The organism is Vibrio sp. M260121 (genome assembly GCF_036533715.1).
Classification (GTDB): Bacteria; Pseudomonadota; Gammaproteobacteria; order Enterobacterales; family Vibrionaceae; genus Vibrio.
Genome location: NZ_JATABF010000023.1, coordinates 1 through 57,671, shown reverse-complemented (window position 1 = coordinate 57,671; position 57,671 = coordinate 1). Strand labels below are relative to the sequence as shown.

Sequence of the window (57,671 nt, the reverse complement as noted above, 5' to 3'; positions counted from 1 at the left end):
TAGCCGGATAAATAAGCGCTTTGATCACTTTCGCGCGTAACTGTTCGCTTTTTTCTCTGTAGGTTGCCAAGCGCTCGAAGACTTGGGATAAGTTACCTGACTGCTCGCCCGTTGCGATTAAATCGGTATAAAGCGGGTCAAAATGCGTGCTAGCTGTACGCATGGCTTTCGACATTGGCGTTCCGGCCTCTACCGCCCGTGTCACACTCATTAAAATCGATTTCATTTCCGCTTTTTTATGGTTTTCTGAAACCAACTTAAGTGCCTGAACAATAGGGACGCCTGTCATCAGCATGGTAGCTATTTGGCGAGTAAACACCGTGATGTCTTTACCTTTGACTCTGTGGCTCAGTTTGGTGACAAAAGAAATACTACCTTTTTTCAGTTTCTTAATTTTTATGTGCTGCGCGTCGAGGCGTTCTCTCACTTCAATTTCGGTCATGGCGAGGACATTACCTGAGGTCTTTTTGCCCGAGCTATTGATGCCTTTCCAACGGTAGTTCTTAAGTTGAGGAGTGATGGTTTTCATAAGCGGAGTGACTGCCTAAAATTTCTGAAAAAGTTAAAAGTAGAGAACGCGTTGTAATTCACTGAAGCTAGTGACGCCTTGTTTGAGTTTTTCTATGCCAGACATTTGTAGGGTTTGCATCCCTTTGGCGATAGCGAGTTGTTCTAATTCGTGTACTGAAGCTCCTTTTATGAGCGCCTCAGATAGGGATTCATCAAACTTCATCACTTCATAGATGCCCGTTCGACCTGAATAACCGTGGGTACACTCGTTACAACCATCTGGATTGGCTTTAAAGACATGCTCTGTGTTGATGATCCCAATATGCTTCAGTTGGGCATTTGGTTCTTGCGGCTGCCTGCAGTGTGGGCAGAGTTTACGTGCTAACCGCTGGGCGATGATCAAACTGAGTGAGGAGGCAAGGTTAAAGCTTTCAACACCCATGTTGGATAAGCGGATTACGGTTTCAGCGGCCGAGTTGGTATGTAAAGTGGAAAGAACCAAGTGACCAGTTTGCGATGCTTTGATCGCGATTTCTGCCGTATCGAGGTCCCGGATCTCACCCACCATGACAACATCAGGATCCTGACGCAAGAAAGAACGAAGTGCTTCAGCAAAGCCAAAACCGATCTTCGGCTGAACTTGAACTTGGTTAATGCCGGGTAAGTTAATCTCCACAGGGTCTTCCGCAGTCGAGATGTTGATCTCTGGTTTGTTAAGAATGCTTAGCCCTGTATAAAGAGAAACGGTTTTGCCACTACCTGTTGGACCTGTCATCAGAATCATGCCTTGTGGCCGACGCAGAGCATCCAAATAAAGCTGTTTCTGTTGGTCGCTATAACCAAGTTTATTGATATCTAATGCTGCAGAACTGCTGTCGAGCAAACGCAGTACGATCTTCTCCCCAAATAGGGTTGGCAGTGTGGAAACGCGCATATCAATGGCGGTGTCTTGGTTTAACTTAAGTTTGATCCGTCCATCTTGAGGTAAGCGACGTTCAGCAATATCGAGCTTAGATAGGATCTTTATTCGGGCAGAGAGACGGCGACTTAAGTGGCTAGGTGGCTGTTGAATTTCAATCAAAATGCCGTCGCAGCGCAAACGGACTCTGTACATATTTTCGTAGGGCTCGAAGTGGATATCGGAAGCCCCTTTACGAACGGCATCGAGTAAGATTTGGTTGATGTAACGACTGACCGGTGATTCGTCTTGGCTGAGATCTTCGATATTCTCAATCTCATCATCCCCAATCTCAACCAAGCTTGCGAGTTCGTCTTGGTTTATTTCTTTTAATCCCGACTTTTCCTGCCCAAGTGCTCGACCATATAGGCGCCGAATCGCAGCGGTCAGCTCGCGAAAATCAGCCAGAACAAGTTCGACTTGCAAGCCTGTCGCAAAACGAAAGTCGTCTTCGGCTTGAAGGTTGGTTGGGTCAGCAACCGCGAGAATCAAAGTTGATGAGGTGCGATTAAGCGGCAGAGCGTTGTGCCGAGTGATCAGATCGCGTAAGCCCAGCGTTTGGCATAACGAAGCGTATTCGTATTGATTGAGAGAAGTGCAAGAAAGCCCAAAAACAGAGCTTAGGTGCTCTGTTAATTCATGAGATTGGAAAAAGCCAGAATTGAGTAAAGCTTCTGGCATTGATATACCAGAAGCTTTAGCTTGCTCAAGTAACAGTTCTTCTTGGGAAAAAGTCAGTATTCCAGCTTGGCGAAGAACTGTTGAGAGGTTGGTTAACACTGTTAAATTTCTTATGAGCACGCTTTCGGTTTTACGCCTGTGGCGGTGATTCCAGAGGTACAGTTCCATTGACCTGTGCCGTCACGTCCAAGAGTTACGTCTTTACTAATTACGTCAGGGCTAACGCCTGAGCTATTGAACGTAAACTTTATCGCCCCTGAAGATGAGCTTGCTCCAGAAGCAGAAGCTGTATAGCTAATAACACCAAATGGAGACGTTGGGACTGGTAGTTCCGCAGTTGTTGGAAATGAACCATTTTCAACTACGTAAGTCTCAACATTTATTCTGTGCCCTGTAATTGATGCTAGCGCTGAAGCAGCCTCACTTTTGGCCACATATTTTTGATATTGTGGAACAGCAATCGCCGCCAAGACACCAATCACAGCCACTACAATCATCAATTCAATCAGCGTAAAACCTTGCTGCTTTTTCTGTTTATTCGTTTTCATCTTCTTTCCTTAAGATAAATTTAGTTAATGCTTATGCATAGGGCAGAAGAGTAAAAAGAGTAGAAACAAGTGGAAACTGGAAACGAAGTGGCTCTCGAGTGAGATAAAAATCTTTGCACTGTAGTTGCATATTGCATGCAAGGTTTTGCGAGTGGTGTTATTTTTTAAGCGGATAAAAATAAAGAGCCTTACGGCTCTTTATTGCGGTTTGAAGCGTAACTCTATGAGATTAAGAGAGTTAGTCTTGCTTGGCTCTCTGGAATTACTTGAAGCGCATCGAAAGATCCATCGCTTTTAGGTGCTTAGTCAAAGCACCCACCGAGATGTAATCGACACCGGTTTCTGCATATTCAGCGATGGTTTCTAGAGTGACGTTACCTGAGTTTTCTAACGCCGCACGACCTGCGTTGATCGCGACCGCTTCACGCATCATATCTGTCGTGAAGTTATCTAGCATGATGATGTCTGCACCCGCTTCGATCGCCTCTTTTAGCTCGTCCAAGCTTTCCGTCTCAACCTCAACAGGCTTACCTGGGTTCAATTCTTTTGCGGTAGTGATCGCTTGAGTAATCCCGCCACATGCAATGATGTGGTTTTCTTTAATAAGGTAGGCATCGAATACACCGATACGATGATTGAAACCACCGCCACAGGCTACTGCGTATTTTAGCGCACTGCGTAAGCCCGGAATGGTTTTACGAGTATCTAATAGACGGCACTCAGTGTGAGCAATTTTCTCTGCGTACTCAGCGGTAATGGTCGCGCAACCTGACAGGGTTTGAATAAAGTTCATCGCGTTGCGCTCGCCAGTGAGCAAATCACGAGCAGGACCTGTCAGTGTGCAAAGTGTTTGATTTGGTTCAACCTTGTCGCCATCTTTTACATGCCACTCGATGGTCACTTTGCCACCCAGTTGTTTAAATACTTCATCTGCCCATGCTTGGCCACAAAACACACCGTGTTCACGAGTGATGATGGTTGCCGTGTTAATAGCGTCAGCTGGGATAAGCGATGCGGTGATGTCTTTGTCTGCATCCAATGTACCACCTAGATCTTCTTTTAGGGTATCGGCTACGGCGCGAGTGATTTCTAATGGAAGTTGTTGCTTAAGGTATTCTAGGCGTTCTTGGCTGTTGTGTGTGTTCTTCATCGCAAATCTTGTCTTGAAAGGGAGATGGCAACGAATGATACTCTCCGGTGTCAATAATTTCAGCAGTTAATTTGCAAAGTAGAGAGGTTGATATGTGCCTAAAAATCGAGAATGGTTGGTTGACGGAGGCAAAGCACGTCCCATCGCCATTTTTTGATGCTCGTTCTGATAAAAATGACATCTCTCTGCTGGTGGTTCACAACATCAGCCTGCCACCAGGTCAATTTGGTGACTCATATATAGAAGACTTTTTCACGGGCAACCTTGATCCCAATGCACACCCATTTTTTGAAGTAATTCACAAAATGGGTGTTTCGGCACATTGTTTAATTAAACGTGATGGCGAGATTGTTCAATTTGTTTCTTTTTTAGACAGAGCATGGCATGCAGGGCAATCCAGCTTCGCTGGCCGAGAACGCTGTAATGACTATTCAATTGGTATTGAGTTGGAAGGTACCGAGTTTGTTGCGTACACAGAAGAGCAATATCAATCACTTACTGCATTGACCCAAGCTGTTATGCATTCCTACCCAAAAATCACCTTGCCGAGAATCACGGGGCATCAGTATATCGCTCCCTTGAGAAAAGCCGATCCTGGTCTAAGCTTTGACTGGGTCAAGTTCCGGCACCAGATAAAACGCTAACTTGTAGCGAAAGTGTAAATTCAAAAAACAGAAATAAATAAGGCATACACTCAGGTATGCCTTTTTTCGATACGAGAAATATGAGCGCTTGTTAAAAGTTAACTACATTTTGAACGCTTAAATTGGCGATCGGTGCAAAAGTGTACAGATAATTTTGTCATTTTTTGTTTTTGTTGATCAAATTTACTAGCACGCAGAGCTCCCATCTGTTTTGTTTATGTAATTGGTCATACCAATTTTATTGCCGTTTTAATAGTCGATTGTTATCAGAGTGTTGGTTGTAAGTCCATTCTATGATTTGGGTCAATTTTTGGCTGGACAGTGGCGTTTTAATTATGTTAATTTCTGCACCATCTTAAAATTGGTATTACCAATTACCTGCAAGAGTAGAAGAACAATAAATTATGGCTTATCAAAGGATTCGTCAGCCAAAACTCTCTGATGTTATTGAACAAGAGTTAGAAAGGTTGATTGTGGAAGGAACATTGTCTCCGGGGCAGCAGTTGCCACCAGAGCGCGAACTCGCTAAGCAGTTCGATGTGTCTCGTCCATCTGTCCGTGAAGCCATTCAACGCTTAGAAGCAAAGCGTTTGCTTACTCGTCGTCAAGGCGGTGGCACATTCGTTAGTGAAAACATCTGGAAAAGCTTTTCAGATCCGTTGTTGAACTTGTTGTCGACTCACTCAGAAACGCAGTTAGACCTACTTGAATCGCGCCATGCGATGGAGGGGATTTCAGCGTACTTTGCAGCTTTGCGTGGTACCGATGAAGATTTTGCACGCATTCAAGCTTGTTTGAATCAAATTAGCGAAGAGCAAAAAGGCGATAACGTTGAGGCAGAAGCCGCTGCAGTGATGCAGTTTCTGATTGCTTTGACTGAAGCGGCACACAATGTCGTCCTGCTTCATATTGTTCGCAGCCTTGCGCCTTTGCTTGAGCAAAATGTTCTACAGAATCTAAAGCTCTTACATCGCCGCGATGAAGTGGTCGATAAAGTAAGTAAACACAGAGCTAATATCGTGGATGCGATTGTTTCTGGTCAGCCTGAAAAGGCACGTGAAATGTCTCACTCACATTTAGCTTATATTGAAGAAACATTGTTGGATTTGACTCGAGAAGAGTCTCGACGAGAGCGTTCTCTGCGTCGAATTCAGCAAGGTAACGATTCTTAATACAAGAACCGCTTACTTAAATAAGTAGATCCAACCAACAGAAGGATAGATCGCCATGTCTGACATGAAGCATGACGTAGATGCACTGGAAACTCAAGATTGGCTGCAAGCCCTTGAATCAGTTGTTCGTGAAGAAGGTGTAGAACGTGCACAGTTTCTACTAGAAACCGTTCTAGAAAAAGCACGTCTAGACGGCGTTGATATGCCAACTGGCATCAACACAAACTACATCAACACTATTCCAGCAGCACAAGAACCAGCTTACCCTGGTGACGTAACTCTTGAGCGTCGTATTCGTTCGATTATTCGCTGGAACGCAATCATGATCGTATTGCGTGCTTCTAAGAAAGACCTAGACCTAGGTGGTCACATGGCTTCTTACCAGTCAGCAGCGGCGTTCTACGAAGTTTGTTTCAACCACTTCTTCCGCGCTCCAAATGAGACGGACGGTGGCGATCTAGTTTACTACCAAGGTCACATCTCTCCGGGCATCTACGCTCGTGCATTCGTTGAAGGTCGTCTAACTGAAGAGCAGCTAGACAACTTCCGTCAAGAAGTAGACGGTAAAGGTATCCCATCATACCCGCACCCTAAATTGATGCCTGAGTTCTGGCAGTTCCCAACAGTATCTATGGGTCTTGGTCCAATTTCTGCGATCTACCAAGCGCGTTTCCTTAAGTACCTAGACGGTCGTGGTCTGAAAGACACGTCTGCACAGCGTGTATACGCGTTCCTAGGTGACGGTGAAATGGATGAGCCAGAATCACGTGGTTCACTTTCTTTCGCTGCGCGTGAGAAACTAGACAACCTAACATTCCTAATCAACTGTAACCTACAGCGTCTAGACGGTCCTGTAATGGGTAACGGTAGCATCATCCAAGAGCTAGAAGGTCTATTCAAAGGCGCTGGCTGGAACGTTGTTAAAGTTATCTGGGGTAGCAACTGGGATGCTCTACTTGCTAAAGATACAACAGGCAAGCTTCTACAGTTGATGAACGAAACTGTAGATGGTGACTACCAAACATTTAAATCTAAAGACGGTGCTTACGTACGTGAACACTTCTTTGGTAAGTACCCAGAGACTGCAGCACTAGTTGCAGACATGACTGATGACGAAATCTTCGCACTTAAGCGCGGTGGTCACGAGTCTTCTAAACTGTACGCAGCTTACAAAAACGCAGCAGAAACTAAAGGTCGTCCAACAGTAATCCTAGCGAAGACTGTTAAAGGTTACGGCATGGGTGAAGCGGCTGAAGGTAAGAACATCGCGCACCAAGTTAAGAAGATGGATATGACTCACGTACTACACCTACGTGATCGTCTAGGTCTTCAAGACATCCTAACTGACGAAGCAGTGAAAGAACTTCCATACCTGAAACTTGAAGAAGGTACAGCGGAGTACGAATACCTACACGCTCGTCGTAAAGAACTAAAAGGTTACACGCCACAGCGTCTACCTAAGTTCACTCAAGAATTCAAAACACCTGAGCTAGAAGAGTTCGCTCCGCTACTAAGTGAGCAGAAGCGTGATATCTCTACAACAATGGCTTACGTTCGTACTCTTAATATCCTGCTTAAGAACAAGAACATTGGTAAGAACATCGTTCCTATCATCTGTGACGAAGCTCGTACGTTCGGTATGGAAGGTTTATTCCGTCAGATCGGTATTTACAACCCGCACGGTCAGAACTACACACCTCAAGATCGCGACATCGTTTCTTACTACAAAGAAGCAACTTCAGGTCAGGTTCTACAAGAAGGTATCAACGAACTAGGTTCAATGGCTTCATGGGTTGCAGCAGCAACGTCATACAGCACGAACGATCTACCAATGATCCCGTTCTACATCTACTACTCAATGTTTGGTTTCCAACGTGTAGGTGATATGGCGTGGATGGCTGGTGACCAACAAGCTCGTGGTTTCCTACTAGGTGCTACTGCAGGTCGTACAACGCTAAACGGTGAAGGTCTACAGCACGAAGATGGTCACTCGCACATCATGGCGAATACAGTTCCTAACTGTATCTCTTACGACCCAACATTCGCTTACGAAGTTGCAGTAATCATGCAAGACGGTATCCGTCGCATGTACGGTGAGAACCAAGAGAACGTGTTCTACTACCTAACGGTAATGAACGAAAACTACGCAATGCCAGCAATGCCAGAAGGCGCTGAAGAAGGTATCCGTAAGGGTATCTACAAGCTTGAGTCTTACGCAGGTGACAAGTCTAAAGTTCAGCTAATGGGCTCTGGTACTATCATGAACGAAGTACGTAAAGCAGCGACTATCCTAAGCGAAGAGTACGGCATCGCATCTGACGTGTTCTCTGTTACATCGTTCAACGAGCTAACTCGTGACGGTCAAGACGCAGAGCGTTACAACATGCTTCACCCAGAAGCAGAAGCAAAAGTACCTTACATTGCACAAGTAATGGGTACTGAGCCAGCAATCGCAGCGACTGACTACATGAAGAACTACTCTGAGCAAGTTCGTGCGTTCATGCCTTCTGAGTCTTACAAAGTACTTGGTACTGATGGTTACGGTCGTTCTGACAGCCGTGAGAACCTACGTCGTCACTTCGAAGTTAACGCGGGCTACGTAGTTGTTGCAGCTCTTACTGAGCTAGCGAAACGTGGTGATGTTGAGAAGTCAGTCGTCGTTGAAGCGATTGCTAAGTTCAACATCGACACTGAAAAAACAAACCCACTTTACGCTTAATACAGCGCTTAACTAGAAGGTAAATAAGCAATGGCAATCGAAATTAATGTACCTGACATCGGTGCGGATGAGGTTGAAGTTACTGAGATTCTTGTAAGCGTTGGCGACAAGGTTGAAGAAGAGCAGTCTCTTATCACTGTTGAAGGCGACAAAGCTTCTATGGAAGTTCCAGCGTCTCAAGCAGGTATCGTTAAAGAAATCAAAGTAGCGGAAGGTGATTCTGTTACGACTGGTTCTCTAATCATGATTTTCGAAGCAGAGGCGGCCGGCGCTCCGGGTGCAGCAGCTGCTGCACCTGCTCCTGCAGCAGAAGCGGCTCCAGCAGCGGCTCCAGCTCCAGCAGCAGCGGCAGAACTAAAAGAAGTTCACGTTCCAGATATCGGTGGCGACGAAGTTGAAGTTACTGAAATCATGGTTGCAGTTGGTGACAGCATTGAAGAAGAGCAATCTCTTCTAACGGTAGAAGGCGACAAAGCATCAATGGAAGTTCCAGCACCATTCGCTGGTACTCTAAAAGAGCTCAAAGTTGCTGCTGGTGATAAAGTAACAACTGGTTCTCTAATCATGGTATTCGAAACTGCCGGTTCAGGCGCAGCAGCGGCTCCAGCAGCCGAGGCGTCGGACCGAGTAGAAGCGCCAGCAGCTCCAGCGGCAGCAGCTGACAAAGAAGTGAATGTTCCAGATATCGGCGGTGACGAAGTTGAAGTTACTGAGATCATGGTTAAAGTTGGCGACACAGTAGAAGAAGAGCAATCTCTAATCACTGTTGAAGGTGACAAAGCTTCAATGGAAGTTCCAGCTCCATTCGCTGGTACGGTAAAAGAAATCAAGATTGCAGCTGGTGATAAAGTAACGACTGGCTCTCTAATCATGGTATTCGAAGTAGCTGGCGCAGCTCCAGCTCCTGTTGCAGCACCTGCACAAGCAGCAGCTCCAGCACCTGCAGCGGCTCCTGCTCCAGCAGCAAAAGTTGAAGCGGCACCTGCAGCGAACGATTTCCAAGAGAACAACGACTACGCACACGCGTCTCCAGTTGTCCGTCGTCTTGCTCGTGAATTTGGCGTTAACCTATCTAAGGTTAAAGGTACTGGTCGTAAGAGCCGTATCCTAAAAGAAGACGTTCAAGCTTACGTAAAAGATGCGCTTAAGCGTCTTGAGTCTGGCGCTGGTGCGGCAGCATCTGGTAAGGGCGACGGCGCAGCGCTTGGTCTACTACCTTGGCCAAAAGTTGACTTCAGCAAGTTCGGTGAGACGGAAGTTCAGAAGCTTTCTAAGATCAAGAAGATTTCTGGTGCAAACCTACACCGTAACTGGGTAATGATCCCTCACGTTACACAGTGGGACAACGCTGACATCACTGAGCTAGAAGCGTTCCGTAAAGAGCAGAATGCAATCGAAGCGAAGAAAGACACTGGCATGAAGATCACTCCTCTTGTGTTCATCATGAAAGCAGTAGCGAAAGCACTAGAAGCGTTCCCTGCGTTTAACTCTTCACTTTCTGAAGATGGCGAAAGCATCATTCTTAAGAAGTACGTGAACGTAGGTATCGCAGTAGATACGCCAAACGGTCTTGTTGTTCCTGTATTTAAAGACGTGAACAAGAAAGGCATTTACGAGCTATCTGAAGAGCTAATGGCAGTCTCTAAGAAAGCACGTGCAGGTAAGCTAACGGCAGCTGACATGCAAGGCGGTTGTTTCACAATCTCTAGCCTTGGCGGTATCGGCGGTACAGCGTTTACGCCAATCGTAAACGCGCCAGAAGTAGGTATCCTAGGTGTATCTAAATCTGAAATGAAGCCAGTGTGGAACGGCAAAGAGTTCGAACCACGTCTACAGCTTCCACTGTCTCTATCATACGACCACCGTGTGATTGATGGTGCAGAAGGTGCACGCTTCATTACTTTCCTAAACGGTGCACTATCAGACATTCGTCGCCTAGTACTGTAATATAGAAAGTAATAGTTAAGGTGGCTTTCGGGTCACCTTACTTCTTTATATAAAAGACTATTTTTAGACGACAATTTCTCACATCGTTCAGAATCTGAAAGATGAATTGTTGTCTAGCTCACAGGCTAACTTAAAGCTGCTTTCACACTGTTAACATCTCTGTAAAATATTGATCGTTTGAAAGCCTAATAATTTAAGAACATCTACTCAGCCTGTTAGGGATAATGACTACAAGAGGTCACAATGAGCAAAGAAATTAAAGCCCAAGTTGTTGTACTTGGTTCTGGTCCTGCTGGTTACTCAGCTGCATTCCGTTGTGCGGACTTAGGTCTAGAAACAGTACTAGTTGAACGTTACAGCACTCTTGGTGGTGTATGTCTAAACGTTGGTTGTATTCCATCTAAAGCACTTCTTCACGTTTCAAAAGTTATCGAAGAAGCGAAAGCGATGGCTGAGCACGGTGTTGTGTTTGGCGAACCGCAAACAGACATCAGCAAAATCCGTATCTGGAAAGAGAAAGTTGTAAATCAACTGACTGGCGGTCTTAGCGGTATGGCTAAGATGCGTAATGTTACTGTAGTAAACGGCTACGGTAAGTTCACAAGTCCTAACTCTATCCTTGTAGAAGGCGAAGGCGAGTCAACAACGGTTAACTTCGACAACGCTATCATTGCTGCGGGTTCTCGCCCAATCAAACTGCCATTCATCCCGCATGAAGACCCACGTATTTGGGATTCAACGGATGCTCTAGAACTGAAAGAAGTACCTGAAAAGCTGCTTATCATGGGCGGTGGTATCATCGGTCTAGAAATGGGTACGGTTTACCACTCACTAGGTTCTAAAGTAGACGTAGTTGAGATGTTTGACCAAGTTATCCCTGCTGCGGACAAAGACATCGTTAAAGTCTTCACTAAGCGTATTAAAGACAAGTTCAAGCTAATGCTTGAGACGAAAGTAACAGCAGTTGAAGCGAAAGAAGATGGTATCTACGTTTCAATGGAAGGCAAAAAAGCACCAGCAGAAGCTGAGCGCTACGATGCGGTTCTTGTTGCTATCGGTCGTGTTCCAAACGGTGCGCTTATCGACGCTGAAAAAGCGGGCATTGAGGTGGACGAGCGTGGCTTTATCAACGTTGATAAGCAAATGCGCACTAACGTTCCTCACATCCACGCGATCGGTGACGTAGTTGGTCAACCAATGCTTGCTCACAAAGGTGTGCATGAAGGTCACGTTGCTGCAGAAGTTATCTCTGGCAAGAAGCACTACTTCGACCCTAAAGTTATTCCTTCAATTGCTTACACTGAGCCAGAAGTGGCATGGGTTGGTAAGACTGAGAAAGAAGCGAAAGCTGAAGGCATCAACTACGAAGTGGCAACATTCCCATGGGCTGCATCAGGTCGTGCAATCGCATCTGACTGTGCAGACGGTATGACTAAGCTAATCTTCGATAAAGAGACTCACCGTGTTATTGGTGGTGCAATCGTTGGTACTAACGGTGGCGAACTGCTTGGTGAAATCGGTCTAGCTATTGAGATGGGTTGTGATGCTGAAGATATCGCATTAACTATCCATGCTCACCCAACTCTACACGAGTCAGTGGGTCTAGCTGCTGAAGTATTTGAAGGTTCAATCACTGACCTTCCAAACAAAAAAGCAGTTAAAAAGAAAAAATAATTTCTTTTGAAGACCGAGAGTCTTAAAACTTGAATGATAAAAACCGCTGATTCGTCAGCGGTTTTTTTATGCGCGGAACTTAAAGAGGGAATGAGGTCTCCTTTTAGGCTATTGTGCTTGATAGTTGGAAATCTCTTGGTTTAACACCAAGGAATCGAGAGGTATGTATTTGGATAATCATGAAAGGAGTTTCGATTAAGAAGGGGGTGGCTGAATTTGTTCCTAGAAAGGCAAAATAAAATCCAGCTTCGCAGCTGTCAAAAACGAAAAAGGCCAACACTCCAGTGTCAGCCTTTCATTTAGTTAAACTCGCGTTTTAGCTTAGTGATCGCGGTTGTAGATGCACAACATATCTAGGTAAGCACTAACGAGTGTTGATAGCTCGGCTTCGCTCTTAGAGCGATTTGCTTGTACGAAGATAGAGTAACAAATACCATGGAACAGATTCGCCAAGTGTTCCGGTTCATGTTGGTCACAAACTTCCCCACGTTCGATAGCTTTGATGAACATGTTTTGCACCAGCAGTTGGTTGGTGCGGTTTGTCGTTACGAATAGCGGCCACACTTCATCACGTGTTGATGCACTCCACTCGAACCAAACTTTCAACCAATGGCAATCTTGGCTTACTAGTTCAATCATTGCGTTAGTGATGTTAGCGATGTTCTCGCGTGCATGAATGTCTAAGTCGATGTTATCTGATAAGAAGTTCGAGAATTGACGAACCACGTGATTCAGAACTTCATCCACCAAGTCTTCGCGAGTTGGGAAGTAGTTAAATACTGTCGCAACAGAAACTTGAGCAATCTCTGCAATATCAGCGTGACCACCACGACCAATGCCGCGGCGAGCAAACACTTCAAGAGCGATTTCCATTAGTTGCTGTTTACGTTTTAGAGGGGAAAGCCTAGTACGAGGTCTCTTTGCAATTGAGTCCATAATCCATTTTCCTTGCCATTTGAGTTGATATTTTGGGGATAGTCCCCTAATTGATTATTTTAATAGTTGCTTAAAGCATTGATGAGTGTAATGGTGCATATGTGCAAGGTCAACATCTGATGCGTAATTTATAGACAGTAATGTCATTATTGATGTTTCATTCAATGATATAAGTTCTAAAATTAAGACTTTCATCCAAGAATTCAACGAAATGGGATGCGACTTTCCACCTATTGAGTGGGGTGTTACACTACACGCCGCAAGATAAGGTGATCGTTTGCGTACGACCTACCTCAACCCACAAAGAAAATTGAGCACAGTATGAAACATACAGTAGAAGTCATGATTTCTGAGCAAGAAGTTCAGGAACGTATTCGTGAATTAGGCAAGCAAATTACAGAACGTTACCAAGGTAGCGAAGATCTGGTTCTGGTTGGTTTGCTACGCGGTTCATTTGTATTTATGGCCGATTTGGCTCGTGCAATCGAACTGACTCACCAAGTCGACTTTATGACCGCTTCTAGCTACGGTAACACGATGGAAAGCTCTCGTGACGTACGTATCCTGAAAGACCTTGATGACGACATCAAAGGCAAAGACGTACTGATCGTGGAAGACATCATTGATACAGGTAACACACTGAACAAGATCCGTGAAATCCTGTCTCTACGTGAGCCGAAGTCTATTGCGATTTGTACGCTGCTAGACAAGCCATCACGTCGTGAAGTTGAAGTGCCAGTTGATTATGTTGGTTTTGCTATTCCTGATGAATTCGTAGTTGGTGTGGGTATCGACTACGCTCAAAAATACCGTCATCTACCGTTCATTGGTAAAGTGGTGCCTCAAGAGTAGTTATTAGTCTTGATAGAAGAATACAAAAAACGCCCGTTAAGCAATTAACGGGCGTTTTCTTTTATTTGGTTCGGCTTATGTTTTTAACTCAGCGACAAAGCAATTTGTTGTCTGAGTTAAGAATGGTTGAGAGCGCTTTTTGGTAAGAGGCTTCCACGGTCTCTTTTGAGTTTGAACGAATGCCCAAGTATTCAAGGCGACCATCTTCAATCCCGTAAACTACGCCATGAATCTCAACGTCCTGACCACGCTCCCACGCATTTTGCATGATGGTGGAGTTGCCTAAGTTATAGACTTGCTCAGCGACGTTGATTTCACCAAGTTTATCGGCACGATCTTCAAGCGGCATTTGGTCTAGGTAAGGGCGGTGTTTAAAGTAAAGATCACGGATGTGAAGTAGCCAGTTGTTAATAAGGCCAAGTTGAGGGTTATCAATTGCAGCGTTGACGCCGCCACAGCCATAGTGACCACAAACAATAATGTGCTTCACTTTTAATACGTCGACCGCGTATTGCACCACAGATAGGCAGTTTAGGTCGGTGTGGATGACCTGGTTTGCAACATTTCGGTGAACAAATAACTCGCCCGAGAACAGCCCAGTTAGTCGCTCTGCAGGAACGCGACTGTCTGAACAACCAATCCATAGAAAGTCGGGCTTTTGACCTTCCGCTAGTTTTGCGAAATATTCTGGGCGCTCAGATTTGATTTCTTCTGACCACTTAGAGTTATTTTCGAATAATTGTTTAATTTCCGGCATCTGACATCTACTTCCCTAAAAATTAAAAAAACCAACCACTCACCAGTGCTTATAAAGCGATCAGCACTGTAACTATACACAATGTTACAATTTCGATCCCGTTAAATATTCATTCAAGATGACTCATCTGACTAGTTCTCGCTGTGAAAATCATAAAATATGCAGACATCATTCAGTATGCGAATAAGCCTAGCGAATTCGTGGTTTTATTGTGTTTTTTTCTTTGACGAAATATTTGTTAGATTGATGGCATTTTGTCTTTTTAATGCAGGGAGCAAATTCAATGTTCGGTAGTCGCTTTAAGGATATCAACTTGAAAGGGGATCTGTTTGGTGGCGTCACCACGGCCATTATTTCACTTCCTCTTGCGTTAGCCTTTGGTGTCGCATCTGGCGCTGGCGCAGAAGCAGGTTTATGGGGTGCGATCATGGTGGGGCTTTTCGCGTCACTGTTTGGTGGTTCCAACACTCTGATTTCTGAGCCTACCGGTCCTATGACAGTGATCATGACCGCCGTGTTGACTAGTATGATGGCGAAGTACCCAGAGACGGGAATGGCAATGACATTCACCGTTGTGATGATGGCCGGGGCGTTTCAAATTGTGCTTGGTACATTGAAACTCGGTAAATACGTGACACTCATGCCTTATAGTGTCATCTCGGGATTCATGTCAGGGATTGGCGTGATTCTGATTATCTTGCAGTTGTCGCCTTTACTCGGTCATGCAGCACCTTCTGGTGGGGTTCTAGGCACATTATCGGCATTGCCTGACACCATTTCTAACCTGAAGTTTAGCGAGTTGTTTTTGGGCTTGCTGACGTTAGGCATCTTATTCTTCTTTCCGAAGCAGTATCGTAAGTACGTACCCGCCCAACTTGTCGCGCTAGTAGCGGTTACGTTGTTATCGGTGATTTTGTTTGATGCAGAAGACATTCGTCGAATTGGTGAAATCCCCGCAGGCTTACCTTCTTTGGTCGTGCCACATATCGATCCTGCGATGTTCACCGAGATGGTCATTGATGCATTAGTTCTGGGTACGTTGGGTTGTATTGATACGCTATTAACCGCGGTAATCGGTGATTCATTAACACGTAAAGAGCATGATTCAGACAAGGAGCTACGTGGTCAAGGCTTGGCAAACATGATTTCTGGTTTGTTTGGCGCTTTACCAGGTGCTGGTGCCACAATGGGTACAGTAACCAATATCCAAGTAGGGGCTCGTTCCCCTTTGTCTGGTGTTATTCGTGCGCTGATTCTCGCGCTGGTGGTTTTGGTTGCAAGTGGCTTGACCGAACCTATCCCGATGGCTGTGCTGGCGGGTATTGCAGTGTATGTTGGCTTCAATATTCTTGATTGGAGTTTTATCCAACGTGCTCATAAGGTGAGCTTCCCAGGTATGGCGGTTATGTATGGCGTCATGCTGCTGACGGTCTTTGTTGATTTGATTGTTGCTGTGGGGTTAGGGGTATTTATTTCTAATATCATCATCATTGAGCGTTTGAGTCGTGAGCAAGCACGCCAAGTTAAGGCCATCAGTGATGCCGATGAAGATGATGTTCCGCTTACGGACAGTGAACGAGGACTGCTTGATCGAGCCAATGGTAAAGTCTTGTTCTTCTACTTGTCTGGACCAATGATCTTCAGTGTTTCGAAAGCCATTTCTCGTCAACACTCCAGTATTTCGGATTACGAAGTGATGATCCTCGATCTGACTGATGTGCCGATGATTGATGTTACGGTAGGCTTAGCGCTTGAGAATGCGATCAAAGATGCGTTGGATGCGGAGTGTGAAGTTTACTTGCTGTGTCCAAACCAACGCACACGTGAGCAATTAGAGAAGTTCCACGTGATTGATTTAGTCCCTGATCAGAACACTTACAAGTTCCGTTATGAGGCATTGAATGCTGCGATAAAGCATGTAGAAACAGATGAGCATCAAATGCTAACAATGTAATCTTGTTTTGTTTTTTAAAAGCGCTGCCAAAGTTGTTTGGCGGCGCTTTTTAGTATACAGAATCGGGGATTTATAGTTATTTCTAATTTTATAGAAAGGTTTATTTGTATTCATCGTTATTCAACGATAAACTAATTCAACTTCAGTGCAATACCGCTTTGACCGCTGAGTCATATCAACTCTCTATCGGTATTGGCATTCACGATTCATCAACAGATGGCAATTATTACGCAATGTACGCATTAGAAATTGAACAGCTTCGCAAGACCTATGCGGGCGGATTTGAAGCGTTGAAGGGTATTAGCCTAACAGTAGAAAAAGGTGACTTCTACGCGCTTCTAGGACCAAATGGTGCAGGTAAATCGACTACGATTGGCATTATCTCTTCTTTGGTAAACAAAACCTCAGGTACGACCAAGGTCTTTGGTTACGACATTGATACGCATCTTGAATTAGCAAAGCAAAACCTAGGTTTGGTGCCACAAGAATTCAACTTCAACCAATTTGAAACGGTTGAGCAAATTGTAATGCAGCAAGCGGGCTATTATGGCGTATCCAAAGAGCTTGCTAAAGTTCGTGCGGAAAAATACCTAACCAAGCTCGATTTGTGGGAAAAACGCAAAGAGCGCGCACGTAATTTATCAGGTGGTATGAAGCGTCGCTTGATGATTGCCCGTGCTTTGATGCATGAGCCTCAGCTGTTGATCCTTGATGAACCAACCGCTGGTGTCGATATCGAATTGCGTCGCTCGATGTGGGATTTCTTAAAAGAGATTAACCAAGAGCAGGGTATTACTATCATTCTAACGACTCACTATCTTGAAGAAGCAGAAATGTTGTGTCGCAATATCGGTATCATCAACAAAGGTGAGCTTATTGAGAATACGACGATGAAAGCGCTGCTGGGTAAGCTTCGTGTTGAAACCTTCATTCTTGATGTTGAGTTTGACGGTGAGATGCCAGAGCTTAAAGGGGTGAATAGTCAGGTGATGATAAATGGTTCGCTAGAAATTGAACTGGATAAGAGCCAAGGGTTGAACTCAGTATTTAGTCAGCTTTCCGAACATGGCGTAAAAGTGCTGTCTATGCGTAACAAAGCGAACCGCTTGGAAGAGTTGTTTGTCAGCATCGTTCGCGGAGGTAACCAATAATGTACAAGTTATATTGGACGGCTTTTTGCAGCCTGCTCACCAAAGAAATCAATCGCTTTACTCGTATTTGGGTACAAACGCTAGTTCCGCCAGCGATTACAATGACGCTGTACTTCATCATTTTTGGTAGTTTGATTGGCTCTCGCATTGGCGACATGAACGGTTTTAGTTACATGGAGTACATTGTGCCTGGTCTGATTATGATGTCGGTGATCACCAACTCGTATTCCAATGTGGCCTCATCGTTCTTTAGCTCGAAATTTCAGCGTAATATTGAAGAGCTTCTGGTTGCACCGGTACCAAACTACGTGATCATCCTCGGTTTTGTCATGGGAGGCGTTGTGCGTGGTTTATTGGTGGGAACTATTGTGACGTTTGTGTCTCTGTTTTTTGTGGATCTGCAAGTAGACCACTGGGGCATCATTATCGCGACGGTATTTATGACATCAGTTGTGTTCTCACTAGGTGGCTTAATCAACGCAGTTTATGCAAGAACGTTTGACGATATCTCTATAATCCCGACGTTTGTATTGACACCTCTGACCTACTTAGGTGGCGTGTTCTACTCTATCAGCCTGTTGCCTGAGTTCTGGCAAGGTGTGTCGAAGCTGAACCCTATCGTCTACATGGTGAACGCATTCCGTTACGGTTTTCTTGGGGTTTCTGATGTTGGCATTGTTACGTCATTTAGCGTGCTGACGGTATTCGTTGTTGCGCTTTATGCCGTGGCACATTACCTCGTGACCAAAGGAATTGGCTTGAGAAGCTAACATAAACAGATGTTGAAAGAGCAGCGATGAGAGCTGCTCTTTCTTTATGCATTTCTATACATTCCCATACAATTTTTCGACTTTTTACATGCTAGGTTTTACTCATTTCTGTAAATGCATTTGTTGTAAATGAGTCAAGCCATGAATACCGTTCCGTCCCCACCTTTCACCTTGAAATTGCTTCTCCCTAAATACTGGTCTGTCTGGTTTGCATTTGGCTTGCTCGCGTTTGTTGTTAATGCGCTACCGTATCCGCTGCTGCGAGTACTGGGAAGAGGTATTGGCTCCCTTGCAATGCTGCCAATGAAGCGCCGCCGGAAAATTGCTAAGCGTAATCTCAAGCTCTGTTTCCCTGAATATAATGAACACCAGTGTGAGGAGTTGGTGAAGGCAAACTTTAAATACACCGGCATGGCACTGATTGAAACGGGCATGGCTTGGTTTTGGCCCGATTGGCGGGTAAAACGTTTGGTGACGGTGGTTGGTAAAGAGCGCATTCTTGAACAAGAAAGAAATGGACGTGGTGTGCTGGTGATATGCAGCCACCATCTTAACTTAGAGATGACGGCGCGTATTTTTAGCCAATTTGCGAAAGGGTACGGTGTGTATCGCCCGAACTCAAACCCTGCTTATGAGTTTATTCAGCATCGTGGTCGAACGCGCTGTGGGCATCAAATGATAGACCGAAAAGACGTAAAGTCGATGCTTAAAGTTCTGAAAAATGGTCAGCGGCTGTGGTACCTACCAGATCACGATTATGGGGTGAACAATTCGGTATTTGCTCCTTTCTTTGCTGTTGAACAGGCGGCAAGTACGGCGGGATCGAGTGTATTAATTGATGCAACCAAGTGTGCGGTGATGTCCGGAGTGACGGTCATGAACGATAACCGATATACGCTTTACATTGGTGAGGATCTGAGTGGGCAGTTTGAACGACGAAATCCAGTTAAAGCCGCGAGTATTTTGAATCAAGAGATTGAAGGGATGATAAAACGAGATATTCCCGCGTGGATGTGGTTGCACAAGCGATTTAAGACTCGCCCTGAAGGACTTCAATGCGTCTATTCATAAATCTCATTACTAGATACAAAAAAGGTCGGCTTAGTGCCGACCTTTTTTATTTAAGATTTAGATTTACTCTGCGCTTGCTGAGCTTTCTTCGCTTGATTCATCTTCTTTGGTTTCTACTGCCATATCAACCGTTTGGTTGTCGATTAGGCGGGCTTTACCTAAGAATGCTGACATCAAGATTACCGCTTGGGTTGTCTCTGCAGTGATTGCTTGAAGTGTACGAGCATCACGGATGAAGATTTCATCTGGTTGAAGACCTGCTGCACGAAGCTGATCGCTTGCGTCTTCAATCACTGATGCGTAATCATCACGACCGCCACGCATTGCGCTGCTAATCCAACGCATTGTACGAGCTAGCACTGGTGCACGTTGACGCTCATCAATCGTCAAAAGACCATTGCGTGAGCTCATTGCAAGACCGTCCATCTCACGTACTGTTGGTACGCCAATAATCTCGATGTCCATTGCCAAGTCTTCAACCATCTTGCGAATCACGGCAAGTTGTTGGAAGTCTTTTTCACCAAAGCACGCAACATCAGGTTGAACGATGTTGAAAAGCTTGTTTACGATGGTAGTAACGCCACGGAAATGACCTGGGCGAGAAGCACCTTCAAGAATGGTAGATAGACCAGGAACATCAACAAACGTTTGTTTATCCAAGCCTTCTGGGTAGATGATTTCAGGTGTTGGTGTGAACACGATTTCTACGCCTTCACCACCTAGCTTGCTCAAATCTTCTTCTAGAGTTCGAGGGTAGTTGTTTAAATCGTCTGCACGGTCAAACTGCATCGGGTTTACAAAGATGCTTACAACAACGACATCCGCGTATTCGCGAGCTTTACGAACAAGTGTTAAGTGACCTTCATGGAGGTTGCCCATAGTTGGAACAAACGCCACTTTACGACCTTCACGCTTAAAGGTTTTTACTTGTTCACGAATCGCTGAGATTTCCGCAAAAGTTTGCATGCATTTATCCTCTAGGCAATGGTATGAGCTTCGTCTGGGAATGCACCGCTTTCAACATCAGCCATGTATTGAGCCACGGCTTTGCGCATATCGCCTGTTTCAGCAAGGAAGTTTTTCGAGAATTTTGGCATGTAGTTCGCCGAAATTCCAAACATATCGTGCATTACAAGAATTTGACCATCTGTCACATTACCTGCACCAATACCAATTACTGGAACATCAAGAACTTGCGTAATACGAGCCGCTAATTCAGCAGGAACACACTCTAGTAAAACAATTTGAGCACCAGCTTCTTGCAGTGCCAGTGCGTCTTTTACCATACGATCGGCTTTTTCTTGATCGCGGCCTTGCACCTTGTAACCACCAAAGATATTGACTGATTGGGGGGTTAGACCAAGGTGAGCACATACCGGTACAGCACGTTCAGTTAGCATCTTAACGGTATCAACTAACCAGTCGCCGCCCTCGATTTTTACCATATTTGCACCAGCACGCATTAGCGTTGCTGCGTTCTCACACGCTTGCTCTGGCGTTGCGTAGCTCATGAATGGCATATCAGCCATCAATAGGCAATTCGGGCTACCAGCGCGTACACAGCGCGTGTGATAAGCAATATCTTCAACAGTTACCGGTAATGTATCGTTTTTACCTTGCAGAACCATGCCTAGAGAGTCACCGACCAATAGAACAGGCATTTCTTGGCTTTCAAAAAGTTGGGCAAAGCTTGCATCGTATGCAGTTGAAGTAGCAAATTTACGACCTTCTTGCTTCCACTTAATCAGGTCGTTAATGGTCATTTTTTTCATTGTTTTATCCTCACTAGGAGTTGGCTATGACTGCCAAATATTGAGGCCGTTACGATCTACTTGTGCAAGTAGTGACGACACCTCGGTCCCGTCTGGGAGTTGTAAACTTGGTGCAATTTCCGCAAGAGGGTAGAGTACGAACTCGCGCTCTCTCATTCCATAGTGTGGAACTGTCAGTCTTTCGGAATCGATCACCTCATTGCCATAAAGAATCATGTCGAGGTCCAAAGTTCTTGGACCCCAGCGTTCATCTTTACGGACACGCCCTTGCTCTTGCTCAATCGCTTGGGTGCAATCGAGCAGCTCAAGAGGCGTCAAATTGGTTTTTATCGCCACAACCGCATTGATGTAATCCGGTTGGTTTTGTGGTCCCATCGGTGTACTGCTGTAAAGTGATGAAGCCTGAACAAACTCAGAGTTTGGTAATGTTTTAAGGGCTTCGATCGCTTGCTTCGCTTGGCTGACAGGATCAGCCAAGTTACTGCCTACCGCAATGTACGCTGTGATCATGACTTTGGCTTACTCTTTTTCTTGCGGTAAGTTTTACGGCGACGTTGACCGGTTTTAGGCGCTTGGCCGTCTAGGTCCGCAGCCATAGCTTGGCGCATTTCTCGGCCAGCATTTTGGAAAGTTTCCCACCACTTGGCAAGCTTCTGAGTATCACCGCCTTCAATTTCACCGCGCATTTCAAGAAAATCAAAGCCAGCTCTAAATTTGTTGAGCTCCATTAGGCGGAATGCACGTTTACCGTTGCGTCGTGGAAGGCGTAATTGCAGCTGCCAAATTTCACGAATCGTCGCTGTGTGACGGCGTGGAATGGCAATGGTACGAACTTGGTCATCAAGAATGATGTTGCTCGCTTCCATGATGGCATCGTAATGGCACAGGTTACGCTGTTCCATTAGTTTATCTGCCATGGCACATAGCGGGTACCACAGCATCGCTGCAAACATGAACGCAGGATTGATGCGCTTGCCTTCTTCGATTCGCATATCGGTCGAATCAAGCACTAAATCTAGCATTTGTTCGGTATGAGATTCGTAATCTTCAGTGAAGTGCTCAGCAATTACAGGGAACAACTGTTGGAACAGGTTGTATTCGCGCAGTAGGTGATAAGTCTCTAGACCGTGACCAGATTGAAGCATCTTCAACGATTCTTCGAAAAGACGTGCTGATGGGATATCACGCAGAAGTGGTGCCATCTCTTCAATCGGTGCTGCGGTGTCTTCTTCGATATCGAAGTCAAGTTTCACAGCGAAGCGAACGGCGCGCAGCATGCGAACAGGGTCTTCACGGTAACGGGTTTCTGGGTCACCGATTAGGCGAACAAGACGGTCCTCTAGATCTTCAATACCACGAGCGTAGTCGTGAATAGAGTAATCTGCGATGTTGTAGTACATCGAGTTAATCGTGAAGTCGCGGCGCTCTGCATCTTCATCAATAGTGCCGTAAACATTGTCACGAAGCAGCATACCTTCTTTTGACTGCTGGGAAACGTTCTTGTTCTTTTGCTCTTGGTGGTGACCACGGAAGGTCGCAACTTCGATGATGTCTCGGCCAAACATAATGTGGGCAAGACGGAAGCGACGGCCAATCAAACGGCAGTTTCTAAACAGCTGTTTTATTTGTTCTGGTGTCGCGTTGGTTGCGATATCAAAGTCTTTTGGTTTTTGTCCAAGCAGTAAGTCTCGAACCCCGCCACCCACAAGAAAAGCATCGAAACCGGCACCGTTTAGTCGGTATAGCACCTTCAGTGCATTATCACTGATCTGCTTACGCGAAATGTTGTGCTCTTCACGAGTAAGTACATTGAGAGCGAGTTCTGGGATCATGGCAGATTCGCTTGTTGTATTGTCGTTTGTATTCATGTGCATCTGGCAATAACTGGGTTTAATCCAATCTTGCTTTGGTTAGTTTTTACGCCTCTAGGGCCAATTTTGCGGCTAATGATAGCCTACACAGTGCCGTTTGAGAATCACGGTGTGATCTCGATCTCCGCTGGAAGCTGTTGCAAACGCCAATTTTCGCAGCCCCAACGTAGTATTTCGTCTACGTTAGCGGCTCGAATATCGTCAGGAATATCGAACCCTAAAAACGTCATTGCATGCAGCAGAGCTGGCTTCGGATTAGCGACATCAATGGCTGTCGCATGGTTTTGTTTCGACAGTTTGTTGCCGTTAGTGTCCATCGCCAATGGTAAATGCAAGTAGCTAACTTCCGGTTGTCCAAGAATTTGGTACAAGCTGATTTGACGACCTGTGGGCTCAATTAAGTCGGCACCACGGACGACTTCAGTCACCCCTTGGTCGATATCGTCTAATACTACCGCAAGATTATAGGCAAATAATCCATCTCGACGTTTAATAATGAAATCTTCATTTACTAACGCCTCAGGAATGGTCATCAAACCATGCTTCTGATCGAGGAAATTGGCGATGGGCTTGGTCATTTTTAGGCGAATCGCACCTTCTTTCAAGCCTTTGTCGCGGCAAGTGCCGAGATAATAACCACCATGCTCTTTTATTTGCTTACGTGTACATTGGCAATAATAAGCATCGCCATTCTCCAACCACGCATCAATTTGTGCTTGGTATAAATGGTGTCGTTCACTTTGATACACCACTTCACCATCCCAGTGGAGTTGATAAGCTTGGAGTGCATTAAGAATATCTTCTGCTGCACCAGGCATTTCTCTCGGAGGGTCAAGATCTTCGATACGAACGAGCCAAGTCCCTTGATTGGCTTTTGCTTGAAAGTAGCTGCCAAGAGCGGCAACTAAGGAACCAAAATGTAATGGTCCTGAAGGGGATGGGGCAAATCGACCTACATAGCGTGTCATGCGTGTATCTCGAAAGTATTCGGGTAAAACTAGAAGTTTAGCGCTAAAAAGCTAGTCAAAACAAAAAGGGAGCCTGAGCTCCCTTTCAATAATCATAATGCGTGGTTGATTAACCTTGCATCTGTTTCTCTTTGATTTCTGCAAGTGTTTTACAGTCAATACAAAGGTCAGCAGTTGGACGCGCTTCTAGGCGACGAACGCCAATCTCTACGCCACAAGATTCACAGAAGCCGAAATCGTCTTCAGTAATTTTGTCTAGAGTCTTTTCGATCTTCTTGATCAGGCGACGCTCACGGTCACGGTTACGCAGTTCTAAGCTGAACTCTTCCTCTTGAGAGGCACGGTCAACTGGATCTGGGAAGTTCGCTGCTTCGTCCTGCATGTGGTGTACAGTGCGATCGACTTCTTCCCTGAGCTGATTACGCCAAGCTGTTAAGATCTTTGTAAAGTGTTCAACCTGCTCTGGTGACATGTATTCTTCACCAGGCTTTTCCTGATATGGCTCCACACCGGCAATGGCTAGGATGCCTATCGTTTTCTTCTTTGATTCTGGCATACAGCATCTCCTACTTACACCTAGTCAACTGCATCGCAGTCAATTTAAGGCGGGTATCTATAGCAAAAAGAGGCGGTGCAGGCAATTACTGAATCGCAAACTTATCGTCAATGTGAAGGCGACATCATTTTTTCTCTCAATTGATAAATTCAATAGCAGAGATTAGCTTGACTTCAGTGTTGCTCAGTTCGGCTTTGTAGCAGAGAACTTCTACTCCAGCGTCTTGTGCTTGTTTTAGTAACGTTGAATATTTCGCGTCTATATGGTGCGCCGCAGATACTTTTTCAATACCTGAATGTAAAACAGTGAATAAAAGTATGGCTCTACTTCCAGTTTGTGCCATTTCTGTGAGCTCTCGCAGGTGCTTTTGTCCTCGTGTGGTCACGGCATCAGGGAAATAACCTTGTCCCGATGAACTTTCCTCATCAAGTAGGGTGACGCTCTTCACTTCTATATAACACTTTGATTTATCACTTGCGCTGAGCAAGATATCAATTCGGCTATTTTCATTGCCGTATTTCACTTCAGTTTGAAGTTGGTCATATCCCGACAGTTCCGAAATGACATTATTTTCAATTGCTTCTACCGCCAGTTGATTGGCACGAGCGGTATTTATACAAATACGATGCCCTTGTGGCGTTTCGCTCAGTTCCCAACTGTTTGGGTATTTGCGTTTCGGGTTATCAGAAGTGGAATACCAAACCTTATTGCCTGGCGTTGCACAGCCGGTCATCGCACCGGTATTTGCGCAATGGATGGTACGAATTTCACCGTTATCCAATTCGATATCGGCAAGGAAGCGTTTGTAGCGTTTAAGTAGAGTTGCTGACTCTAGAGCAGGTTCGAATTGCATTTGCTTATTTAGCCAAGAGTGTTTTTATGTACAATGTGCCCAACATTACAACATAGGGTATTTCCTTTGTCACAATTGCCGATCGAAGCCGTGATGCCACAATTACTTACGGCGGTCAAACATCAACACCAAGTGATCCTCAAGGCCGCTCCTGGTGCTGGTAAATCCACTTACTTCCCACTACAACTTCTTAAAAGCCAAGCCGTGACGGGCAAGATTGTAATGCTAGAGCCTCGTCGTCTTGCTGCGCGCAATATCGCACGTTATTTGGCGCAGCAGTTGGGAGAGCAGGTCGGAGAGCGTGTGGGTTACCGAGTACGCGGCGAAACAAAGGTGAGTGAGCACACTCAACTTGAAATTGTGACAGAAGGGATCATGACGCGCATGATCCAAAGTGACCCTGAGTTAGACGGCATTGACCTACTGATTTTTGATGAATTTCACGAGCGTAGCATTCACGCCGATACCGCGTTAGCGTTCAGTTTAGAAGTTCAAGAAGCACTGCGAGACGATTTAAAGCTGGTGGTGATGTCGGCAACGCTTGACCAAGATGCCTTGCAATCCTTATTACCAGAGGCGGCTTACATTGAGTCGGAAGGTCGTAGTTTTGAGGTAGAAACGCGTTATTTACCACTTGGAGCAAATGATCATTTGCCGACCTCCATGGCAAAAACGATCGAAAACTTGATGAGCAAAGAGTCAGGTTCTTTGCTTGCTTTTCTTCCTGGTGTGGCGGCGATCAAACAAGTCGAAGAGCGTTTATCCCATCTACCTGATAACGTCGAAGTGTGTCCTCTTTATGGCCAACTCAGCTTCGCTGAACAGCAAAAAGCCATCGCTCCCGCTTCTGGTGGTAAACGCAAGGTTGTGCTTGCGACTAACATTGCTGAAACTTCTTTGACCATTGAAGGCATTCGATTGGTCGTCGATTCAGGATTAGAACGTGTGGCGCGTTTTGATTTGAAGAATGGACTTACGCGATTAGAGCAGGTGCGAGTGGCACAATCGTCTGCGATTCAACGTGCTGGCCGTGCAGGGCGTATTGAAGAGGGCATTTGCGTCCGATTGTATTCGGAAAGCCAATTCAAGCAGCAACCGCAAGTTCCCCAACCAGAAATCCTGCACTCAGATTTAGCAAGCTTAGTCATGGAACTGGCATTCTGGGGAGCAGGGGATATCGCTGAGCTTAAATGGTTGAATATTCCTTCTTCTGCATCGCTTGCTCAGGCTAAACAGCTGTTGATTTCTTTAGGGTTACTTACCGAGCAAGGCCAACTTACTTCTGCAGGTAAAACGGCCCACACTCTTGGTGTAGAGCCGCGCTCAGCAGCAATGCTTATTCAGACGCAGCAGCGCAGTGAAAAAATGCTAAATACCGCCTTGGCTGCGGTCGCCCTAATTGAAGAGCCCGAGCGTAATGTGACTAACATCGCGCATAGCCTACATCGCTGGGTAAGTGGTACACATGCAAAGAAAGCGATATTGCACAAGCGATCTCAAGCGCTGGCGCACAAACTGGATACGGTATTCAGCCTACCCAATGTAGATGAGCGAGTGCTGGCGCTAGTATTGAGCTTAGCTTTCCCTGATCGCATTGCGCAGCAGCGTGTTAACCAATATGGTCGTTTTACTTTGTCGAACGGGCATGGTGCTGAGTGTCGACCAGAAGAGACACTCGGTGGTTGTGATTACTTAGTTGCGATTGATTTGATGCGCTCGCATTCTAACTCAAGCCAAATTAACCTAGCTTGTGACTTAGATATCAACGCATTACAAGAAACGTTCGAGCACCTGTTCACGTCGGCTGAGCTGGTTGATTGGGATGAGAAAAAAGGCCGTTTGATTGCCGAACGCCAAGTCAAGTTCGGTCAACTGGTGATTAAGCGAGAAGCCTTGCCGAGTCCGGGTAAAGAAAAAATGACACAAGCTTTACTCACTTATGTCCGCCGTCAGGGCTTACAGAGTCTAAACTGGACACCGGCAGCGGAAAATTTGTTAGAACGTATTCGCTGCGCAGTGGAATGGTTACCAGAGCAAGATTGGCTAAGTTTCGATGAAGCTCATTTGCTTGATAGTTTAGAAGAGTGGCTAGAGCCGTACATGAGCACGGTATCATCGGTGAAAGATTTGGCGAAAGTGAACCTAGTGGAAGCGTTGAACGCTCGATTAGGTTGGCCGTTGAATCAACAGATTGATGAGTGGTTACCAGAAGATTATCGCTTACCAACGGGTTCGAAAAAGCGCATTCGTTACCAATTTGGTCATGAACCTGTGCTGTCAGTGCGTATGCAAGAAGTGTTTGGAGAGAGCACTTCTCCAACTGTGGCACAAGGTCGCAAGCGATTGGTGTTAGAGTTACTTTCTCCAGCGCAACGCCCTCTTCAGGTGACAACGGATTTAGCTGCCTTTTGGGCAGGAAGCTACAAAGAAGTGCAAAAAGAGATGAAAGGCCGATATCCAAAACACGTTTGGCCTGACGATCCTGCCGCTCATGTAGCGACAACAAAAACAAAAAGACAATTGAATAATGACTGATACTAAAAAGCCCGGTGCAAAACGAGCACCAGCCAAGAAAACAACGTCAACTAAAACGACTGCCGCTAAGAAAAGCGGTGCGAAGCGACCGAGAAAATCGCCATCGAAAAAGCCAAGTAATGGCAAGCGGTCTTGGCTTAAAATCATTTGGTCATTTAGCTGGAAAGCGGGTGTTGCGCTTGCGGCGGTATTGCTGTTTGTCGGTATCTATCTTGATAGTGTGGTGAAAGATCGTTTTGACGGCCAGCTGTTTGATCTGCCAACTGTCGTTTATGCGCGTATCCTCAATTTGAGTCCGGGTGAGAACATTACCATCAAAGAGATGCGTAATGAGCTTGATGTATTGAACTACCGTAAGGTAAGTCAGCCTCGTTACCCTGGTGAATACTCTTCTTCTTCAACGCGTATTGAGCTTATTCGTCGTCCGTTCGAGTTTGCTGATGGTCCTGAGCCTGATCGTCACGTCATGCTGCATTTCTCAAGCAGTGGTTTACAACGCATTCAATCTTTGGAATCCAAAGGCGATCTTGGTTACCTGCGCATTGAACCTAAGATGCTAGGAATGTTGGAAAAAGATCAGAATGAACAGCGCCTGTTCTTACGTCGAGATCAATTCCCAGAAGTGCTTGTCGATGCACTGTTAGCAACTGAAGACCGTGATTTCTATCAACATGATGGCGTTTCGCCGCTCGCAATTGGCCGTGCCCTTGTTGCTAACATCAAAGCGGGTCGTACTGTTCAGGGTGGTAGTACACTTACTCAGCAGTTAGCGAAAAACTTATTCCTGACACGTGATAAAACCTTGTGGCGAAAAGTCCGTGAGGCGTACATTGCTCTGATTCTGGACTACCGCTACAGCAAAGACCGTATTCTTGAAGCTTATTTGAATGAAGTCTACTTAGGTCAGAGCGGTGGGGATGCAATCCATGGTTTTGCGTTGGCATCGCGTTACTACTTCGGTCAACCAATTCAAGAGCTTCGTATCGACCAACTCGCTATGTTGGTGGGTATGGTGAAAGGGCCGTCTTACTACAACCCAATTCGTTACCCTGAGCGCACCAAAACGCGTCGTGACTTGGTATTGCGTCTGTTGATGCAACAAGACATGTTGACAGCAGAGCAGTACGAACAAGCGGTAAATCGTCCGTTAGATACACAAAGTAAACCTCGTATCGCGAGTCGTCAGCCAGCGTACTTCCAACAACTGAACATTGAGCTGAAAGAAAAAGTAGGTGACAACTTCAAAGCGGAAACAGGCTTACGTTTGTTTACTTCTCTCGACCCTGTATCGCAAAGCAAGTTAGAGCAAGCGATCGCGAAGAAAGTCCCTGAGCTTGCAAAACGTGCAGGTAAAGAACTGGAAGCTGCTGCGGTTGCGGTTGATCGTCACAGTGGCGAGATTCGCGCTATGGTCGGCGGTAAACGCGTTGGTTATGAAGGTTTTAACCGCGCCTTGAATGCAAGTCGTCCGATTGGGTCTTTGGTTAAGCCTGCCATCTATTTGACCGCACTAGAGCAGCCAGAGAAGTACAACCTTGCAACCACGCTTCACGATACTCCGCTTAGCTTGAAAGGCAGTAAAGGTAGCGTTTGGTCGCCGCGCAACTTCGACCGTAAGTTCCGTGGCGATGTGCCGTTGTACTTGGCCTTGGCGAAATCTCTCAATGTACCAACGGTACGTTTGGGTATGGAACTGGGCATTCCAGAAGTTTCGGACACGTTAGAGCGTTTGGGCGTGGATAAGAATGAAATTCGTCCAGTGCCTTCTATGTTCCTTGGTTCCTTCTCGTTGACGCCATTTGAAGTCGCGCAGATGTACCAGACCGTCACTAACTCAGGTAAGCGTGCCAAGCTATCGGCATTACGATCAGTGATCGATATGGATGGCAATGTGCTTTATCAATCACTACCTCGCTCATCTCAAGCGGTGGACCAACAAGCGGCTTGGTTGACGACTTACGCGATGAAGCAAGGGGTGGCACAGGGGACTGGCCGATTCCTACAAAGTCAGTTCGCATGGGCTGCTCTGGCAGGTAAAACCGGTACCAGTAATGACAGCCGTGACAGTTGGTTTGTGGGTGTCGATGGCCGTGAAGTGACAACCGTTTGGCTTGGCCGTGATGATAACAAGTCGACCAAGCTTACTGGTTCAAGTGGTGCTTTACGTGTCTACGCGGAATACCTTAAACAACGTATCCCTGAGCGACTAGAGTTACCTTGGCCAAAAGAAGTGACCACATTAGGATTCCAAAAAGCCGCTAATGGTGCGCTGGAAATGAACTGCCGTAGTGAATACAAGTTGCCAGTGTGGGACAAGTCTGGGCAAATCAAACAGCAGTGTGAGAAAAAATCAAATTGGTTGAATAGCTTATTTGATTGGTAAGACCACCAAAAACGCCATCACTGACTTGTGAAGTTGTTCAAATCTTAGTAAAAGTAGGTGTTCAATATTCAGTAAAGGAAGAAGTGAATGTTCAAAAAGTCGATCTCAAACCCATGGAAGCGTTGTATTGCGCTTTGGGTCTGTTCCTTTTTGATTGCAACGCCTTCCTTTGCTAAGCAAGTCAGTGATGATCAAGCTCGTCCTAAAATCGCCGTCGTACTGGCTGGCGGTGGGGCTAAAGGAGCCGCTCACATCGGGGTTTTGAAGGCGCTGGAAGAGATGAATATTCCCGTTGATATCATCACCGGGACTAGCATGGGTGCCTATGTCGGTGGTCTATATGCCACGGGAATGAGCGCTGATGAAATCGAAAGTTTTATCTACAGTGTCGATTGGAACCGCGGTTATCGAGACCGTGTCGACCGCAGCCAACGTCGCGTCCGCGACAAAGAATACGAAGACCGTTATCAAATCACCACTGACTTAGGTTTGAGGTTTGGTGAAGTGCGTTCACCAACTGGCGTGGTGCAAGGCCAAAACATGCTGCGCATTCTGCGTGAAACCACAGGCAACCTTGGCCGTTTTAACTCTTTTGATGATCTTGCCATTCCATACCGCTCCGTCGCGACTGATATAGTCGAGCTGGAAGAGGTCGTCTTAGATAACGGTTATCTAGTTGATGCCATGATGGCGAGTATGTCAGTGCCTGGCGCGCTTCCTCCATACGAGCTAAATGGTCATATGCTGGTGGACGGTGGGGTAGTCAATAACATGCCTGTTGATGTTGCTCGCGCAATGGGCGCCGACGTGGTGATTGCTGTTGATATTAGTACCGATTACAAAAGTGAAGAGGACTTTACCGGCTTATTTGCCGTCGCAGACCAACTCTCCAACTATCTAGTTCGCCGCAGTACTCAAGAACAAGCGGAAACGCTAAGCGGTGATGATGTCTACATTCGTCCTGATGTAGGGCAAATGGAAACGGTCGAATTCGACAAAATGCCAGACGCTTTTAAAGCGGGTTATGAGATCACTCGAGGGCTAAAGTCAAAGCTTGAAGGGCTGAGTGTGTCGAATACGGAGTACCAGAAATACATCGAACATAAGCAAGACATGCGCAAGAACCTTGAGTATGGCGATGAGCGTGTTGTCGACCAAATCGTTCTTGTGAACAATACCCACTACAGTGATGTGCTGTTGACTAACCGACTTGAGTTAGACACAGGACGCCCCCTAGAAACGGCTGAGATCGAAAAAGCGGTAGAAAATCTCTATGCACTGGATCGTTTTGAGCTAATCACTTATCACTTTGAAGAAATCGATGGGGTGAACATACTCGTCTTTGAAGTGAACGAAAAATCTTGGGGTCCAAACTACCTAAACTTCCGTTTCTTCTTAGAAGATGATTTCAATACCGATAGTCAATATGGCATCGGCATGTCGGCCAACTTCACCAACTTGAACTCTCACGGCGCTGAGTTGACCTTCAATGTGGATATGGGCACGGATAAATTGATTGAGGCAGAGCTTTACTCTCCAGTGCTTTCGAGTCAGCAGTTGTTTGTGTCTAGCAAAGTAAATTACAACACAGAGAATAGAAACCTCTCTGCTAACTTTGAAAGCCCCGATATTGGGTCCGTCTACGATTACCTGCCGGTTTCTTACACCGAGTTTATTACAGAGCTTGCCGCCGGTGTGCAACCAACGTTATGGCAAGAGTTCCGAGTTGGCGGGCGCTATACCAAAGGGACTATCGAAGCATCCACTTTTCAGTCTTTCGGTGAGCTTGATTATGAACGTTTGGGTGCATTTGCTAATTACCGCCTAGATACCTTGGACGATTTCGCTTTCCCAACGCACGGTATGTTGATCGATTTGGATTACCTAGTTTCTCACGATAAGACTCCAGAGGATTTTCGTCAGTTAAACCCAGTCGGTAATATCGAAGATACCGTTTACGAGATTACCGCGCGTTTCAAGGGAGCAGTGACTCATAGTCGTCATACTTTAGTCGGACAAGCGGAATATAGCTTTGTTGAGAGCAAAAACTCGTCAGTACCTTTAGACCCGCGTGAGCTTGGTGGTTTCTTGAATCTCTCAGGCATTCCACGTAACAGTTTGATTGGGCAGAACTTATTCTATACCAGCTTGGTGTATCGTTATAAATGGATGGATAACGACTTCGGGCTGTTTGAAGCACCAGTGTATTTAGGTGCATCCCTTGAACACGGTGGTGTTTGGTCAGACAACGATCTTAAGTTGCATGAGGCACCACTGTACAATGCTGCATCGATTTTCTTTGGGGTAGATTCTCCAATAGGACCGATCATGTTGGCATATGGTCGTACCGAGCAAGATTTAGATGCCGTGTACCTGATCGTTGGAACATCATTTAAATAACCGGGAATAGGACAGCAAGATCTCCGCATATTTAGCCAAAATTTACCGGACTTTAGTCGTAAGTTGCTATGTTGGTCAAAATGATGAGATTTTAATTTAACGTTAAATTTGCTATCCTTTCGCCCACAGTTTGGCCTCTACGGCGCTGTTTCTCAATCAGAATTGAATGAAAACAAGGGCAATGGAGAGCCAAGTTTCCAAGGATGTTCACTCCTTTACTTTGAAAAATAGTAATTAAAAAGGAGGAACCGCAATGAGAGGAAAAAAGTCGTGCTTGAAGCCTACCGTAAACACGTCGAAGAGCGTGCTGCCGAAGGAGTTGTTCCTAAACCGCTAGACGCTGAACAAGTTGCTGGACTTGTTGAACTTCTGAAAAATCCCCCACAAGGTGAAGAAGCCTTTATTCTTGACCTACTAGAAAACCGTATCCCACCGGGTGTAGATGAAGCTGCTTATGTAAAAGCGGGTTTCCTAACGGCGGTAGCAAAAGGTGAAGTGGAATCACCATTAGTAAGCCGTGAAAAAGCGGCTGAGCTACTAGGTACGATGCAAGGCGGTTATAACATCGCGCCTCTAGTTGAATTCCTAGATGATGACCTACTGGCACCAATCTCAGTTAAAGCGTTATCTCATACCCTACTGATGTTTGATGCTTTCTATGATGTTGAAGAGAAGGCCAAAGCTGGCAACGCATTCGCGAAGCAAGTCCTGCAATCATGGGCAGACGCAGAATGGTTCACATCGAAGAAGAAAGTCGCGGAACAGATTACTGTTAAAGTATTTAAAGTTACTGGTGAAACCAACACCGATGACTTGTCTCCAGCACCAGATGCTTGGTCTCGTCCTGATATCCCAGTACACGCAAAAGCGATGCTGAAGATGGAGCGTGATGGCATCGTGCCAGATCAACCAGGCAGCGTTGGTCCTATCAATCAGATTGAAGAGCTACAAAAAGACGGCATCCCACTAGCCTACGTGGGTGATGTTGTTGGTACGGGCTCTTCTCGTAAGTCAGCGACTAACTCAGTGCTTTGGTTTATGGGTGAAGATATCCCATACGTACCAAACAAGCGCACTGGTGGTATCTGTTTAGGCGGTAAGATTGCTCCTATCTTCTACAACACGATGGAAGACTCTGGCGCACTCCCAATCGAACTAGACGTACAGAACATGAACATGGGTGATGTCATTGATATCTTCCCATACGAAGGCGTTGTACGTAAAAACGGTGAAGAGATCTCTAGCTTTGAACTGAGCAAAGTACTGCTTGATGAAGTTCGTGCTGGTGGTCGTATTCCACTTATCATTGGTCGTGGCCTAACAAGCCGTGCTCGTGCATCACTGGGCCTAGAAGAAACAGACCTGTTTGCTAAGCCAGTTGACCCTTCTGAATCTGACAAAGGCTACACACTAGCTCAGAAGATGGTAGGTAAGGCATGTGGCGTTGAAGGTGTACGCGCAGGCCAATACTGTGAGCCTAAGATGACCACAGTTGGCTCTCAAGATACAACCGGTCCTATGACTCGTGATGAGCTAAAAGACCTTGCGTGTCTGGGCTTCTCAGCTGATCTTGTGATGCAGTCATTCTGTCACACGTCTGCGTATCCAAAACCAGTCGATGTAAACACGCACCATACTCTACCTGACTTCATCATGAACCGTGGCGGTGTATCACTTCGTCCGGGTGATGGTGTCATTCACTCATGGCTAAACCGTATGCTTCTGCCTGATACTGTAGGTACAGGTGGTGACTCGCATACTCGTTTCCCGCTAGGTATTTCATTCCCAGCAGGCTCCGGTCTTGTTGCGTTCGCTGCGGCGACAGGTGTTATGCCACTGGATATGCCAGAGTCAATCTTGGTGCGCTTTAAAGGTGAAATGCAACCAGGTATCACGCTACGTGACCTTGTGCACGCGATTCCTTACTACGCAATTCAACAAGGTCTATTGACGGTTGAGAAAGCAGGTAAGATCAACGAGTTCTCTGGTCGCGTACTAGAAATCGAAGGTGTTGAGCACCTAACGGTTGAGCAGGCATTCGAATTATCAGATGCGTCAGCAGAGCGTTCAGCAGCAGGTTGTACCGTTAAGCTATCTCAAGAGTCTATCGAGGAATACCTAAACTCAAACATCACTATGCTTAAGTGGATGATCTCGGAAGGTTACGGCGACCGTCGTACTATTGAGCGTCGTATCACAGCGATGGAAGAGTGGTTGGCTAACCCAGAGTTGATGGAAGCGGATGCAGACGCGGAATACGCGCACATCATCGAAATCGACCTAGCGGATATTCACGAACCAATTCTATGTGCACCAAACGATCCAGATGACGCGCGTCTTCTGTCTGAAGTGCAAGGCACACAGATTGATGAAGTATTCATCGGTTCTTGTATGACTAACATTGGTCACTTCCGTGCAGCAGGTAAACTGCTAGAGCAATTCGGTGGTCAACTAGATACTCGTCTATGGGTAGCGCCACCAACGAAGATGGACCGCGATCAACTGACGGAAGAAGGTTACTACGGTATTTACGGCCGCGCAGGTGTTCGTATTGAAACGCCAGGGTGTTCTCTATGTATGGGTAACCAAGCACGCGTAGCAGATAAAGCGACGGTAATGTCGACTTCAACGCGTAACTTCCCGAACCGTCTAGGTACAGGTGCAAATGTATACCTTGCTTCAGCTGAGCTAGCGGCGGTTGGTGCAATTCTAGGTAAGATTCCAACGAAGGAAGAGTACTTGGAATACGCGAAGCAAATCGATGCGACAGCTGCAGATACTTACCGTTACTTGAACTTCCACAAGATGGATGAGTACACCAAGAAAGCGGCAGAGGTTATCTTCCAAGAGCCAGCATAATTTTAGCTAGCTTTGCTAATACTTAATTAAGCGCCCACCATTTGGTGGGCGCTTTCTTTTTTGGAGCGCTGCGCTTCGCTCTAGGAATCGGGAGGTAAGCGCTGGAATATTAAAGATAAACGTAAGGGCTCAAAACACGTTGATAGTATTTGCCCCTCAAAAGAAAAAATGAAACCGTGTCCCGTGTCCCGTGTCCCGTGTCCCGTGTCCCGTGTCCCGTGTCCCGTGTCCCGTGTCCCGTGTCCCGTGTCCCGTGTCCCGCTTCTCCCATCTCAAATCTCCCTGTATACTCCGCACCAAATTGATACGAAAAGGCGATCACGATGGAGTTTGAATTCATCCGCAACACATTGATGGGCGAATACTATGTCAAATGCAGCATGGGGCATGAGATTGTAGGTCGTTGGTTGCAAGAAGAAATTGGTAAAGACCCAGCGAAAATTGCGCAAGTTGAAGCCTTAATTGATCAGGCATTTTCTTCGCCATCTCAAGAGCATAGATTAACTGGTGCAGAGATCAGTTTAATGATTCATGGTGACGAAGTGCTAGTGCAGGAAAATAGCTTGTCGCATGACTATGATGTTGAGATGGAAAGCGAGTTTGATTTCTACGATGCAGAGAGTACAGCCAGCTGTGGTATAGAAGACTTTTGTGCCTTGATAGAGCAATGGAAAGACTTTTTGAACATTTAATGCACAGTTTTGGGTAGTCAGACTTGAATTGCCTTATATTTGTGAAAAGGGCGCACCGATATGGTGCGCCCTTTTTGTTTATAAGTTTGTTAATTTCACTAATTCTATATAAATCAATTGGATAAAAAGTTGGCACGCCGCTTGGATTAATAAAATTGTTTCAGGATGAAAGCTGCGGAGAAGATTCAATGAAAATCATTAATGCCATTATAAAACCTTTTAAGTTAGACGATGTTCGCGAAGCATTGGCTGATGTTGGTATTGAAGGGATGACAGTATCAGAGGTTAAGGGTTTTGGTCGTCAGAAAGGCCACACGGAGCTATACCGTGGCGCTGAGTATCAAGTCGACTTTCTACCAAAAGTAAAACTAGAAATCGCAACCCACGCAGACAATGTGGAACGTGTGGTAGAAGCCATCACAAAAGCGGCGCAGACCGGAAAGATTGGTGACGGCAAAATTTTTGTTTACGACCTGAACCAAGCGGTGCGTATCCGTACTGGTGAAATGGACGCAGAAGCACTTTAAGAATTCAAGGGATTGGAGAATTATCATGGAATTAACAACAACAGTAACTGAATTACGTTACGCACTCGACACCTTTTTCTTCCTCATTTCCGGTGCGTTGGTCATGTGGATGGCTGCAGGCTTTGCCATGCTCGAAGCGGGCTTAGTTCGCTCTAAAAACACAACAGAAATCCTAACTAAAAACATCTGTCTTTACGCGATCGCTTGTACCATGTTCTTATTGGTTGGCTACAACATTATGTATGTCGATAACGGTGAAGGCGGTTGGTTACCATCATTTGGTGCATTAATTGGCACACAAGGTGAAGGTGCAGACCACTCTCTAGAGTCGGACTTCTTCTTCCAAGTAGTATTTGTAGCAACAGCAATGTCAGTGGTTTCTGGCGCGGTTGCAGAGCGTATGAAGCTTTGGTCTTTCCTAATTTTCTCAGCGGTACTGACGGCATTTATCTACCCTATGGAAGGTTACTGGACTTGGGGCGGTGGTTTCTTATCAGAAGCTGGCTTTAGTGACTTTGCTGGTTCAGGCATTGTACACATGGCGGGTGCAGCCGCCGCTCTTGCAGGTGTATTACTTCTGGGTGCTCGTAAAGGTAAATACGGTAAAAACGGCGAAATCTACCCAATTCCTGGTTCAAACATGCCTCTAGCAACATTGGGTACCTTTATCCTTTGGTTTGGTTGGTTCGGCTTCAATGGCGGGTCTCAGCTGATGGTATCTGATTTTGAAAATGCAACAGCGGTAGGCCAAATCTTCCTTAATACAAACGCAGCAGCGGCAGCAGGTGCAATCGCGGCACTACTAGTATGTAAAACGACTTGGGGTAAAGCTGACCTAACGATGATTCTGAACGGTGCGTTAGCTGGTCTTGTTGCTATCACGGCTGACCCTCTATCTCCATCACCGCTTTATGCTGTGGCGATTGGTGCGGTATCAGGTGCGCTAGTAGTATTCAGCATCATTGGCTTGGATAAGATTAAGATTGATGATCCAGTAGGTGCAATTTCAGTGCACGGTGTGTGTGGTTTCTTCGGTCTTATGGTTGTACCACTAAGCAACGGTGATGCAACGTTTGGTGCACAGCTTCTAGGTGCGGCTGTTATCTTTGCTTGGGTGTTCGGTGCAAGCCTAGTGGTATGGGCTATCTTGAAAGCAACCATCGGCATTCGAGTATCGGAAGACGAAGAGCTAGAAGGGATGGATATGCACGACTGTGGTGTCGGCGCTTACCCAGAATTCGTGACTGTGAAATAGCCGACATAACGAAATAACTCGTTACAAAGTAAATATTCAATAACCTGCTCGAAAGAGCAGGTTTTTTTGTGTCACGTCATTGTTTTCTTATTGAACATGCATATAATAACGCAACTGATAAACGTTATCATTAGCATGATAAAGGATTAAACAATGAAAAAACTGCTAACTCTTTCGGCAATTACTTGCGCAACTCTAGCTCCAGCAGCAATGGCAGCTGAAGAAGTGAACGTCTACTCTTACCGTCAACCTTTTCTAGTTGAGCCAATGTTCAACGAGTTCACTAAAGAAACTGGCATCAAAGTAAACGTTAAGTTTGCGAAAAAAGGTCTAGCAGAGAAGTTGGCTCAAGAAGGCGAATACAGCCCAGCTGACGTAATCCTTACTACAGATATCAGCCGTCTAGCTGAACTGACAAACAAAGGTTTGGTTCAAAAGGTAGACAGCAAAATCATCGAAGAAAACGTACCAGCACAGTACCAAGACAAAGAAAACGAGTGGTTTGCTCTAACTCTACGTACTCGTAACGTTTACTCTTCACGTGACCGTGTTGGCAAACTAGGTAACGACTTCAACTACGCGGACCTAGCAAAGCCTGAGTTCAAAGGCAAAATCTGTACTCGTAGCGGTAAGCACCCTTACAACGTATCTCTAGTGTCTTCTATGATCGCTCACCACGGTGAAGCTGAGACTAAAGAGTGGCTAGAAGGCGTAAAAGCGAACCTAGCTCGTAAGCCTCAAGGTAACGACCGTGCTCAAGTTAAAGCAATCAAAGAAGGTCTATGTGACGTTTCTCTGGGTAACAGCTACTACCTAGGTAAGATGGTTAACGACAAAGAGCAAAAAGCTTGGGCTGACGCGGTATACATCAATTTCCCTAACCAAGAGACTACGGGCACGCACGTAAACATCTCTGGTATGGCGATGGCGAAGTTCTCTCCAAACAAAGACAACGCTGTGAAGTTAATGGAATTCCTAACGGGTGACAAAGCGCAGCAAATGTACGCAGAAGTAAACTACGAGTACCCAGTAAAAGAAGGCGTTAAGCGTTCTGAACTTGTGGAATCTTGGGGTGACTTCAAAGCAGATACGATTTCTCTAGACGACATTGCTTCTCACCACGAAGCGGCAATTAAGCTACTAGATGAAGTGAAATTTGACCTTTAATTCCATGTGGGGGTATAACTATACCCCCATTTGATTAAAGGATATGAGATGTATTTGCAGCCGCATTTGTATTTCATACAGCCTTGCAGTATTTAGGCAATGAAGAATAAACATTCTCTATGGAAAACCAGTAGTGGGGTGATTACCCTGTTACTGGTTTTGCCGATCTTAGCGATCTTCTATACCGCCATTGGCGAGACGGATGACCTGTTCACACACTTGATGTCGACGGTCATGCCTACCTACATCTATAACACTGTAGTTCTGACTGCTGGTGTGATGCTCCTTTCTTTGATTCTCGGTATTCCAAGTGCTTGGTTTATGGCGATGTGTAAATTGCCAACTGAGAAGTGGCTGCAGTGGGCATTAGTTCTGCCGCTCGCGATGCCGGGTTATATCATTGGTTACATTTTTACGGATTGGTTTGATTTTGCTGGTCCGATTCAAATCTTCTTACGTGATATAACCGGATGGGGACCGGGCGAATATTGGTTCCCAGATATCCGTACTTTGAGTGGTGCAACTTTCGTTCTTTCTCTTGTTCTTTACCCATATGTTTACTTGCTTTGTCGAGCGGCATTTATGGAGCAGAACGTTTCTTTGCTACAAAGTGCACGCTTATTGAAGTGTTCTCCTTGGGAAAGTTTTTGGCGCATCTCTTTACCCCTTGTAAGGCCTTCTATCGCTGTTGGTTTGTCTCTGGTTGCAATGGAAACTATTGGTGACTTCGGCACCGTCAGCTATTTTGCAGTGAACACCCTTACTACGGCGGTTTACGATACTTGGCTAGGCTACTCGAACCTAAATGCAGCCGCGAAGATCTCAGCAATGATGTTGATGATCGTGGTGCTATTACTGAGCGCAGAGCGTTATAGCCGCCGCAAACAGAAGTTGTTCCAAAGCCAGTTTAATAGCCATGAAGATTTTCGCTATGAACTTCAAGGTTGGCGAAAGTGGGGCGCACTGATTTGGTGTTGGGGTCTCGTTGCAGTAGCCTTTATTTTCCCATTGCTACAGTTAATTGATTACGCCATTACTTACTTTGCACAAAGCTGGACTCCTGAATTTCGTGAATATGCATGGAACAGTTTGGTGGTGTCAGTCGTTGCTGCCATCATAGGTGTTGCGATTGCATTGACTGTGAACTTCAGTCAACGCGTAAACGGCGGCCGTTCTAGCTTAGCTTTCATGCGTCTTTCTTCGTTGGGTTATGCGGTTCCAGGCACTGTACTTGCGATTGGTGTAATGGTGGCAGTGTTGTTTATGGATCACCGTGTTAACGATATTGCTAAAGCGATGGAATGGGGCAGGCCTGGGCTTATTTTCTCTGGCTCTATGTTTGCGCTGATTTTCGCGATGGTGGTGCGTTTCTCCGCTGTGGCGATTGGTAGTGTCGAAAGTAACTTAAATAAGATCTCTCCGTCACTGGATATGGCTTCCCGTACCATGGGCTGTACGCCTAATACCATGCTTTGGCGAGTGCACTTCCCTCTGGTTAAGCGTGGTGCACTGATTGCTGGTTTGTTGGTGTTTATTGAGTCGATGAAAGAGCTCAATGCTGCACTACTACTGCGACCATTTAACTTTGAAACCTTGGCGACGTACGTTTACAACTTCGCCTCGGATGAGCATTTGGAACTTGCTGCTCTACCAGCAGTATTACTGGTCCTAGTTGGGTTGATCCCGCTTGTTGTTGTTAACCGTTCACTGGAGCAAAATCACTGATGAGCTGCGCACTATCGATTAAAAACCTAACTTGTCAGTATGACGATCAGACCGTCCTTGAATCGCTTTCTTTAGAAGTAGAACAAGGGCAGATCGTGTGCTTGCTTGGCGCGAGTGGTTGCGGTAAGACAACGCTTTTGAAAGCCATTGCAGGCCTGCTTCCTCTGAGTTCAGGTCAAATGAGTTTGAACTGCCTGACTATTGATGACGGCGAAAACTGGTTGCCACCAGAGCAGCGTAATATTGGTATGATCTTCCAAGATTACGCCTTATTCCCGCATCTGACAGTGGCTGAGAACATCGCTTTTGGCTTGAAAAATGAAACGGCGCAGCAAAAGCTCCTCAAAGTAGAAGAAATGCTCGGCTTGGTTCACCTTAAAGGTTACTGTGATCGTTATCCTCACCAACTTTCTGGTGGTCAGCAGCAGCGCGTGGCGATTGCCCGTTCACTGGCTTACAAACCGGATCTTCTGTTGTTGGATGAACCATTTTCCAATATCGACACTCAAGTTCGTCATGAACTGATCCGTGAGATTCGCAAGATCTTTAAAGAGCAAGGCGTAACCGCGATTTTCGTTACTCACAGTCGTGAAGAAGCGTTTGCTTTTGCCGATAAGATGGCAGTCATGAATCATGGTGTGATCGAACAGTATGGCACGGCATCGGAACTTTACTACCAACCTTCAAGTAAGTTTGTCGCAGACTTCTTAGGTGGTGGTAGTTACCTTGCTGCGAAGCGCATTTCTGACAGTGAATTTGAAACTCATCTCGGTGTGGTGGAAGCTAATGCTCAGCAAGAAATCCAAGTGGATGCTGAATGTGCATTACTGTTACGTCCTCAACATGTTCAAATCGCGGCGGATGAAGAGAGTGCAGTAAAAGTACTTGAGCAGCACTTTATGGGTGACCACTGCCGCTACGTGATTGATGTCAATGGTGACCGACTGTTAGCAACTTCAACTCAAGCGTTGAATGTTGGTGATAGTGTGACGGTAAAAGTGGAAACGCAAGGCGTGCTAGCTTTCGCCTAATTTGGTTGCCCCAATAGAAAAAGGCCCGGCGTTAATGCCGGGCAAGTGTTCTTCACCTATAGGTAATGTGCTCGAAGCGGGCACAAGGTGTCAGTTATAGAGACAAGAAGTCTTTAAACTGTTGAAGAACACGTTCTGCAGTGTCTTTATCTTGCATCTCTGCAAAAATTCGTAGTAATGGTTCAGTACCTGAGAAACGAGCGATGATCCAACCGCCGTTCTTGAAGTACACTTTCGCACCATCTTCGTAGCTGACTTTATCGATTTCAAACTCAAACTCAGGCAACTGCTTCTCAACATAAATCTTGTTGAACAGCACTTCTTTTTGCGCTGGTTTGAATTTGCAATCGCCTTCCGCCATGTAGGCATAACCGTACTTGCCGTAGATCTCATCCAGCAACTCAGACAGCTTTTTGCCAGTTACTGAAATCATTTCTACCAATAGGCTTGATGCGAATACGCCGTCTTTACCTTTGATGTGGCCGCGAATAGTTAGGCCGCCAGAGCTTTCACCGCCAATCAGTGAATCGTCAGCTTCCATTTGAGAACTGATGTGCTTAAAGCCTACCGGAACCTCAAAGCATTTCTCGCCGTGATCTTCTGCAACTTTATCCAACAGATGAGTGGTTGCGATGTTACGTACCACTGAGCCTGTCCAGCCTTTGTATTCAAGTAGGTAGTAGTAAAGCAGAAGTAGTACTTCATTTGGATGAATGAAGTTACCTTTCTCGTCGATAATACCAAGACGGTCTGCGTCGCCATCGGTACCGATACCGATATCATAGCCTTCTTGTTCCACTAAGTGCATCAAGCGGTAAAGGGTTGCAGCACTTGGTGATGGCATTAAACCACCGAAATCTGGGTTTTTGCCGTCGTTGATCACGTCTACTTCACAACGGCCGTTGATCAGCACGGTTTGTAGCGCGTTTTTCGCAACACCAAACATAGGGTCGATCAACACGCGTAGATTCGCTTTCTTGATAGCTTCGATGTCGATAAAGTCGATGATCGAGTCAACAAACTCGTTCATTGGGTTAATGATTTGAATCAGCTTGTCTTCAACCGCTTGCTCAAAATCGACGCTTTTAACATCTTGCGCAGTTAGCGTAGCGATTTGTGATTCAATTTTTTGGGTGATGATTTCATCTGCGTCACGACCGCCTTCAATGAAGACTTTAATGCCGTTGTAATCGGCTGGGTTGTGCGATGCGGTAATACATGCAGAGTACGCGCAGCCCATTTCCTTCGCTTTAAACATCACGATAGGCGTTGGGACAAACTTGTCGATAAAGCTAACCACAATACCGTTTGCTGCTAATACTTCTGCAAACCAGCGACCTGCTTTATCAGAAAGAAAACGACGGTCATAGCCGATGACAAAGCCGCGATCGGCAGCGGATTCGTTGTTGGTAATGTTTGCTACTGCTTGAGCCACTAAGCGTACATTATCTTTGGTGAACTCCTCACCAATAAATGCACGCCAACCGCCTGTACCAAATTTGATCATGATTCGATCCTCGATAAGAGCGGCATCCCACCGCCTCTTAAATCTTTGCTAGCGAACCGATGCACTCATAAAACTCAAGTGCATCGGATAAATCAAAAGGGGAGAAGAACTCCCCTAAAAGATGATTAACCTAGAGTAACGATAACTTCGTTTACTGAACCTTGCGCTTGAACTGGTACAGAGGCACCATTTACTGCTTCACCGTTCACAGTAATTGACTTAACGCCTTTGCTTACTGAATCAGGGTTAACCACTTTGATGTTGTACGTTGCACCTAGCCATTGACGAGTCACTTCGAAACCAGGCCAGTTCGTTGGGATACATGGGTCGATAGTCAGGCCATCAAAGCCTGTACGCACACCAAGGATAAAGTTGGTAACAGCGAAGTAAGCCCAGCCAGATGTACCTGTTAACCATGGGTGGTTTGCACGACCGTGGTCTTGGTGGTCACGACCCATGATGAACTGCACGTATGAGTATGGTTCTGCAATACGTTTTTCGATGATGTCGTTTTGGTTGTATGGGTTGAGTGCATCGTAGAATTTCATTGCACGGTCACCACGACCCAGTTTCGCTTCTGCTACCCAAGCCCATGGGTTTGGATGCGAGAAGATTGCACCGTTCTCTTTTACGCCTTGGTAAACACGAGTTACGAAGCCGATGTCATCATTTGGTGTTGCAAAAGATGGTGAGTTTAGGTGAAGGCCGTATTCAGAGAACAGGTTCTCGTCGACCGCGTCCATCGCTTTTTCGCCGCGCTCTTGAGATACCGCACCAGAAAGTACTGCAAGCGTGTTTGACTCAAGGTGTACTCGGCCTTCCGCTTGTTGCGCTGTACCGATCTTGTCGCCATTCTTCGTCAGACCACGGATGTACCAACCGCCTTCATCATCCCAAAGGTGTGTTTCACACGCTTCACGAACGTTTGCTGCCATTTCCGTGTATTTCTCAACGTCGGCTTCTTTACCTAGGTATTTTGCTAGGTCGATGAACTCTTGCAGTGCCCAGAAGTGTAGGAACGACACCATTGAAGATTCACCACCACCTAGGTTTAGACAGTCGTTCCAGTCCGCACGCAGACCTTTACAGATACCGGTTTGACCCACGTACTCCGCAGAGAAGTCTAGCGCAGCTTTCATGTGGTCATAAACGCTCGCATCACCGCCATCTGCGTAAGGGATCACTTCATCAAAGAAACTGTGCTCACCGGTTTCCATCACGTACTTACAGATGGTTGGAACTAGCCATAGATGGTCATCAGAACACGTGTCTTCAATACCGTGGATCTTGTCTTCATCAGACGGAGTAGGAACAACTGTTGGTGATTTCGATGGTTTAACGTCAGCTTTCTCTGGATCGAACCAATCTGGATCGAATAGGTGTAGACCGTAACCCGCTTTCACTTGGCCGCGCAGCAGGTCAACGATACGTTTACGCGTCATTGCTGGGTTAGCATGAGGGACTGAGATTGCATCTTGAGCTGTATCGCGGTAACCAAGGCCAGTACGACCACCCACCTCGATGAACGAAGCAAAACGAGACCACACCACACAAGTTTCTGCTTGGTACAGTGTCCAAGCGTTGATCATGGTATCTAGACCTTCGTTTGGCGATTTCACTTGGAACTTGCCACAACGCTCATCCCAGTGTGCTTTGATGCCTGCAAATGCATTGTCGACCTCTGCAAGGTCTTGGTACTTAGCTCGTAGACGCTCACCGTTGCCTTTACCGATACCTAGAATGTAAGCAAAACGAACTTCTTCACCCGGCTGGATAGTGAATTGTTTGTGCAGAGAGCCACAGTGGTTGTAACACGTTTGTGCTGTGTTGAAACACTTACCTTGTTCTACCGCTAGCGGATTTGCTTCGTCACGGTACAGGCCAAGGAAGCTGTCACGTTGACCGTCGTATGAATCTGGGTCAAATGTTGAAGCTAGGTAGTAGAAACCTTCGAAATCATTCGTGTTGTAGTACAGGTCGTACTCAATCACGCCTTCATTGTAAGCCGTACCTGCTGAGTACAGAGACATCTGATGGTTTTGGTTATCAGATTGAATGTGGCTGAATGAGAACTCAACAAATGAGAATGCGCTGATCGTACGTGGTTTGTCGGAGGTGTTCTTAATCACAACGTCCCAGATTTCAGCGTCTTCGCCTTTTGGCACGAACAGTGTTTTCGTCGCGGTAATATCGCTGTATTCACATTTGAACTTAGAGTAAGACAAACCGTGACGAACTTCGTAGTTTGCTTCGTCTAGGCTCTTCGCAACTGGTTGCCAAGAGATTGACCAGTAATCACCTGTCTCATCATCACGTAGGTAAACGTAGTGTCCTGGGCGATCGAATGTCGCATTTGGACGGAATTTAGTAACACGGTTGTATTCTGGAGAGTTGTAGAACGAGTAGCCACCCGCGTTGTGCGAGATAACCGTACAGAACTTCTCAGTACCTAGGTAGTTTGTCCATGGTGCTGGTACGTCAGGGCGAGTGATGACGTATTCGCGATTCTCGTTATCGAAATAGCCGTATTTCATTTGTGTATTTCCTTTTTACTAAGCTGCGCCTGCAGCCAAAAATTTAAAAACTCTCTAAGCTCGATGCGTTGGCATCTAGCTTGGTATTACTTCCACGGTTTACGGTAATTCACTCCCTGCAAGTCGAGCAGAGGAAGGTGGCCTTTCAAACGTGATAAATAGTCGGTCCAATCGCGGTGTTGTTTTTCAGTCCAACATGCTTCTGCCATGGCAGTTAGGCGAGGGAAAATCATGTAGTCCATGCGCGATGGGTTGTTGATGATTTCGCACCATAGAGCGGTTTGAATGCCCCAGATGCGTTTTCTGATTGGGTCGTCGGCAGGGACTTCTGCTAACGGCTCGTAGTTGTAAGCTTTTTCTAGTGGCAGTGGGTTTGCCCAGTCCACGCCCGGTTCTTCAGGTGCGTAGTCTTGGGTCATATCTAAGTAAGTGGTTTGTGCAGGTTGCAGCACTACATCAAAGCCTTGGCGAGCACAGTTCAATGCTGCTTCTTCGCTTAGCCATGAGTAGATCACCGTATCTTTACTGACCTTGTTGCCGTGTTGAGCTTCTTCCCAACCCAGCATGCGTTTACCCAGTTTGCGCAGTTTGTCTTCTGCATGACGTAGAAAGTGGCCTTGCAGTTCTTTGTAATCGGTATAACCCAATTGCTCCATAAACGCTTGGCAAGCAGGACTTTTCGACCAGACTCCATTAGGCACTTCGTCTGCACCAATGTGAACATATGGGGCAGGGAAGAGAGCTGCGATTTCTTCAAGTACCTTGTCTATAAACTCGTAACTACCCGGCAGAGCAGGGTTGATGACGTTGTCGTTGTAGTGCTGAATACTGCGATACTCAGTGGTGTCTTCTGCTTCAACCAATAGATGTGGTAGAGACTTGATTGCCGCGCGGCAATGACCAGGAACATCAATTTCAGGAATGATGGTGATGCCGCGTTGCGCTGCAAATTCGATAACGTCTTTGATTTCTTCTTGCGTATAGAAGCCGCCGTAGCGTTGAGATAAATGGGTGTATTGCGGTTCGATGGTGTCATCAATACCGCGCCATGCACCAATATCCGTAAGCTGAGGCAGAGATTTGATCTCGATGCGCCAGCCTTCATCATCAGTGAGATGCCAATGGAACGTGTTGAACTTGTAATGCGCCAACAAGTTGATCAGACGTTTTACTTCCTCAACTGAATGGAAATGGCGAGCACAGTCCAGCATCATGCCGCGGTAGCGAAAACGAGGGCTGTCTTTAATAGAGCAACACACCACGTCCATGGTATTGGTCGTTTCGTCTCGTTTTAGAAGTTGCAATAAGGTCGCGCAAGCATGAGTAAAACCTGACGAAGAGCCAGCTTCGATCTTGATCGACTCTTCAGAGACTTTTAGCTTGTAGGTGCCTTCATCCAAGGTTGGATTACTTTTGAACAGGATTTTTCCGCTGTTTGAAGAAGGTAGCTCAAATTGATAGATTCGCTTTAACTCATCCTGTAACCACGATTTGGCAGAAGTGGCTAAGTCGGTATAAATCGCGACACCAGCTTGCTCGTCAAAGGTAAAAGAGTGATCGCTGACTTCAATATGATTTGGCTTAGGCAGTAAAGGTTGAGCATGTGTCAAGCTTGCTGGAATCTCACTGCGTTCACGATACGGTGAAGCGAGAACGATAGGAGTGACGTCCACTTGTGCACGTTGAGGAGTACCATCAACCACAAAGTCGATCATCGCTTCGTTAAAGCCATCCGAGTAATAACGGAATGGGTTGGAGCCAATACTAAATTCACAGTAATAGTGGTGGTTGGCTGCCAGTACCATGCCCTCAGGCTTGAGCGTACAAAAGCTACCAACTTGAGTCAGGTGGCCATTTGAAACGCTATCAGGAAGGATGTAGCGATCAAAAGCAAAAGTTAAGCTCCAGCTGTTTAGGTCTTGGTCACTCAAGTTATGAAAGGTGAGTCCGAAGCGGCAGTTTTGTTTTTGCTCAGAAAGGACCACTAAATCAACACGGTATTCCATCTTCACTCCTACTCGACACTCACTGAGTAAAGGTTATGCTCTGGTTTGCCAGCAAACATAATGGCTCCTTCAATCGCATCAAACTGAGGCTCTACCACCCATTGTTGGACCGGTGGAGATAACCAATGCAAGATTCGCTCAGCAATGCTACCCATCAAACAAATACGAGTTGCACCGCGCTTATTCAAAGCCACTAAAAACATCTCAATATCCGCTGCGGTTTGCTTAAGCATTTCTATTGCCAACATGTCACCTTGTTCTGCATGTTGGAAAATAGCAGGAGAAAATTGACCGTAATCGCGAGGCAAAGCCTGTTTAGACCACGCCACCACGTTGTCGACGTCATTTTCAAAATGATTCATGACGTGTGCGGCTAGAGGTGTTTTTTCACGGATGCCATCTTCTGCTAGTAATACTTGTTGGATCAGACGCAGCCCCATGACTGCACCGCCACCTTGATCTGAGATTGGGAATTCACGCCCACCGACGACATGTTGCTCAAGGCCTTTAAGGAAAATGCCGCAAGAACCGGTTCCAGCAATCATGATTGCGCCATCTTCACCATTGTGTGCGCCGATACAAGCACCGTATGCGTCAGTGTTGAGTGTCATACTGGCAAATGGGTGTTCTAAAGCCATGAATGCTTGCCAAGAAGTTTTATGTTCAGCGCCCGCAAGTGCTAAGCCAACGTGCATCGAGGTAAAGTCTTGTTGAGTTAGACCGCCTTGTTGTGCCGCTGAAGCGATGGATTCAAGAATCGATGCCATTGCGACTTCTGCTCCCAACATGATGTTGGCACTGCCACTTTTTGCTTCGCCGATGAAGTTGCCTTGTGCGTCTTTGATACGAGCGCGACATGAGGTGCCGCCGCCATCAATACCTACAAAATACATCCCCATGTTTATTGCTCCTTCAATGCTTGATTGGTTGCTAAAGTTGAGATGTGTTGAGCCTGACTCATTACGGCGAGTAGGTACCAAGCACCATGCGGGATCCATTGTTCTCCCCAGCGCCAGTTTTGAAGCATGTCGTCTTTCTGTGCTGGTGGATTAAATGCAATGTCTTCCTCATCTTCGAAACCGCCAGTGATGCCGTTACACACGCCACCTTTTGCGTTGAAGAAACCATATTGAGGAAGGTAATCAGGGTTATTGCGGCCATGACCGTCCAACATACACATGTCGTACGGGTTTAGACCCACAACCCAGTTGATAGAATCTTGTGCAAGTTTAGAAAGCTGTTGTTTTAGAATTTCTGACTCGATAAAAGGTTGTGCTAAATACGCCATGGTTGCCAGTGAACCTAAACGAGCATTCTCACCTTGCCACCAATAACCGGACTCGTTGTTGTGCGCCACGAAAAATGCGTCACGTTTGGCTTCATCCACACCTTTTACATATTGGCGAGGGTAGCCAAATGGGTTCTTCACTTTGTTGGTGATAGAAACTTCAAATTCACAAGCGTTATTGATGGTTTGTTTTACTGATGATGCGCGCTCAGAGTCGTCTTCAATCGACAAGTACTCACATAGTGCGATAACAGGAAGCCCCGCTTCGGCTGCATGGAAGTACGGTCGACTGCCATCTTGGTTCGCAGTCCAGAAGTGTTGAATGTGTTCATCACTTGTTTGACGAGCTGAAAGACGTTTTGCCCACAAGCGGCTTTCTTCTAGGTAGCGTGCTTCTTTCGTTGTTTTGAATAGCTCGACAGCGGCAAGCAGTGCGCAGTATTCATCGATGATGTTCTCTTCACCATCGTTTAGATATTGGGTGTTGTGTTCTTTTAGATGCCAATAGCCATTTTCTGCCGCATTGCGATATTTTTGTTGGTCGAACTCACCGTGGAAGTCTAGGCGTGCTGCTGATGCTAATGCCGCAATGCTAACGCCGGCTCCTTGTCGGTAACCAGCTTGGTAGTCATCAAACTTATGACCAAGTTGAGTTTCGTAGGCGCAGATTTCACGTTGAGCTGTATCTTTACTCCACTTGTCGAACACCGTCATGTAGAAAAAGCCTTTTTCGTTTTGCATACGGACAAGGAAATCAGCGCCGAATAGTGCTTCTTCAATGAGACGAGTTGCTGTGAATTTAGCCAGTTTCTCGTTGCCTTGGAGCAGAGACAAACCTTTCAACATATTCCAAACCACCATAGGGGTTTGTTGAGGGTTGAGGTAGTTGGCATAGGACAAGTGGCTTAGGTATTTGCTGACGTCACCTGATGCGTCATACCAACCGCCGTGAACATCAGCCGTCTCGTTAGAGTTAAGTAGTGGTGCTTGACGATCTTGTTGATCGAAAATACCGCCACAGCGTTGCGATTTAAAATAATGGATCACATCTGAAAGCGTGCGATCGAAAAGAATGTGTTCGCCGATCTCAAAGTGAGATGAACGCAAATGGTCGAAACGGAGGTAGTAGTTACCTGGAGTGTTAAATGAAGAAAAATCTATAAGGTAGAAATGACCTTGATGCCAGTTCGCTACTTTGCCTTGCTTTTCTACCGTCAAGGTTGCAACGGTTTGATGGCTATCGGCACATACCAACAAAGCCGTATAAGAAGACAGGCGTGGTCGGCTCGTCTGGATTATCGCTTTTTTAGGGCCCAGACGCTCGTAACCAATGTGGTTAGTCAGTAGCAGCATTCAATCTCTCCGGGAAACAATAAAATCTAAAGGGAAAAAGGGGTCAGATTGATACCTGACCCTCGTTATGATTAATCTTCGAATAAGTAACAACGAACAAAGTGGTTATCGGACAGTTGCGTCACACCAGGCAGTCGCTCGCGACATTTTTCTGTGGCATGAACACAGCGTCCAGCGAATGGACAGCCCACGGATTCTGGTGTCCACAGTGGGATCTCACCTTTGTTGCCTTTCAGTTTCTCGTGGATTGACTTCGATGGATCTGGCACTGCTGAAACCAGTAGCTGCGTGTACGGGTGTTGAGGATCATGAATGATTTCCTCTGTATCACCCCATTCAACCATGTGGCCCACGTACATAACCGCGAGATCTTCAGCGATGTAGCGCGCTGTTGCGATGTCGTGAGTGATATAAAGCAGAGACATTTGCTTCTCAAACTTCATCTCTTCCATCAGGTTAAGAACACCGGCACGAATTGAAACGTCGAGCATTGACGTTGGTTCGTCAGCCAGAACAACTTCTGCGCCGACCGCAATGTTACGAGCCAAGTTCACACGTTGGCGCTGACCACCAGAAAGCTGGTGTGGGAACTTTTGCGCGGTCTCTTTTGGCGGAATCAGACCAACTTGTTCTAGTAGGTCGTACACTCGCTCTTCCAGTTCCTTCTTGTTGCCCGGTGAAACCTTCTTGTGGATCAACAGTGGGCGAGCAATATGGTGGAAGATGTTGTGTGTTGGGTTTAGCGAGCCAAACGGGTCTTGCCATACCATTTGCACGCCTTCGCGGTAAGTCATCAAATCGTGACGAGAGGTGATGTTTTGGATATCACGACCTTTGTACTCGATGATGCCATCCGTTGGTGCGTACATTTTCGCAATCATTTTTGCGGTAGTAGATTTACCTGAACCAGATTCACCTACTACTGACAAACCGCGGCTTTTGTACATTTTGAAAGATACGTCGTTGATTGCACGCATCTTAGATTGCTTGATTGAGTTACTGTTTAAAGGGAAGTCCTTAACGACATTTTTACCTTCAATCAGCAGTTCGCCGAATTGTTTGCTCATAATTCTCTCCAGTGTAATTTTCTTCTTAGCTAGCGTTATTTTTTGTTGTTAAACCTTAGCTTGAGCAATGGTGTCGCCGTACAAGTGGCAGTTTGAGAGACGACCAGGTTCAATTTGACGTAGCTGAGTCGGTACTCGTGTACAAGCTTCGTGAACGCGGTCACAGCGAGCTTGGAAGCGGCAACCTTGTGGAACTTCTAGTAAGTTCAGAGGGTTGCCCGGAATACCAGTTAATTTGGTCTTAGGACCAGTTAGTGGAGGGAAAGAGCTACCCAAACCTTTGGTGTAAGGGTGGTAAGGACTTTCCAAAATTTGCTTAGAAGGTGCAACTTCAATTAGCTCACCCGAGTACATGATGCCGATGCGGTCAGAGAACTCGACCATCAATGACAAGTCATGGGTGATGAACAGAATCGAGAAGCCAAATTCTTCTTTAAGCGCGTAAATCTTTTGCAGAATTTCACGTTGAACCACCACGTCTAGTGCTGTAGTAGGTTCATCCATGATGATCATTTTCGGGTTCAGAGCCAAAGCGATAGCGATAACTAGACGCTGACGCATACCACCAGAGAACTGGTGCGGGTAATCGCTCAGACGGCTAGGGTGGATATCTACGATTTCCAATAGACCTTCTGCACGTACTTTGGCTTGAGCGCGAGTCATGTTGGTATGACGCATGATTACGTCACAGAACTGCTCTTCCATCGTCAGTACAGGGTTCAAAGCGTTCATCGCACTTTGGAATACCATCGACATTTCGCTCCAGCGGAACGACTGCATACGCTCATCGCTGTATTGAAGGATATCTTCGCCGTTGAAAATAACCTCACCACCTGTGATAAACGCTGGCGGCTTATGAAGGCGCATTAGCGAGAATGCAACGGTTGATTTACCACAGCCAGATTCACCAGCTAGGCCAAATACTTCGCCTGGTGCAATGTCGAAGCTGACGTTGTTACAGGCGCGGACATCGCCCGCATCTGTAATGTAGTCCACGCATAGGTTACGGATAGAAATTAGTGGTGCAGTCATGATTATTTATCTCCGCTCCATAGTGCATTTTGTGGTGCCAATTCTGGCTCACGTTCTTTCTTGTCTTGTGCTGCCATTTTCTTCCAGCGCTTCATACCTTTGTGAGAACGAAGCTGCGGGTTGGCAATTTCATCGACTGCGAAGTTCAGTAGAGCAAGGCCAGTCACCAGTAGAGTCAGTGCAATACAAGGAGCTAGTACTTCCCACCAAGCGCCGATAAGCATCGCTGATGAAGTCTGTACGTTGTACAGCATGATGCCCCAGCTGATAGTGTTTGCATCGCCTAAACCTAGGAACGAAATTACCGCTTCTGTGTTGATTGCTAGCATTACCGAACCGATGAAGCTTGCGCCTACGATTGGGATAAGGTTTGGTAAAATCTCAACGAAGATGATACGTATGGATGATTCGCCAAGAACCTCTGCGGCTTTAACAAATTCTTTTTCTCGTAGTGCCATGGTTTGAGCTCGCACAACACGTGCACCCCAAGCCCAGGAGGTCCCGGCGATAATCAACGCAATGGTGAGCGGTCCTGCCTCCCCGATAAATGCAGCGAGTACGAACAGTAGTGGTAACTGTGGGATAACCAGCATGATGTTCATTGCAGCACTCAGTACGTCATCGACACGGCCGCCGAAGTAACCTGCTGAGATACCAATAACTGTTGCTAAGAAACACACGATGATACCCGCGCCGAAACCAACACCCAGCGATACTCGAGCGCCGTAAGCAACTTGAGACCAGATGTCACGACCCATACGAGATGTACCTAGAACGTGGTCTGCCTTTTTCGACATAAGCAGCGTACGACGATCATCTGCTAGGTTTTTCGCAACCCAGCCATCAGGGTTGTTTTGTGCTTGTTTTACAACAAAGCCCGGGTATTCATGTGGGTTACCAGTACGTTTGTCTGGTGCGTGTTGAGTAATCAAAGGTGCAGCTACTGCCACAAAGATGAATACTGAGATAATTGCCAAACCAACACGTGCGAACGCGTTACCTAAAATCAGTTTAAATAGTTCTTTCATGATTATTTGCCTCCCTTACGTAGGCGAGGGTCTAGAATCATGTACAGCATGTCAGCCATTAGGTTGAAGCACAGCATGAACATCGTCATGATGATTAACTGACCTTGAAGTACTTGGTAGTCACGTGCGTGAATTGCGTTTAGAAGAACCGTACCTAGACCTGGGTAGTTGAAGATCATCTCGATGATTAGCTGACCACCTATTGCCATACCTAGAGACATTGAAAGTGCAGTGACACTTGGTAAAAGTGCGTTGCGAGCTGCGTAGTTGAATACTACTCGGTTTTCACTCAGACCCTTACCTTTTGCCATTGTGATGTAATCTTCAGCAAGAAGGTTGATCATGTTGTTACGCATGTTTACTAGGAAGCCACCAATCTGAACAATCGTCGCACAGAACAATGGAAGAATAGCGTGGTAACCCACGTCTTTTAGAAACTCCCAGCTTGTCCAATCTGGCACAGTACCCGGGGTGTAGGCGTAGCCTGATGGGAACCACTTAAGACCGATGGCAAAGATGAACAGCGCTAGCATCGCGATAACCATTTGTGGAATCGCTTGAATGATCAGTGTGCCCGGTGTTACGAATGCATCGTATCGGCTACCACGTTTCCAAGCTGCGAAGATACCTAGTACAGAAGCAATCGAGAACGATAGTACAACAGCAGTACCTGCTAGGAACAATGACCAACCGAATGCGCCACCTAGTAGAGAGTTAACTGAAAGCGGGTAGAACTGGATAGAAGTACCTAGCTCCCAGCTTAGAATGTTTTTGATGTACGACAGGTACTGAATGTAGATTGGACCATCTACGAAACCTAGCAGCTCTTTCATTGCTGCGATTCGCTCTGGCGTTACCTGTACTGATGCGTTAGCAAACATCATGGTAACTGGGTCACCAGGCATTGCTCGCGGAATAATGAAGTTTAACGTCGCTGCAACCAAGAGCGCGACAAGATAGAACGACAAACGTCTTAAAAAATAACCCATAACTCACACCTTACTCACCCAGATTTTTTCCCTGTTTCTGGTTTCAGGTCGCTCCTAGCGAAATTTAGAGCGAAAAATCCCCTGACGACGAGCGCCATATGTTGGTTTAGTAACAAGGGGATTTTTATAGGCGGCACACGGGATGTGCGCCGCTAGAAATGAACTTCTACTTATTTAACTGGTTTTAGGTCCAGTACGTGAAGTAGACGCTCTGGGATACCAGCCCAAATGTTTGGACGGCCCTTAGGATTTTCTTCGTTCCACCAACCAGTGAAGCGAGTTGTGTTGTATTGGTACATGTAAGCACCAGACATCACAGGGATAGTAACTTGGTCTTGAGCGATGATTTGCTGAATACCGTGAGCGATTTCTAGCTGCTCTTGCTTGTCAGCTGTCTTGTAGAAGCTGTTTAGAAGACCATCTAGTTTCTCGTTCTTGTAGAAGTGCATCGCGAAGCGAGGCATACCGTCACCAGATTGTAGCGCTGAGTTGTAAGCACTGTTCCAGTAAGTGTATGGGTCTGCACCGTGGAAGTAGTTGGTGTACGCAACGTCGTAAGTACCTTCAAGCATTGCTTGGTTGTACACAGAGAAATCTGGTGTACGAGCACGTGCTTTGATGCCTACTTCAGCAAGTTGCTCAACAGCAAGTTGTACAGTGTTGTTGAAGTCAGTCCAACCGTTTGGAGATTGGATAAGAAGCTCGAAAGACTTACCAGATGGCGTATCAACGAAACCGTCTTTGTTTACATCTTTAAAGCCAGCTTTCGCTAGAAGTTTCTTAGCGCCTTCAGCGTTGTAAGAGTTGTAACCCTTGAACTTGTTGTGAGTCTTCTCGTCAGACCAAGCTTCGAATGCGTAGCCAAGACCAGATGCGAAGTCGTTCACTGTACCGCCGCCGTAGAATGCGATATCAATGATAGTTTGACGGTCAAGAGCCATAGAGAATGCGCGACGGAAGTCAACGTTAGTTAGTGCTTCGTTCTTCGCTGCATCTGGGTTCTTGAAGTTTACTACGAACGCTTGAGTACCTGCTGGCGGGTACCAGTAGTGGTGTTTAGGGCTCGCTGCTGCGTAAGTGCGGTCGATGTCTGGAACGAATGAAGAAGTCCAGTCCATTTCGCCGTTAACAATCTTACCTAGGAACTGGTCGTTGTTCGCGATTTGAGGAACACGCAGACAGTCAACGTCTAGGTTAGCTGCATCCCAGTAGTTCGGGTTTTCACACTGGATGTATAGTTGCGGAGTGAAAGTGTCGATCACTGTGAATGGACCAGTACCTACTGGGTTTTCGTTCGTGAATGTCGCTGGATCTTTCACTTTGCTCCATACGTGCTGTGGTACAACAGGTACACGAGCAATTTCGTAAGGAACGTTTGAGTTCGCTTCTTTTAGACGGAACTTAACTTTGTAATCGTTAACTTTTTCTACTGCAGTAACCCAAGAGTTGATACCAGATTGGTCTAGTTCTGGCTTATCTTTAACTAGGTTGAAAGAGTAAACAACGTCATCTGCATCAAATTTTTCGCCGTCAGACCATTTCACGCCTTTTCGAATGTCGAAAGTTACGCTCATTAGGTCGTCAGACATTTGGAAGTTTTCTGCTAGACGGAATACTGGCGTGTTGCCGTGCATTTCGTTGAAAACAACTAGTGGCTCGTAGATAAAGTCAGTAGTTGTGTGCAGGTTTGTTGCACCCAAGAAAGGGTTAAAGTTACGAACAAAAGTTGTAAACTCTTTAGGGTGGATAGTCAGTTCACTGCGCTCAGCGGCTGTAGCTACTGATGCAAAACCTGTAGTAGCCGTTGCAATAATTGCTGTTGCTAGTGCTGTTTTTTTAATATTGGCAAGCATAGCTGTTCCTTACTATTTGCTTTCATTTCACTAATGGAATTGAATGTCATCAATTGATAAACACTCTCCAAGGCCCACCTCTTCGCTCCACATTAAATTTGTTTCGCTCTAAGAGTGGCCTGTAGGCCTTAGGCAGGAGTAAGAAAACACTTTATCCACAAAATAATCAAACTCGATTCCCGTTAAAAACGTTAAAAACCACATCAACTCCGTCATAAACGTCATTTTGCTTGTTTTTAAGTCAATCTAGGCGAAAAAATAAACGTTGATATGCGTCGCAGTTTATATCCTGATTAACATTGTGTGTTAGTGGTTACTTACCCATTTGGTATCTTTCAGTCAGTGTTTTCTGTTGTTGTACGGTATTGGCGATCTGGCTCACACCTGAAAATTTTGTTAATTAACTAGGTGAAATTTAATCTGCCGTTCTGTTGTGATTGACTTCGCAATCTGTATCAAATGTTGCTCAATTTTCCCTTGTAGAGGAAAAATAAGTAAGTTTTGACAGCAAAATTTGGCTGCTGATTATGCTTTTTTTATTCAGGAAAGGAAGTGATTTGAAGGCACTTTTGAAGAAAGTTATGAGTTAAAAATGACGATGAAAAGTGTGGTATTGGAATCGCTTTGGTTAAGCGCTTCATACGTGTTTTTGATAGCTTGCTTCCAGCTTCTTATACGCTAAATGCTCAGCCTCATCGTTGCTCTGTACACTAAATCGCTTGTTTCTTACTATGAGTAAAGGGGAAGCATGGTAGTGCAATTGATAAAGGCAGGGATAAAATGTATGGTCCGCCCCGTTATTGCAACTACAATTTAGTAATAACGGAGTTGGTTTGCGCTAATGTATTCGGAGTCCTCGTTGGGAACATTAACTTCCCCGCTCCACGATGATATCCGCGCCAGATTATCCTTAAAAGCCCCAAAGC

At 45.9% G+C, this 57,671-nt stretch carries 43 protein-coding genes (1 of these 43 running past the window's edge); 20 read left to right on the top strand and 23 right to left on the bottom strand.

Going from position 1 to position 57,671, the window contains the following annotated elements; all coding sequences use genetic code 11:
* The 4 genes from QTO06_RS13955 to nadC form a co-directional block, all read right to left on the bottom strand.
* Positions 1-529 carry the start of a type II secretion system F family protein gene (locus tag QTO06_RS13955; RefSeq protein WP_005438032.1) on the bottom strand. The gene continues 695 nt to the left of window position 1, outside the view, so the window shows 529 of its 1,224 coding nt (coding positions 1-529); its start codon is at positions 527-529; its stop codon lies off the left edge, out of view.
* A 33-nt stretch (positions 530-562) separates the two neighbouring features.
* The gene (gene pilB / locus QTO06_RS13950; protein WP_331408554.1) at positions 563-2,248 is read right to left on the bottom strand and encodes a type IV-A pilus assembly ATPase PilB; all 1,686 of its coding nucleotides are present in this window, start codon (positions 2,246-2,248) and stop codon (positions 563-565) included.
* A gap of 11 nt (positions 2,249-2,259) precedes the next feature.
* Positions 2,260-2,697, bottom strand: coding sequence for a pilin (locus QTO06_RS13945; RefSeq protein ID WP_331408552.1), 438 nt, complete (start codon positions 2,695-2,697; stop codon positions 2,260-2,262).
* 262 nt (positions 2,698-2,959) lie between these two features.
* Positions 2,960-3,847, bottom strand: coding sequence for a carboxylating nicotinate-nucleotide diphosphorylase (gene nadC / locus QTO06_RS13940; RefSeq protein WP_038896785.1), 888 nt, complete (start codon positions 3,845-3,847; stop codon positions 2,960-2,962).
* A 92-nt stretch (positions 3,848-3,939) separates the two neighbouring features.
* Between nadC and ampD the strand changes: the two genes are divergently transcribed.
* The 5 genes from ampD (at position 3,940) to lpdA (ending at position 12,003) form a co-directional block, all read left to right on the top strand.
* The gene (gene ampD / locus QTO06_RS13935; RefSeq protein WP_331408576.1) at positions 3,940-4,491 is read left to right on the top strand and encodes a 1,6-anhydro-N-acetylmuramyl-L-alanine amidase AmpD; all 552 of its coding nucleotides are present in this window, start codon (positions 3,940-3,942) and stop codon (positions 4,489-4,491) included.
* A gap of 404 nt (positions 4,492-4,895) precedes the next feature.
* Positions 4,896-5,663: a pyruvate dehydrogenase complex transcriptional repressor PdhR gene (gene pdhR, locus QTO06_RS13930; protein WP_005446261.1), complete on the top strand. Its 768-nt coding sequence runs from the start codon at positions 4,896-4,898 to the stop codon at positions 5,661-5,663.
* Positions 5,664-5,718: 55 nt separating this feature from the next.
* Complete coding sequence (aceE, locus tag QTO06_RS13925) at positions 5,719-8,382, top strand: pyruvate dehydrogenase (acetyl-transferring), homodimeric type (RefSeq protein ID WP_005446262.1); 2,664 nt, start codon at positions 5,719-5,721, stop codon at positions 8,380-8,382.
* Between the two features lie 30 nt (positions 8,383-8,412).
* Positions 8,413-10,329, top strand: a complete 1,917-nt coding sequence (aceF, locus tag QTO06_RS13920; RefSeq protein WP_331408549.1) for a pyruvate dehydrogenase complex dihydrolipoyllysine-residue acetyltransferase — start codon at positions 8,413-8,415, stop codon at positions 10,327-10,329.
* 243 nt (positions 10,330-10,572) lie between these two features.
* Positions 10,573-12,003 carry a dihydrolipoyl dehydrogenase gene (gene lpdA, locus QTO06_RS13915; RefSeq protein ID WP_005446266.1) on the top strand — a complete coding sequence of 477 codons (1,431 nt, stop codon included), beginning with the start codon at positions 10,573-10,575 and terminating at the stop codon, positions 12,001-12,003.
* 321 nt (positions 12,004-12,324) lie between these two features.
* Here the strand turns inward: lpdA and opaR are convergent, their stop codons facing one another.
* Positions 12,325-12,939, bottom strand: coding sequence for a transcriptional regulator OpaR (gene opaR, locus QTO06_RS13910; RefSeq protein WP_005446268.1), 615 nt, complete (start codon positions 12,937-12,939; stop codon positions 12,325-12,327).
* 321 nt (positions 12,940-13,260) lie between these two features.
* Here opaR and hpt point away from each other — a divergent pair, with 321 nt between their 5' ends.
* Entirely contained in the window at positions 13,261-13,791 is a 531-nt protein-coding gene (hpt, locus tag QTO06_RS13905) for a hypoxanthine phosphoribosyltransferase (RefSeq protein ID WP_005446271.1), read from the top strand.
* An 88-nt stretch (positions 13,792-13,879) separates the two neighbouring features.
* Here hpt and can read toward each other — a convergent pair whose 3' ends face one another.
* Positions 13,880-14,548: a carbonate dehydratase gene (can, locus tag QTO06_RS13900; protein WP_331408545.1), complete on the bottom strand. Its 669-nt coding sequence runs from the start codon at positions 14,546-14,548 to the stop codon at positions 13,880-13,882.
* 283 nt (positions 14,549-14,831) lie between these two features.
* On the opposite strand from can, the gene QTO06_RS13895 reads away from it, so the two are divergent.
* The 4 genes from QTO06_RS13895 (at position 14,832) to QTO06_RS13880 (ending at position 19,494) form a co-directional block, all read left to right on the top strand.
* Positions 14,832-16,502 (top strand): SulP family inorganic anion transporter, encoded by a 1,671-nt coding sequence (locus QTO06_RS13895; protein WP_026000213.1) that lies wholly within the window; start codon positions 14,832-14,834, stop codon positions 16,500-16,502.
* Between the two features lie 233 nt (positions 16,503-16,735).
* Positions 16,736-17,653 (top strand): ABC transporter ATP-binding protein, encoded by a 918-nt coding sequence (locus tag QTO06_RS13890; protein ID WP_331408574.1) that lies wholly within the window; start codon positions 16,736-16,738, stop codon positions 17,651-17,653.
* Complete coding sequence (locus QTO06_RS13885) at positions 17,653-18,423, top strand: ABC transporter permease (protein ID WP_005446280.1); 771 nt, start codon at positions 17,653-17,655, stop codon at positions 18,421-18,423. The genes QTO06_RS13890 and QTO06_RS13885 overlap by 1 nt, the downstream gene beginning before the upstream one ends.
* A gap of 141 nt (positions 18,424-18,564) precedes the next feature.
* Positions 18,565-19,494: a Kdo(2)-lipid IV(A) acyltransferase gene (locus QTO06_RS13880; RefSeq protein WP_026138215.1), complete on the top strand. Its 930-nt coding sequence runs from the start codon at positions 18,565-18,567 to the stop codon at positions 19,492-19,494.
* 63 nt (positions 19,495-19,557) lie between these two features.
* On the opposite strand, the gene panC is transcribed toward QTO06_RS13880, so the two are convergent.
* From panC to sfsA, 7 genes are all read right to left on the bottom strand, one after another.
* The gene (gene panC, locus QTO06_RS13875; protein WP_009698749.1) at positions 19,558-20,460 is read right to left on the bottom strand and encodes a pantoate--beta-alanine ligase; all 903 of its coding nucleotides are present in this window, start codon (positions 20,458-20,460) and stop codon (positions 19,558-19,560) included.
* A gap of 11 nt (positions 20,461-20,471) precedes the next feature.
* Positions 20,472-21,266 (bottom strand): 3-methyl-2-oxobutanoate hydroxymethyltransferase, encoded by a 795-nt coding sequence (gene panB / locus QTO06_RS13870; RefSeq protein ID WP_331408540.1) that lies wholly within the window; start codon positions 21,264-21,266, stop codon positions 20,472-20,474.
* A 24-nt stretch (positions 21,267-21,290) separates the two neighbouring features.
* A complete protein-coding gene (gene folK / locus QTO06_RS13865; RefSeq protein WP_009707557.1) occupies positions 21,291-21,776 on the bottom strand; it encodes a 2-amino-4-hydroxy-6-hydroxymethyldihydropteridine diphosphokinase in 486 nt (161 codons plus the stop codon).
* Positions 21,773-23,140: a polynucleotide adenylyltransferase PcnB gene (gene pcnB / locus QTO06_RS13860; RefSeq protein WP_005439387.1), complete on the bottom strand. Its 1,368-nt coding sequence runs from the start codon at positions 23,138-23,140 to the stop codon at positions 21,773-21,775. The genes folK and pcnB overlap by 4 nt, the downstream gene beginning before the upstream one ends.
* Positions 23,141-23,241: 101 nt before the next feature.
* Positions 23,242-24,105, bottom strand: coding sequence for a tRNA glutamyl-Q(34) synthetase GluQRS (gene gluQRS / locus QTO06_RS13855; protein WP_039984547.1), 864 nt, complete (start codon positions 24,103-24,105; stop codon positions 23,242-23,244).
* 109 nt (positions 24,106-24,214) lie between these two features.
* Positions 24,215-24,661, bottom strand: a complete 447-nt coding sequence (gene dksA / locus QTO06_RS13850; RefSeq protein WP_005439389.1) for an RNA polymerase-binding protein DksA — start codon at positions 24,659-24,661, stop codon at positions 24,215-24,217.
* A gap of 136 nt (positions 24,662-24,797) precedes the next feature.
* Positions 24,798-25,514, bottom strand: coding sequence for a DNA/RNA nuclease SfsA (gene sfsA, locus QTO06_RS13845; protein WP_020196598.1), 717 nt, complete (start codon positions 25,512-25,514; stop codon positions 24,798-24,800).
* 66 nt (positions 25,515-25,580) lie between these two features.
* Between sfsA and hrpB the strand changes: the two genes are divergently transcribed.
* The 10 genes from hrpB (at position 25,581) to QTO06_RS13795 (ending at position 42,088) form a co-directional block, all read left to right on the top strand.
* The gene (gene hrpB / locus QTO06_RS13840) at positions 25,581-28,049 is read left to right on the top strand and encodes an ATP-dependent helicase HrpB (RefSeq protein ID WP_331408537.1); all 2,469 of its coding nucleotides are present in this window, start codon (positions 25,581-25,583) and stop codon (positions 28,047-28,049) included.
* Positions 28,042-30,432: a penicillin-binding protein 1B gene (gene mrcB / locus QTO06_RS13835; RefSeq protein ID WP_331408536.1), complete on the top strand. Its 2,391-nt coding sequence runs from the start codon at positions 28,042-28,044 to the stop codon at positions 30,430-30,432. The genes hrpB and mrcB overlap by 8 nt, the downstream gene beginning before the upstream one ends.
* Positions 30,433-30,519: 87 nt before the next feature.
* Positions 30,520-32,832: a patatin-like phospholipase family protein gene (locus QTO06_RS13830; RefSeq protein WP_331408534.1), complete on the top strand. Its 2,313-nt coding sequence runs from the start codon at positions 30,520-30,522 to the stop codon at positions 32,830-32,832.
* Positions 32,833-33,102: 270 nt separating this feature from the next.
* On the top strand, positions 33,103-35,691 hold the full coding sequence (gene acnB / locus QTO06_RS13825) for a bifunctional aconitate hydratase 2/2-methylisocitrate dehydratase (RefSeq protein WP_331408533.1): 2,589 nt from the start codon (positions 33,103-33,105) through the stop codon (positions 35,689-35,691).
* A gap of 323 nt (positions 35,692-36,014) precedes the next feature.
* Entirely contained in the window at positions 36,015-36,383 is a 369-nt protein-coding gene (locus tag QTO06_RS13820; protein ID WP_039840266.1) for a YacL family protein, read from the top strand.
* Positions 36,384-36,571: 188 nt separating this feature from the next.
* Positions 36,572-36,910 (top strand): P-II family nitrogen regulator, encoded by a 339-nt coding sequence (locus QTO06_RS13815; protein ID WP_005439398.1) that lies wholly within the window; start codon positions 36,572-36,574, stop codon positions 36,908-36,910.
* A 25-nt stretch (positions 36,911-36,935) separates the two neighbouring features.
* Entirely contained in the window at positions 36,936-38,165 is a 1,230-nt protein-coding gene (locus tag QTO06_RS13810) for an ammonium transporter (protein ID WP_050912903.1), read from the top strand.
* Positions 38,166-38,318: 153 nt separating this feature from the next.
* Positions 38,319-39,332, top strand: a complete 1,014-nt coding sequence (locus QTO06_RS13805; RefSeq protein ID WP_331408532.1) for a Fe(3+) ABC transporter substrate-binding protein — start codon at positions 38,319-38,321, stop codon at positions 39,330-39,332.
* Positions 39,333-39,431: 99 nt separating this feature from the next.
* Complete coding sequence (locus tag QTO06_RS13800; protein WP_081233494.1) at positions 39,432-41,057, top strand: ABC transporter permease; 1,626 nt, start codon at positions 39,432-39,434, stop codon at positions 41,055-41,057.
* Positions 41,057-42,088, top strand: coding sequence for an ABC transporter ATP-binding protein (locus QTO06_RS13795; protein WP_331408531.1), 1,032 nt, complete (start codon positions 41,057-41,059; stop codon positions 42,086-42,088). The genes QTO06_RS13800 and QTO06_RS13795 overlap by 1 nt, the downstream gene beginning before the upstream one ends.
* Positions 42,089-42,182: 94 nt before the next feature.
* Here QTO06_RS13795 and QTO06_RS13790 read toward each other — a convergent pair whose 3' ends face one another.
* The 10 genes from QTO06_RS13790 to QTO06_RS13745 form a co-directional block, all read right to left on the bottom strand.
* A complete protein-coding gene (locus QTO06_RS13790) occupies positions 42,183-43,595 on the bottom strand; it encodes a phosphoglucomutase/phosphomannomutase family protein (RefSeq protein WP_331408529.1) in 1,413 nt (470 codons plus the stop codon).
* 125 nt (positions 43,596-43,720) lie between these two features.
* Positions 43,721-46,129 (bottom strand): GH36-type glycosyl hydrolase domain-containing protein, encoded by a 2,409-nt coding sequence (locus tag QTO06_RS13785; protein ID WP_331408527.1) that lies wholly within the window; start codon positions 46,127-46,129, stop codon positions 43,721-43,723.
* Between the two features lie 86 nt (positions 46,130-46,215).
* On the bottom strand, positions 46,216-48,135 hold the full coding sequence (locus QTO06_RS13780) for a beta-N-acetylhexosaminidase (protein WP_077262208.1): 1,920 nt from the start codon (positions 48,133-48,135) through the stop codon (positions 46,216-46,218).
* 8 nt (positions 48,136-48,143) lie between these two features.
* Positions 48,144-49,034 carry an N-acetylglucosamine kinase gene (locus tag QTO06_RS13775; protein WP_331408525.1) on the bottom strand — a complete coding sequence of 297 codons (891 nt, stop codon included), beginning with the start codon at positions 49,032-49,034 and terminating at the stop codon, positions 48,144-48,146.
* 2 nt (positions 49,035-49,036) lie between these two features.
* Positions 49,037-50,776: a glycoside hydrolase family 9 protein gene (locus QTO06_RS13770; protein WP_331408524.1), complete on the bottom strand. Its 1,740-nt coding sequence runs from the start codon at positions 50,774-50,776 to the stop codon at positions 49,037-49,039.
* 71 nt (positions 50,777-50,847) lie between these two features.
* Positions 50,848-51,843 (bottom strand): ABC transporter ATP-binding protein, encoded by a 996-nt coding sequence (locus QTO06_RS13765; RefSeq protein ID WP_331408523.1) that lies wholly within the window; start codon positions 51,841-51,843, stop codon positions 50,848-50,850.
* A gap of 48 nt (positions 51,844-51,891) precedes the next feature.
* Positions 51,892-52,875: an ABC transporter ATP-binding protein gene (locus QTO06_RS13760; RefSeq protein ID WP_005439411.1), complete on the bottom strand. Its 984-nt coding sequence runs from the start codon at positions 52,873-52,875 to the stop codon at positions 51,892-51,894.
* A 2-nt stretch (positions 52,876-52,877) separates the two neighbouring features.
* Positions 52,878-53,903 carry an ABC transporter permease gene (locus QTO06_RS13755; protein ID WP_005446315.1) on the bottom strand — a complete coding sequence of 342 codons (1,026 nt, stop codon included), beginning with the start codon at positions 53,901-53,903 and terminating at the stop codon, positions 52,878-52,880.
* 2 nt (positions 53,904-53,905) lie between these two features.
* Entirely contained in the window at positions 53,906-54,892 is a 987-nt protein-coding gene (locus tag QTO06_RS13750; RefSeq protein ID WP_005425282.1) for an ABC transporter permease, read from the bottom strand.
* A gap of 170 nt (positions 54,893-55,062) precedes the next feature.
* Positions 55,063-56,745, bottom strand: coding sequence for an ABC transporter substrate-binding protein (locus tag QTO06_RS13745; RefSeq protein WP_331408522.1), 1,683 nt, complete (start codon positions 56,743-56,745; stop codon positions 55,063-55,065).
* Positions 56,746-57,671: the final 926 nt, after the last annotated feature.

What these genes read in the sequence shown, in the direction of transcription:
- QTO06_RS13945 (WP_331408552.1), bottom strand. Translation starts at nt 2,697, where the DNA reads ATGAAAACGAATAAACAGAAAAAGCAGCAAGGTTTTACGCTGATTGAA.
- nadC (WP_038896785.1), bottom strand. Translation starts at nt 3,847, where the DNA reads ATGAAGAACACACACAACAGCCAAGAACGCCTAGAATACCTTAAGCAA.
- ampD (WP_331408576.1), top strand. Translation starts at nt 3,940, where the DNA reads ATGTGCCTAAAAATCGAGAATGGTTGGTTGACGGAGGCAAAGCACGTC.
- pdhR (WP_005446261.1), top strand. Translation starts at nt 4,896, where the DNA reads ATGGCTTATCAAAGGATTCGTCAGCCAAAACTCTCTGATGTTATTGAA.
- aceE (WP_005446262.1), top strand. Translation starts at nt 5,719, where the DNA reads ATGTCTGACATGAAGCATGACGTAGATGCACTGGAAACTCAAGATTGG.
- aceF (WP_331408549.1), top strand. Translation starts at nt 8,413, where the DNA reads ATGGCAATCGAAATTAATGTACCTGACATCGGTGCGGATGAGGTTGAA.
- lpdA (WP_005446266.1), top strand. Translation starts at nt 10,573, where the DNA reads ATGAGCAAAGAAATTAAAGCCCAAGTTGTTGTACTTGGTTCTGGTCCT.
- opaR (WP_005446268.1), bottom strand. Translation starts at nt 12,939, where the DNA reads ATGGACTCAATTGCAAAGAGACCTCGTACTAGGCTTTCCCCTCTAAAA.
- hpt (WP_005446271.1), top strand. Translation starts at nt 13,261, where the DNA reads ATGAAACATACAGTAGAAGTCATGATTTCTGAGCAAGAAGTTCAGGAA.
- can (WP_331408545.1), bottom strand. Translation starts at nt 14,548, where the DNA reads ATGCCGGAAATTAAACAATTATTCGAAAATAACTCTAAGTGGTCAGAA.
- QTO06_RS13895 (WP_026000213.1), top strand. Translation starts at nt 14,832, where the DNA reads ATGTTCGGTAGTCGCTTTAAGGATATCAACTTGAAAGGGGATCTGTTT.
- QTO06_RS13890 (WP_331408574.1), top strand. Translation starts at nt 16,736, where the DNA reads ATGTACGCATTAGAAATTGAACAGCTTCGCAAGACCTATGCGGGCGGA.
- QTO06_RS13885 (WP_005446280.1), top strand. Translation starts at nt 17,653, where the DNA reads ATGTACAAGTTATATTGGACGGCTTTTTGCAGCCTGCTCACCAAAGAA.
- QTO06_RS13880 (WP_026138215.1), top strand. Translation starts at nt 18,565, where the DNA reads ATGAATACCGTTCCGTCCCCACCTTTCACCTTGAAATTGCTTCTCCCT.
- panC (WP_009698749.1), bottom strand. Translation starts at nt 20,460, where the DNA reads ATGCAAACTTTTGCGGAAATCTCAGCGATTCGTGAACAAGTAAAAACC.
- panB (WP_331408540.1), bottom strand. Translation starts at nt 21,266, where the DNA reads ATGAAAAAAATGACCATTAACGACCTGATTAAGTGGAAGCAAGAAGGT.
- folK (WP_009707557.1), bottom strand. Translation starts at nt 21,776, where the DNA reads ATGATCACAGCGTACATTGCGGTAGGCAGTAACTTGGCTGATCCTGTC.
- pcnB (WP_005439387.1), bottom strand. Translation starts at nt 23,140, where the DNA reads ATGCACATGAATACAAACGACAATACAACAAGCGAATCTGCCATGATC.
- gluQRS (WP_039984547.1), bottom strand. Translation starts at nt 24,105, where the DNA reads ATGACACGCTATGTAGGTCGATTTGCCCCATCCCCTTCAGGACCATTA.
- dksA (WP_005439389.1), bottom strand. Translation starts at nt 24,661, where the DNA reads ATGCCAGAATCAAAGAAGAAAACGATAGGCATCCTAGCCATTGCCGGT.
- sfsA (WP_020196598.1), bottom strand. Translation starts at nt 25,514, where the DNA reads ATGCAATTCGAACCTGCTCTAGAGTCAGCAACTCTACTTAAACGCTAC.
- mrcB (WP_331408536.1), top strand. Translation starts at nt 28,042, where the DNA reads ATGACTGATACTAAAAAGCCCGGTGCAAAACGAGCACCAGCCAAGAAA.
- QTO06_RS13830 (WP_331408534.1), top strand. Translation starts at nt 30,520, where the DNA reads ATGTTCAAAAAGTCGATCTCAAACCCATGGAAGCGTTGTATTGCGCTT.
- QTO06_RS13820 (WP_039840266.1), top strand. Translation starts at nt 36,015, where the DNA reads ATGGAGTTTGAATTCATCCGCAACACATTGATGGGCGAATACTATGTC.
- QTO06_RS13815 (WP_005439398.1), top strand. Translation starts at nt 36,572, where the DNA reads ATGAAAATCATTAATGCCATTATAAAACCTTTTAAGTTAGACGATGTT.
- QTO06_RS13810 (WP_050912903.1), top strand. Translation starts at nt 36,936, where the DNA reads ATGGAATTAACAACAACAGTAACTGAATTACGTTACGCACTCGACACC.
- QTO06_RS13805 (WP_331408532.1), top strand. Translation starts at nt 38,319, where the DNA reads ATGAAAAAACTGCTAACTCTTTCGGCAATTACTTGCGCAACTCTAGCT.
- QTO06_RS13800 (WP_081233494.1), top strand. Translation starts at nt 39,432, where the DNA reads ATGAAGAATAAACATTCTCTATGGAAAACCAGTAGTGGGGTGATTACC.
- QTO06_RS13795 (WP_331408531.1), top strand. Translation starts at nt 41,057, where the DNA reads ATGAGCTGCGCACTATCGATTAAAAACCTAACTTGTCAGTATGACGAT.
- QTO06_RS13790 (WP_331408529.1), bottom strand. Translation starts at nt 43,595, where the DNA reads ATGATCAAATTTGGTACAGGCGGTTGGCGTGCATTTATTGGTGAGGAG.
- QTO06_RS13785 (WP_331408527.1), bottom strand. Translation starts at nt 46,129, where the DNA reads ATGAAATACGGCTATTTCGATAACGAGAATCGCGAATACGTCATCACT.
- QTO06_RS13780 (WP_077262208.1), bottom strand. Translation starts at nt 48,135, where the DNA reads ATGGAATACCGTGTTGATTTAGTGGTCCTTTCTGAGCAAAAACAAAAC.
- QTO06_RS13775 (WP_331408525.1), bottom strand. Translation starts at nt 49,034, where the DNA reads ATGGGGATGTATTTTGTAGGTATTGATGGCGGCGGCACCTCATGTCGC.
- QTO06_RS13770 (WP_331408524.1), bottom strand. Translation starts at nt 50,776, where the DNA reads ATGCTGCTACTGACTAACCACATTGGTTACGAGCGTCTGGGCCCTAAA.
- QTO06_RS13765 (WP_331408523.1), bottom strand. Translation starts at nt 51,843, where the DNA reads ATGAGCAAACAATTCGGCGAACTGCTGATTGAAGGTAAAAATGTCGTT.
- QTO06_RS13760 (WP_005439411.1), bottom strand. Translation starts at nt 52,875, where the DNA reads ATGACTGCACCACTAATTTCTATCCGTAACCTATGCGTGGACTACATT.
- QTO06_RS13755 (WP_005446315.1), bottom strand. Translation starts at nt 53,903, where the DNA reads ATGAAAGAACTATTTAAACTGATTTTAGGTAACGCGTTCGCACGTGTT.
- QTO06_RS13750 (WP_005425282.1), bottom strand. Translation starts at nt 54,892, where the DNA reads ATGGGTTATTTTTTAAGACGTTTGTCGTTCTATCTTGTCGCGCTCTTG.
- QTO06_RS13745 (WP_331408522.1), bottom strand. Translation starts at nt 56,745, where the DNA reads ATGCTTGCCAATATTAAAAAAACAGCACTAGCAACAGCAATTATTGCA.